This is a genomic window from Tractidigestivibacter montrealensis (assembly GCF_024741235.1).
GTDB classification, from domain to species: domain Bacteria; phylum Actinomycetota; class Coriobacteriia; order Coriobacteriales; family Atopobiaceae; genus Tractidigestivibacter; species Tractidigestivibacter montrealensis.
The window spans coordinates 1-57,671 of sequence record NZ_JANSKA010000003.1; the positions used below are offsets into that span (position 1 = coordinate 1).

48 protein-coding genes (1 of these 48 running past the window's edge) are annotated in these 57,671 nt (G+C 61.7%); 8 read left to right on the forward strand and 40 right to left on the reverse strand.

All coding sequences use genetic code 11. From position 1 onward, the window contains the following. Positions 1 to 694: 694 nt before the first annotated feature. Complete coding sequence (locus NVS32_RS04705; RefSeq protein WP_258498913.1) at positions 695 to 952, reverse strand: hypothetical protein; 258 nt, start codon at positions 950 to 952, stop codon at positions 695 to 697. A 524-nt stretch (positions 953 to 1,476) separates the two neighbouring features. Between NVS32_RS04705 and NVS32_RS04710 the strand changes: the two genes are divergently transcribed. Beyond that, complete coding sequence (locus NVS32_RS04710) at positions 1,477 to 2,214, forward strand: hypothetical protein (protein WP_258498914.1); 738 nt, start codon at positions 1,477 to 1,479, stop codon at positions 2,212 to 2,214. A 111-nt stretch (positions 2,215 to 2,325) separates the two neighbouring features. Here NVS32_RS04710 and NVS32_RS04715 read toward each other — a convergent pair whose 3' ends face one another. The 16 genes from NVS32_RS04715 to NVS32_RS04790 form a co-directional block, all read right to left on the reverse strand. Continuing rightward, positions 2,326 to 3,531, reverse strand: a complete 1,206-nt coding sequence (locus NVS32_RS04715) for an FprA family A-type flavoprotein (RefSeq protein WP_258498915.1) — start codon at positions 3,529 to 3,531, stop codon at positions 2,326 to 2,328. A 261-nt stretch (positions 3,532 to 3,792) separates the two neighbouring features. Further along, complete coding sequence (locus NVS32_RS04720; RefSeq protein ID WP_258498916.1) at positions 3,793 to 5,802, reverse strand: DUF2207 domain-containing protein; 2,010 nt, start codon at positions 5,800 to 5,802, stop codon at positions 3,793 to 3,795. Positions 5,803 to 5,875: 73 nt separating this feature from the next. Next, positions 5,876 to 6,502 (reverse strand): FHA domain-containing protein, encoded by a 627-nt coding sequence (locus tag NVS32_RS04725; protein WP_258498917.1) that lies wholly within the window; start codon positions 6,500 to 6,502, stop codon positions 5,876 to 5,878. After that, positions 6,499 to 6,921, reverse strand: a complete 423-nt coding sequence (locus tag NVS32_RS04730; protein ID WP_258498918.1) for a DUF192 domain-containing protein — start codon at positions 6,919 to 6,921, stop codon at positions 6,499 to 6,501. The genes NVS32_RS04725 and NVS32_RS04730 overlap by 4 nt, the downstream gene beginning before the upstream one ends. Then, positions 6,921 to 7,427 (reverse strand): hypothetical protein, encoded by a 507-nt coding sequence (locus NVS32_RS04735; RefSeq protein WP_258498919.1) that lies wholly within the window; start codon positions 7,425 to 7,427, stop codon positions 6,921 to 6,923. The genes NVS32_RS04730 and NVS32_RS04735 overlap by 1 nt, the downstream gene beginning before the upstream one ends. Then, positions 7,424 to 9,454, reverse strand: coding sequence for a hypothetical protein (locus NVS32_RS04740; RefSeq protein WP_258498920.1), 2,031 nt, complete (start codon positions 9,452 to 9,454; stop codon positions 7,424 to 7,426). Before NVS32_RS04740 ends, NVS32_RS04735 begins: the two co-directional genes overlap by 4 nt. Before the next feature lie 37 nt (positions 9,455 to 9,491). Beyond that, positions 9,492 to 9,983 carry a TadE family protein gene (locus tag NVS32_RS04745; RefSeq protein WP_258498921.1) on the reverse strand — a complete coding sequence of 164 codons (492 nt, stop codon included), beginning with the start codon at positions 9,981 to 9,983 and terminating at the stop codon, positions 9,492 to 9,494. Between the two features lie 192 nt (positions 9,984 to 10,175). Next, positions 10,176 to 10,658, reverse strand: coding sequence for a hypothetical protein (locus NVS32_RS04750; protein WP_258498922.1), 483 nt, complete (start codon positions 10,656 to 10,658; stop codon positions 10,176 to 10,178). After that, positions 10,655 to 10,837: a Flp family type IVb pilin gene (locus NVS32_RS04755; protein WP_258499077.1), complete on the reverse strand. Its 183-nt coding sequence runs from the start codon at positions 10,835 to 10,837 to the stop codon at positions 10,655 to 10,657. The genes NVS32_RS04750 and NVS32_RS04755 overlap by 4 nt, the downstream gene beginning before the upstream one ends. Positions 10,838 to 10,880: 43 nt before the next feature. Beyond that, positions 10,881 to 11,534 carry a type II secretion system F family protein gene (locus NVS32_RS04760; protein ID WP_258498923.1) on the reverse strand — a complete coding sequence of 218 codons (654 nt, stop codon included), beginning with the start codon at positions 11,532 to 11,534 and terminating at the stop codon, positions 10,881 to 10,883. Then, positions 11,534 to 12,475 (reverse strand): type II secretion system F family protein, encoded by a 942-nt coding sequence (locus tag NVS32_RS04765; RefSeq protein ID WP_258498924.1) that lies wholly within the window; start codon positions 12,473 to 12,475, stop codon positions 11,534 to 11,536. Before NVS32_RS04765 ends, NVS32_RS04760 begins: the two co-directional genes overlap by 1 nt. Next, a complete protein-coding gene (locus tag NVS32_RS04770) occupies positions 12,454 to 13,779 on the reverse strand; it encodes a TadA family conjugal transfer-associated ATPase (protein ID WP_258498925.1) in 1,326 nt (441 codons plus the stop codon). The genes NVS32_RS04765 and NVS32_RS04770 overlap by 22 nt, the downstream gene beginning before the upstream one ends. Then, positions 13,780 to 15,042, reverse strand: a complete 1,263-nt coding sequence (locus tag NVS32_RS04775) for a P-loop NTPase (RefSeq protein WP_258499078.1) — start codon at positions 15,040 to 15,042, stop codon at positions 13,780 to 13,782. It abuts the gene before it with no gap. Continuing rightward, a complete protein-coding gene (locus tag NVS32_RS04780) occupies positions 15,042 to 15,737 on the reverse strand; it encodes an SAF domain-containing protein (protein ID WP_258498926.1) in 696 nt (231 codons plus the stop codon). The genes NVS32_RS04775 and NVS32_RS04780 overlap by 1 nt, the downstream gene beginning before the upstream one ends. A 372-nt stretch (positions 15,738 to 16,109) precedes the next feature. After that, complete coding sequence (gene rsgA, locus NVS32_RS04785) at positions 16,110 to 17,309, reverse strand: ribosome small subunit-dependent GTPase A (RefSeq protein WP_258498927.1); 1,200 nt, start codon at positions 17,307 to 17,309, stop codon at positions 16,110 to 16,112. A 6-nt stretch (positions 17,310 to 17,315) separates the two neighbouring features. Then, positions 17,316 to 19,994, reverse strand: coding sequence for a cation-translocating P-type ATPase (locus NVS32_RS04790; RefSeq protein WP_118100246.1), 2,679 nt, complete (start codon positions 19,992 to 19,994; stop codon positions 17,316 to 17,318). A gap of 310 nt (positions 19,995 to 20,304) precedes the next feature. Between NVS32_RS04790 and NVS32_RS04795 the strand changes: the two genes are divergently transcribed. Beyond that, the gene (locus tag NVS32_RS04795) at positions 20,305 to 21,333 is read left to right on the forward strand and encodes a 2-hydroxyacid dehydrogenase (RefSeq protein WP_118100247.1); all 1,029 of its coding nucleotides are present in this window, start codon (positions 20,305 to 20,307) and stop codon (positions 21,331 to 21,333) included. A gap of 43 nt (positions 21,334 to 21,376) precedes the next feature. Further along, entirely contained in the window at positions 21,377 to 22,831 is a 1,455-nt protein-coding gene (pyk, locus tag NVS32_RS04800) for a pyruvate kinase (protein WP_118100248.1), read from the forward strand. 96 nt (positions 22,832 to 22,927) lie between these two features. On the opposite strand, the gene NVS32_RS04805 is transcribed toward pyk, so the two are convergent. From NVS32_RS04805 to pheS, 4 genes are all read right to left on the reverse strand, one after another. Further along, positions 22,928 to 24,259 carry an alpha-amylase family glycosyl hydrolase gene (locus NVS32_RS04805; RefSeq protein ID WP_118100249.1) on the reverse strand — a complete coding sequence of 444 codons (1,332 nt, stop codon included), beginning with the start codon at positions 24,257 to 24,259 and terminating at the stop codon, positions 22,928 to 22,930. Between the two features lie 822 nt (positions 24,260 to 25,081). Further along, positions 25,082 to 25,756 (reverse strand): hypothetical protein, encoded by a 675-nt coding sequence (locus tag NVS32_RS04810; protein ID WP_118343289.1) that lies wholly within the window; start codon positions 25,754 to 25,756, stop codon positions 25,082 to 25,084. A 33-nt stretch (positions 25,757 to 25,789) separates the two neighbouring features. Next, positions 25,790 to 28,252 (reverse strand): phenylalanine--tRNA ligase subunit beta, encoded by a 2,463-nt coding sequence (gene pheT / locus NVS32_RS04815; protein WP_118343290.1) that lies wholly within the window; start codon positions 28,250 to 28,252, stop codon positions 25,790 to 25,792. 102 nt (positions 28,253 to 28,354) lie between these two features. Next, positions 28,355 to 29,422 carry a phenylalanine--tRNA ligase subunit alpha gene (pheS, locus tag NVS32_RS04820; RefSeq protein ID WP_032111094.1) on the reverse strand — a complete coding sequence of 356 codons (1,068 nt, stop codon included), beginning with the start codon at positions 29,420 to 29,422 and terminating at the stop codon, positions 28,355 to 28,357. A 406-nt stretch (positions 29,423 to 29,828) separates the two neighbouring features. On the opposite strand from pheS, the gene NVS32_RS04825 reads away from it, so the two are divergent. After that, positions 29,829 to 31,181, forward strand: coding sequence for an amidohydrolase family protein (locus NVS32_RS04825; RefSeq protein WP_158571382.1), 1,353 nt, complete (start codon positions 29,829 to 29,831; stop codon positions 31,179 to 31,181). A 526-nt stretch (positions 31,182 to 31,707) separates the two neighbouring features. Here NVS32_RS04825 and NVS32_RS04830 read toward each other — a convergent pair. The 3 genes from NVS32_RS04830 to NVS32_RS04840 form a co-directional block, all read right to left on the reverse strand. Further along, positions 31,708 to 32,619 (reverse strand): AEC family transporter, encoded by a 912-nt coding sequence (locus NVS32_RS04830; protein ID WP_032111095.1) that lies wholly within the window; start codon positions 32,617 to 32,619, stop codon positions 31,708 to 31,710. 82 nt (positions 32,620 to 32,701) lie between these two features. After that, positions 32,702 to 33,541, reverse strand: a complete 840-nt coding sequence (locus NVS32_RS04835; protein WP_258498928.1) for an ATP-binding protein — start codon at positions 33,539 to 33,541, stop codon at positions 32,702 to 32,704. A gap of 485 nt (positions 33,542 to 34,026) precedes the next feature. Beyond that, positions 34,027 to 34,695, reverse strand: coding sequence for a LytR/AlgR family response regulator transcription factor (locus tag NVS32_RS04840; RefSeq protein WP_158571380.1), 669 nt, complete (start codon positions 34,693 to 34,695; stop codon positions 34,027 to 34,029). A 234-nt stretch (positions 34,696 to 34,929) separates the two neighbouring features. Here NVS32_RS04840 and NVS32_RS04845 point away from each other — a divergent pair, with 234 nt between their 5' ends. Next, complete coding sequence (locus tag NVS32_RS04845) at positions 34,930 to 38,016, forward strand: glycoside hydrolase family 3 protein (RefSeq protein WP_258498929.1); 3,087 nt, start codon at positions 34,930 to 34,932, stop codon at positions 38,014 to 38,016. Beyond that, the gene (locus NVS32_RS04850) at positions 38,016 to 38,426 is read left to right on the forward strand and encodes a hypothetical protein (protein WP_032111098.1); all 411 of its coding nucleotides are present in this window, start codon (positions 38,016 to 38,018) and stop codon (positions 38,424 to 38,426) included. The genes NVS32_RS04845 and NVS32_RS04850 overlap by 1 nt, the downstream gene beginning before the upstream one ends. A gap of 85 nt (positions 38,427 to 38,511) precedes the next feature. Here NVS32_RS04850 and NVS32_RS04855 read toward each other — a convergent pair whose 3' ends face one another. From NVS32_RS04855 to NVS32_RS04930, 16 genes are all read right to left on the reverse strand, one after another. Further along, positions 38,512 to 39,372, reverse strand: coding sequence for a Nif3-like dinuclear metal center hexameric protein (locus NVS32_RS04855; RefSeq protein WP_032111099.1), 861 nt, complete (start codon positions 39,370 to 39,372; stop codon positions 38,512 to 38,514). Between the two features lie 29 nt (positions 39,373 to 39,401). Beyond that, the gene (locus tag NVS32_RS04860; RefSeq protein ID WP_032111100.1) at positions 39,402 to 40,082 is read right to left on the reverse strand and encodes a YoaK family protein; all 681 of its coding nucleotides are present in this window, start codon (positions 40,080 to 40,082) and stop codon (positions 39,402 to 39,404) included. Further along, positions 40,079 to 40,480 carry a PTS sugar transporter subunit IIA gene (locus NVS32_RS04865; protein ID WP_032111101.1) on the reverse strand — a complete coding sequence of 134 codons (402 nt, stop codon included), beginning with the start codon at positions 40,478 to 40,480 and terminating at the stop codon, positions 40,079 to 40,081. The genes NVS32_RS04860 and NVS32_RS04865 overlap by 4 nt, the downstream gene beginning before the upstream one ends. After that, positions 40,477 to 41,700 carry a neutral/alkaline non-lysosomal ceramidase N-terminal domain-containing protein gene (locus NVS32_RS04870; RefSeq protein WP_032111102.1) on the reverse strand — a complete coding sequence of 408 codons (1,224 nt, stop codon included), beginning with the start codon at positions 41,698 to 41,700 and terminating at the stop codon, positions 40,477 to 40,479. The genes NVS32_RS04865 and NVS32_RS04870 overlap by 4 nt, the downstream gene beginning before the upstream one ends. Before the next feature lie 48 nt (positions 41,701 to 41,748). Continuing rightward, positions 41,749 to 42,594 carry a PTS system mannose/fructose/sorbose family transporter subunit IID gene (locus NVS32_RS04875; protein ID WP_042089099.1) on the reverse strand — a complete coding sequence of 282 codons (846 nt, stop codon included), beginning with the start codon at positions 42,592 to 42,594 and terminating at the stop codon, positions 41,749 to 41,751. Then, entirely contained in the window at positions 42,587 to 43,369 is a 783-nt protein-coding gene (locus NVS32_RS04880) for a PTS mannose/fructose/sorbose/N-acetylgalactosamine transporter subunit IIC (RefSeq protein WP_032111103.1), read from the reverse strand. Before NVS32_RS04880 ends, NVS32_RS04875 begins: the two co-directional genes overlap by 8 nt. Before the next feature lie 16 nt (positions 43,370 to 43,385). Continuing rightward, a complete protein-coding gene (locus tag NVS32_RS04885; RefSeq protein ID WP_032111104.1) occupies positions 43,386 to 43,874 on the reverse strand; it encodes a PTS sugar transporter subunit IIB in 489 nt (162 codons plus the stop codon). A 200-nt stretch (positions 43,875 to 44,074) separates the two neighbouring features. Further along, on the reverse strand, positions 44,075 to 46,810 hold the full coding sequence (locus NVS32_RS04890) for a PRD domain-containing protein (protein ID WP_118077686.1): 2,736 nt from the start codon (positions 46,808 to 46,810) through the stop codon (positions 44,075 to 44,077). Positions 46,811 to 46,941: 131 nt separating this feature from the next. Continuing rightward, a complete protein-coding gene (locus NVS32_RS04895; RefSeq protein WP_258498930.1) occupies positions 46,942 to 47,673 on the reverse strand; it encodes an ATP-binding protein in 732 nt (243 codons plus the stop codon). A gap of 111 nt (positions 47,674 to 47,784) precedes the next feature. Continuing rightward, positions 47,785 to 49,272: a S10 family peptidase gene (locus NVS32_RS04900; protein WP_042089102.1), complete on the reverse strand. Its 1,488-nt coding sequence runs from the start codon at positions 49,270 to 49,272 to the stop codon at positions 47,785 to 47,787. Positions 49,273 to 49,283: 11 nt separating this feature from the next. Then, positions 49,284 to 50,549, reverse strand: a complete 1,266-nt coding sequence (locus tag NVS32_RS04905; protein WP_032111109.1) for a M20 family metallopeptidase — start codon at positions 50,547 to 50,549, stop codon at positions 49,284 to 49,286. Positions 50,550 to 50,606: 57 nt separating this feature from the next. Then, complete coding sequence (locus NVS32_RS04910) at positions 50,607 to 51,641, reverse strand: ABC transporter ATP-binding protein (protein ID WP_042089104.1); 1,035 nt, start codon at positions 51,639 to 51,641, stop codon at positions 50,607 to 50,609. After that, positions 51,634 to 52,689, reverse strand: coding sequence for an ABC transporter ATP-binding protein (locus NVS32_RS04915; protein WP_118110676.1), 1,056 nt, complete (start codon positions 52,687 to 52,689; stop codon positions 51,634 to 51,636). The genes NVS32_RS04910 and NVS32_RS04915 overlap by 8 nt, the downstream gene beginning before the upstream one ends. Before the next feature lie 9 nt (positions 52,690 to 52,698). Then, on the reverse strand, positions 52,699 to 53,613 hold the full coding sequence (locus tag NVS32_RS04920; protein ID WP_081920117.1) for an ABC transporter permease: 915 nt from the start codon (positions 53,611 to 53,613) through the stop codon (positions 52,699 to 52,701). Further along, positions 53,613 to 54,569, reverse strand: a complete 957-nt coding sequence (locus tag NVS32_RS04925; protein ID WP_032111110.1) for an ABC transporter permease — start codon at positions 54,567 to 54,569, stop codon at positions 53,613 to 53,615. Before NVS32_RS04925 ends, NVS32_RS04920 begins: the two co-directional genes overlap by 1 nt. Positions 54,570 to 54,686: 117 nt before the next feature. Further along, complete coding sequence (locus NVS32_RS04930; protein WP_199564831.1) at positions 54,687 to 56,333, reverse strand: ABC transporter substrate-binding protein; 1,647 nt, start codon at positions 56,331 to 56,333, stop codon at positions 54,687 to 54,689. 278 nt (positions 56,334 to 56,611) lie between these two features. Here NVS32_RS04930 and NVS32_RS04935 point away from each other — a divergent pair, with 278 nt between their 5' ends. After that, positions 56,612 to 57,550: a DUF1177 domain-containing protein gene (locus NVS32_RS04935; RefSeq protein WP_032111111.1), complete on the forward strand. Its 939-nt coding sequence runs from the start codon at positions 56,612 to 56,614 to the stop codon at positions 57,548 to 57,550. A 2-nt stretch (positions 57,551 to 57,552) separates the two neighbouring features. Further along, positions 57,553 to 57,671: the beginning of an AroM family protein gene (locus tag NVS32_RS04940; RefSeq protein ID WP_032111112.1), read on the forward strand. The gene runs 559 nt beyond the window's last position; the window shows 119 of its 678 coding nt (coding positions 1–119); its start codon is at positions 57,553 to 57,555; the stop codon falls past the right edge of the window.

The following is a 57,671-nucleotide window of genomic DNA, read 5'->3' on the forward strand; positions in this document are numbered from 1 at the left end:
GCGAAGTGTGGGAAATCGACAGAGCGAACTGTCGACTTTTACTTGACTGAATGCAGGTTGCGCCAAGGGGTGGGCACATTGTGCCTACCCCGCCCTGGGGTACGCACAATCTGCGTACCTCCCTCGGCGCTGAAATGGGGGTAGCGAATCGCTACCCCCCGCCAAGCCCAAGGGCCTCCGCCAGCCGGAGACCCCCCGCCCTGGGGCGGGGTATCCACTAGACACCCACCGGCATGGGTACCCACTGAACGGGTATCCTGGCTGGCTTGGGGGGTACGCAAGCCAGCCACCCCCACCAAGGGGCACTCGGCAGCTGAGTACCCCATGCCCTAAACGCCGCTTAGCCCATGGTCGATAGCAACGCCCCGCCGATTGCATCATTTGGGCTGAAGGAAACCCACCACCGGCCCCTCCGCTGGGATACAATCGGGGTCGCAGGGGCGCGGACGCCAGATACACCAACCCGCGCCCCCAAGGGCTATGACCCCCTTAGGTGCTTAGGTTTGTAGGGCCGTGCATCTTTGGGGGCTTTTTCGTGGGCGTTCCTCGTAGCCTGGTGCTACGATGTGAGACAGGCGGACGGATTTGGCCCCGTCCCCGAACCCCTGGTCATTCGTGACTGGGAATTCTTCTAAGCCCCTGCCTTACTTGCGCGGGGGCTTCGTTTTTCTCCACGGGGCTGCTTGCGCCTCGCCTACCTGTCTCCGCCGAACGTGAGGAACAGCCCGCCGAGCAGGCGGTGGCTGCTGGGCTTGCGCTCCACGGGTGGCCGCTCGGGCCTCTGGTACCTTGCGCCCTTGGCCTCGGCCAGCTCGCGGGCAACGTTCTCCTGGACCTCCTTCCAGCGCTTTTCTGCCTTGGCCTTGGCCTCGGGGGACTCGTAGCTCACGTAGTTGTAGAACGCGTCCAGGACCTCGCGGAACCCCTTGTCCCCGCCGTGCAGCTGCCGCATCCCGCGCACCCTGGCGAGCTGGCGCTCAAGCTCGGCCTGGTCCTCCCACGGGTCGAGCGGGTAGTCGTGCTCCTCGACGGAGAGGACGTGCCAGGAGCTCCCTGCCGTCCGAGAACGCGCTCCAGGTCGACTCGTCGTTCCCGAACACGGGCATGCTGCCCTTGCGCGGCTTGGCCTGCTGGTAGCTCTCCCTCATGCTCCTGCTCGCCATGGTGGCCTCCGTTCCGTGTGGCCCGGGGCAGCAGCAGCCGTTGCCCAGGCCGTCGTTTGCCCAGATTGTACCCGCAGCCTACAGCCGACCAATCCACTTGCGCGACGTCTGCAGCCGTTCGGTTTGGCCCTGGCCAGCATCACCGTCACTCACCCCAACGGAGCCTCTCGCCTAGGCATCAATTGAGCCCAACCAGGCGCGCCCTTATCATGAACGTGAACATACATGCCGGTAGGCAAGGACGGTCATGGATGGACCGAGTGCCGCAGTGCTGGTTGCGGTGCGTAGGCGGGCGATACGATTGGAGCAAGGTATGGACACCAACTCGTGCGTACACCACATGCTTGACAAGGCCGGTCTGTCTCCGAATGCCGCATGCCAATCGATGGGGAGAGCAAACGGCTATGTGGACCAGTCCCTCAAGCGCAGGGGCGGCATAGGCGCACCGACGCTGGCGGAGATAGCCCAGGCGTGCGGTTACGAGCTACAGCTCGTAGGGCGAGGAGAGACGCTACGCATAGATCCAGCACCCGCGAGCGAAGCCGAGAACACGCAGAAGACGCCACGCAAAGGCAGCTTTCCACTCTTTGGCAATCCAAGCGTCACATGGGATCCGTTCAGAGATGGCCAGGAGCTCCTGGCAATTACGGAGCCATACGAATCCCCCACGTTCTACCACGTCGGGCAGCACGAGGACGGTTCCTGGCACGTCCTCTCCGTCGAGAAACACGACTATGCACAAGAGGGAGAAGAGTCGCTTGAGGCGCAGCTAGCGCGAGTCAGAAAGATGCGCAGGCTCCAACCGGGAGACAAGGGACGCGGAGAGGTCATAGACTCCCTGCTTCACTACGTCTACGACGAGTCCCCCGAGGCAAAAGCAAAGGCCGAGGAGCGCTGGAAGAGGAACCAGGCCGAGGCGGTGCGCATCCTCGCCGAGGCCAAGAACGCAAAGTACAAGAAGCCCGAGAGGCCACCCGTCGAGCGCAAGCCCAGCAAGAAGGGGCCCAAGTTCTTCACGGGGCTCTTCATCACGTTCGGGGGAGACAAGTAACGCCCGCAAAACCTTGCCCTACGTACTTCTCGCCAAAACGACCCGCGACGCACAGGCGCCGCGGGCCGCAACATTGTCGTTCGGCGGCAAACTTGGAACTGACCGTCTTCCCTACTCCGCCAGCTTCGCCACAATAGCAGCGGAAAGGGCATCGATCTGCTCAAGCGCGCCCTCGTCCACCGCGGAAGTCACATGCACCTCGGGGTCGAGCACCTCCATGCCCTTCATGCGCTGGATGGCGTCGAGCATGAGCGAGCCCGCCTGCGGCGCCCACGAGCCGTTGTAGATAACGCCGACGGTGCGGTTCTTCATCGCGTGGGCGTTGAGGTCCTCGAGAAGCTCGCGCATGCCGTCGAAGATGCCCATGTTGTACGTGGCAGAGGCAAAGACCAGCACCGGCGAGCGGAAGGACTGCGAGACCATCTCGGAAACAGGGGTCTTGGAGACGTCGTAGACGCGAACGTCGTGCACGCCCGCCTCGGCAAGCTTGGTCGAGAGGATGTCCGCCGCGTTGGCGGTACCGCCGTAGATGGAGCCGTAGAAGATGGCAACGGACTTGTCCTCGGGCTCGTAGGCGGCCCACTTCTGGTAGCGGGAGAGAATCTGGTCAAAGTCGCGGCGCCAGATGTGCGCGTGCAGCGGCGCGATCTCCTTGATGTCCAGCTTGGAGGCCTTCTTAAGCAGCGACGTCACCTGCAGGCCGTACTTGCCCACGATGTTCGTGTAGTAGCGGCGCGCCTCGTCCGCCCAGTCGCGCTCCCAGTCGACCTCGTCGGCAAAGATGGCGCCACCGGTGGCGCCAAACGCACCAAAGGCGTCTGCCGAGAAGAGCGTGCCCGTGAGCTGGTCAAAGCTCACCATGACCTCCGGCCAGTGGACCATGGGGGCGAGGACAAACTGCAGCGTGTGGCGGCCAAGCGAGAGGGTGTCGCCCTCCTTGACCTTGATGGCGTGCGGCGTGGGGTCAAAGCCATGGAACTGGCGGACAAGGTCGAAGGCCTTGGAGGTGCCGACGAGCTTGAGGTTGGGCCACCTGCGGACAAGGTCGGGGATGACGGCGCAGTGGTCGGGCTCCATGTGGTCAATCACCAGGTAGTCCAGGGGACGGCCGTCCAGGACGTGGGCAAGGTTCTCCTCGAACTGGCGCGAGACGGCCTCATCCACGCCGTCGAGCAGGCAGGTCTTCTCGTCCATGATGAGGTAGTTGTTGTATGACATGCCGTTTGGCACGGGATAGGTGTTCTCGAACAGCTGAATCCTGCGATCAGACGCACCCAGCCACCAGGTGTCCTCGCAAATCACGCGCACGTTGTACATTGCTCTCCCTTCGCCCGCCTCCGGGCTGCGCGGGCGGCGCTTTGCCACCCGACTACCACGTCCACACCAAACGCCCCGCGCGACACGCCGGGGCGTTTGGCAAGCGCTTTCATAGACCGCTCTGATGATATTCGATTCCACGAAGCTGCGCGCCGGGGGAGCCGAGAGAACCGCAAAGTCGTACGAGGGCGAGGCCGTTCGTTGGGTTCCGGAACCTGCATGGGCGCGAAGTCTCGAGCTGCGGCTCAGCGGTCGCCGACGCTAAAACGCACCGCCACCGCCGCCGCCGCCAAAGCCGCCGCCTCCACCGGAGGAGAAGCCACCTCCCCCACCGCTGCCACTGGCGTCGACCGAGTTGGCGATTGCCGCCACAGAGGCGTCGTGAATGGCACCGCTGAAGACATCCGCGGGAGAGCCCATGCCCGAGTGGTCAACGTAGTACCAGTAGTAAGCCGGAATGAAGTCCGGATCGTCGATGAGCTCCGGCATGGCAACCTTGAGCTGCTCGATGACCTTGTCCGCAACGCCGAGCGCCACCGCCATCACCAGCAGGCGGTTCCAGAGGATGACGTCGCTCGGCACCGCCTCGTCCAGGCGGGTGAACTCCTGGAGCCAGCGCTTGAGGGCCAGGACCTTGGCCTTTGTCTCGACCCCCTCGACGCTAATGTCCTTGAAGAACCTGTCGCTGAGCAGGAACAGCGAAATACCGCCGCTTGCGCCGCAGACCGCGGTGACGCCAAGTGCGAGAAGGATGTCGGCCTCGAACATGATGCCAACAACGAACAGTTCCAGGAATGCCGCAAGGATGGAGAACGCACCAAGCCCAACGGCAAGCCCGTGGCCCGTCCCCTTGAGAGAGCCGTTGCCCGCGAAGCGCTTGAGGTACTCAACCCTGATCGAGGACTGCCAGGACTCGTAGGCGTCCGAATACGCCTCTGGCGAGGACTTTGCGTACTTCTTGATGGCCGAGAAGTACAAGGCGGGCTCGCTTCCGGTGTACGAGGGGTCGTTAGGCGCCTGTATCCTGCGCGCAACGCGGTGGAAGAGGAATTCCACGGCAGCCTCGTCCGCGCGCCTGGCGGACTTGCACTCCGCGGGCGTGCCAAAGGTCCCCTGGGGGATTGGCCCCACAATCGACGCCCGGTAGTCATCGAACTGCTTGGAGCCGAGCATCTTCTTCTTGCTCACCTTGACCTTGTCAAGCTGCACGGCGTGCTCATCGGTAAGGCGCATGAGCGAGGCGGTGAGGCCATCGGGGCCAGGGTCCTCGCCGGTGGCGAGCATGGCGAGAACAACTGGGTGGTCGCCCGTGGGCACGTCGCGGAAGTACTTGTCGTCAAACTGCGCAGTGTGCGAGGCCTTGTAGCGACGCCTTGCGATGACGGTTGCAACGATAGCCGCCACGGCAACGGCCAGGCAGACCCCTGTGACCCCATACACAGCCGCACGTGCCGCGGCGCGACGTGCGTTTGCGTCATCGGCGTTCTTCTGCTCCTCCGCAAGGATGGAACTGAGCACCGTCCCCGAGGTCTCTGGACAATCGGAGATCCAGCTTGCAGGGAAAGTGATGCGCGCCTCGGCGTACTCGCTGGTGCCGACGCCCGGCACGGAATAGACTACGTCGTTCCCGTCGAACGCAAGGCTTGCGTCCAGGGGGCCGTGCCCCCATGCCCGCACGTTGTCGCCACCCACCACGGACTCTCCGCTTGGCACCGGCAGGTGGATGGTGCAGGTAACGTTTTGCGACTCCACGTCCCAGCCGTCAGAGACAAACTTCCAATACAGCTCACCCGTATCCGACCAGCGCGTGGCAATACCATCGGCAAAATAGGACACGTAGAACTGCACCGTTGTGTCACTCTGGGCAGAGTAGAGCTTGATCTGCAGGTAGGAACCCTCGTCCGTGATGGAGTATGTCTCGTTGGCGCCAGAGCTGGACTGCGTAAAGGAGCGGGCGTTGCCGTTCTCGACAATACCGGCATCCAGCACCTGGACGCTCACCGTGCGCCCGTTTGAGCTGTTCTCCCCCTTGGGAATCTCCCAGTAGACGCCATGGAAGTCCCCGCTGAAGTCGAAGGTTCGCACTTCGGTCACGGTAAGACCACCCGACGTGTCCAGCGTCGCGTCTATGTCCGTCTGGTCCATGCTGTAGTCATCCGCATGCGCGGGCGTGACGCCAAGCACAAGAGCAAAGAGCAGGGCCAGGAGCGGAAGCACGAGAAGCGCAGGCCGACGGCGCCGAAGGACGCCGGCGGGGTGCCGGTTACTCATAGAATCCCCCAATGGACGGTTGTGGAAGACCTTGTGGTATCGCGGTCCCAGAATACCAGAGCAGGACTCATGCCTAGGCCCGCACCGGCGTGGCGAAGGCGCCGCAGATGGAGACCGTCCAGCCAAGGGGGACGAGAACCTCTCCCCTCACCTCCCTCCCGGAGAACATCGCGGGGTTGGTGGCCCCCAAATCTATGACGCGCATGCCCTCCTCGCCATCCTGCGCGGGAAGTATCCGAACGTGCGAGCGGGACACGGCACGCGAGCGGAGCACAACGTCGCACGTCTGATCACGACCTATGACCAGGCCCTCATTGGGTATGGGAAGCCTTACCTCCATGGAGGGCGTACGCACCCAGCAGAGCACCTCACGGGAGGACGGCTGGGTTTCTGGGCTTGATGCGGCCATGGCGATTGCCTCATTGCCAACGCCCGAGAGGTCAAGCGTGTCGTCCTCCCAGCCGGACTCGGCAGGGGGCAGCCCCACATCCCAGAGGAACGGCTCGTCTTCCACAAGCCCTGGCAGCGCGGGCTCCTCGGCAACAGAAGCCGACTCCTCCGTCTTGGGCGCAGCTGGGCCAGCCGGTGCCGGAACGTCCCTCGCGGACGGAAACTCGTAGAGGCAGCCGTAGCAGACGCGCATGTCGGCAAAGAGCTCCTCCCCGCAGCGCGGGCACACCTTGGTCGCGTACTCTTTCATGACCCAGCCACCTCCCCCACCGGCTCGGGGAGCGCAGCGCATGGTTGCGCCGATCGCTCCGGCTCAAACAAAAGCGAGGTCACGCGCAGTGTCTCTCCCACAATTGGCCACAGGCAGGGACTTGCCGGGCGCTCGAAGGCGCAGAACGCCGCAGCGTGGGAGAAGACGCGACATGGCGGCAGCGCCCGCTCGGAGGCAAGCACCTCTCCGCGACTGCCCACAAGGGCCACGTCTATGGGATATGCCATCCCGTACGTGTGGATAAAACCGCACCTCATGAGCACCACAGGCTGGGTGGATGGCCCGGTGCCGAGCAGCCCCACGAGCCGCTCGAACCAGGACGAGAGAACCCTGAACCCCAGAGTGGGAGAGTCCTTCTCGACCGCCGGGCTCTCTATTTGGACGAACATCCACCTCATCAGACCACCACCCCCGGACGATACCTATCGATGACAAGCGTCCGCTCGTGCCGCAGCTCAAGCGGCGCGGAATACGTGATGCCCGGAAGCCGAAGCTCCCTGGGCCACGGCCTAAACACCAACGTGCAGGTGTAGCGCGTGAGAAGAGGCGCCACAGAGAGCAGACTCTCGCCCTCCCCAGCCGAGACGCGCTCTGTCCTCACCTCGACATCGCAGGAACCCTCACGGCCAAGCGCCGCGCGAATCGCATCCTCGACCGCAGCAACGGATGCCGTCACGTTCTGCTCGCCTGCGGGAGAGACACCCTCGGCAATGACCTCGTCCAAGCTCAGACGGTCAAAGGCCGCGCAGGCGTCGACGAACTCCATGAGGTTCGCCACGATCAGGGCAACCACGATGACCACGGGCACCAGCACGGCAAGTTCCACGGTCATCTGTCCGGATTGCATCCCCTCGCGCCCGTGGCACCACCGGCGCCAAGCCGCCGCCACCCCAAGGCCACTCATGATGCCTCCAAGAGGTCATCGAGCCTGATGGTAAGGGGTATGGAGATGTCCGTCCCTGGAATGGTGAGCTCCGCCACAGTGATCTCTCCGTAGCCAAGGGAGTCTGCCGCCCAGACGCCCAGGGTCTTTGCCAAGTCGAACGAGCTTGCCCCAGGAGGCAGAGCCTCAATCATCTGCCGCGCCTTGCCGGCCGCGTCATAGCCGGATTGGTCGAGCACACGAGTCCACCCCACCAGCGCGGGCTTCATGAGCCTCATGTCCACGGGTTCGAAGCCACAGGCGGCGATCGTCTCCTTGATCTTGCCACGCAGCCACGAGCCCACCGTCCCGCCAAACACGTTGTCGAGCCTGTCGAGAAAGTCCCCCACCGAGGCAGAGACCGAATCGTACCTTGAGCCATACCCCACGAGCAGGCGCCCCCAGAGCTCGCAGACGCCGTCGAAGGCACCTCCCAGCACCGAGCCCGTTCCCTGGGACGTGACTCCGTCAAAGAAGCTGGCGAGCACGTTGTTCTCGGCAGTCGACTCGTCTGGCGCCAGCGCCGCCGCCGAGACCGCAGACCCTGCGGGAAGCTCTCCCGAGGAGAGAAACGAGGCGGTGAGCTCGGTGGGAACGGTCGTCGCCTCCGTCCTGGAGACCACGGCAACGCAGCCCCAAGCTCCTGGCGGGCAGATGCGCGGCCGCACGACCGAGAGCTGGTCCACGGCGCGCTTGAAAGAGCCGCGCGCGTCCTCTGCCTTGTCGCGTAGGTCCTTCTCGGCATCCGCCTGCTTGTTGCGCGCAGCCTCGTACTCCTTAGACGCCGCCACGACCTCGCGCCAGTAGTGCTCGAAGCCGTTATTCGTCGAGGTCGACGCAGCGGCAACCGCACCCATGGCAGCAAGGTCCATGCCGCATGTCTCGCACCTCTTAACTGCCCCAGCGTCGAGGTCCTGGAGGGACGCGCGTCCCGCCGAGGAGCCCGTTGCGCCCGGACACGCAGTTGACGAGTGGAGCACCGTCCCCGCCTCCTCCCCGGTACAAGGCCAGAGGTCATCGGTGTAGAGGCTCGACGCCTTTGTTTCTTCGACGTTATGCGGAAGGTCTGGCAGGTCGATCTGGACCGTACCGTCCTCATGCTCTGCGTAGGTTCCGTCTCGCACCTGCGCGAGCGCATAGTCGTAGAAGGCGGACCGTGCCGCGGAGTTCGTAAGCTCCTCAACCGTAGAGTCGAGCGGCTTCTCCTGCACCGCACGTGTTGCGTAATAGGCACGTGCCCGCAGGAGGGGAACGCCAAACCCCCACCCCTCCGCGCTTGGATAGTGCGGGTTGTTCTCCCTCGCAAGGCCTGCAAGCGTAGTAGCGCGCTCCTCCAGGCAATAAGGGGTCCCACCGCAATCCGCTGTCCACCCACGCAAGCGCGCTTTGTCTGCCAGGGACTTTGCCGCGTCTACCTGCTGGGATAGCTCGCGAAGCTCTTCGGCGTCCTTGTCCATCTCATCCGACGAGATCTCGACGGCAAGGGGCGAGAAGTCCGACTGCGAATCGGCAGGAAACGGGATGGCACAGCCAACGTACGGCAAGCCCTGCGCCCGCGCATTCTCCGCGACGCAGGCGGCGGAGTTGGCAACCACGACCGCGGGCAGGACCTTCTCAAGGCGCCCCAGGCCCTCCGACGCGCTTCTCGCGAAGTCCTGCCGGGCATCGAGGACCTTCCTTCCCGCATCGCAGACGCTTCCTCCAAAGGTCGCAGCGCCCGGTATGCACGAGAGTACCAGCCCCGCCCCAAAGACCGTGACGCCGAGAAGGCCAAGGCTGAGCACGCAGGCATCGAGGACCCGGGCAATGGTAACGTAGGCAGCCACGGAGTTTGCCCCGGCCATCGCTGCTGCATCTGCCACAGGCTGGACCTCGTACGAGCGTGCCATCACCCACTCCGCAGATGCGGCCGCAAAGACGAGCGAGATGCTCACGAGCAGGGCAACCGCCACGGCAACCGTGGTGTACCCGCCCTCGTCGTCCAGGAAGAGCGAGAGGCCAAGGCGCAAGTTGCCCCACCTCGACGCCGTTCCGGACGCTGCTCCATTAGCCCCATGCCGCAATCCAATCACCGTAGTCACCCCCAACCCACTCGGCTCGCACGCTTCGCTCGACCTTGGCCGAGAGAAGCACGCCCTCGCCATCCATCTGTCCAACCAGCCCCGCCGTCACCCCCATCAGCGGTAACGGCCGGGCATGGCCCACAACGCAGACGCGTACGCGATTCCCGTCCTGCTCGACGGAAACGTCCCAGGCGTCGGCTCCTCCCTCGTGGAAGCAGGCAACGTCCGGCACGGCCCCGAGCCTCCGTCTCACGTAGGAGTCGACGAGAGACACCGCCTCGTCGTACGTTGCGGTCGTGGCAAGCCGCGCCCCCTCGGCAGCTGCCCCGCTCATGACCGCACGCGTGTAGAGGAGCATTGCCGGCTGGAGGAGAAGCGCGAGCACAACCATCACCGTGGGGATGAGCACGGCAGCCTCGACCGTTGCCTGTCCCTCCTCGCCTGCGCGGGTTGCCCGCCATCGACTCCGCCCCATCTCAGAATCCCAGGAGGTCCTGGAGCCAGGCGAGCGTCCCGCCCGAGGCCTGGTGCGTTGCCGCATCTGTTGCCATTCGCACGAGGGTCCCGTCACGTGCCGCATGCCATACGAGCCCCAGAGCAGCGACCATTGAGAGGAACGCCACCAGCACCAGCGCATACTCGAGCGTGGACTGCCCGGAGCCCCCGGCTAGCCACCAAGGCCAAGCTCGCCCAGGGATGCCTCCCACTCCGCAGCATCCATGTGCATGACCTTGGTCTCGCTCGTCCCGCCGCCTGCGCTCTGAACTATGCACACGTCGACCCATCCCGATCCCTCCACAACCATGCTCCAGACCCGGCCCGAAAGGTCGAGGTACCCAGACCTCACGAGCACGCAGTCACCTCGCTGCTCGTACTGGCACGCAAGCTCGGTTGCCGCCTCTGGCACGCCGTTGGCAGCAGTGGCCGTGCCGGCATCCTCCTCGCCCGCTGCGGCATCCCCGGACAAGGAAACAGGCTTGCCCTCAATCGCCTCGCCAGGGCTTGTGTTCAAGCGCTCCTCGCCAGTTGCAGCTGCACCCGTGGCGGGCGACGGACCGCCCGTCTGCCAGCGGCCAGAAAGCACTGCCACGCACGCTGCCAGCGCGCAGACAACCACCGCGGTGACAAGAGCAGCGCGTCTTTTTCTCACAGCGAGTTGATGCCGTCCGCTATGGCACTCCACAGCTGCGAGACCCGCTCGCGGAATGCCAGGATGGCTACGATGGCAATCACCACCAGGACCCCAACGAGAATCGCGTACTCCGTGGTGCCCTGCCCGCGATTGTCGCGGAGGGTGCCTGCGGCCACCTTGCGAACCTCTCGACCCATGCTTTCCCATGTCATGTGACGCTCCTTTCCCTCGCACCGCCGTCTACCTTCCAAACGAGGCCGCCGAGGCAAGCAGCGGCCCCAGAATCGCGAGAAGCATGGCCGGCACAACCAGGACGCCCAGGGGAATGAGCATCTTGACCGGCGCCTTCTCGATCTCCTCCTCCACCTGCGCCCGCTGTTCGTCGCGGATGGCCTTCGCCTGCACCTCCAGCGCAGACGCGAGCGGCGAGCCAAAGTCGAGCGACTCTCCCACGACCGTGGCAAAGCGCGCCAACGCGTCAACCCCCAGCTCGCAGGCCATGGCCTCGAGCGCCCCCTCCCTGCTTGTGACGCCCATCCTCCAGCTGAGCATGGCCTCCGAGAACGCCTGTGAGAGCTCCGTCTGATAGCGGTCGCAGTAGAGCGAGAGCGACGCATCAAACGAGAGACCTGCCGAGAGCCCCAGCGTGAGGACGTCGATCAGCGTGGGCATCTCGCGCAGGCAGGCAGTCCTCCTGCGCGCAAGACGTTCTCGCTCCCTCGCCTGGCGTACGGCGGGAATGCCCCGAATCGCCTCTCGCACCTTGGCCACGCATCTTTCGATACCCTCGCCCAATGCCGCACCCTGGGCGTGGCCACCAGTCCCGCTCACCACCAACAGCCCCGCCAGGACCGCGCTGGACGCGCTTGCCGCAATGAGCGCGACGCCAACCATCAGAGCACCGCCCTCATGAGGCGCCTGATGACAAGGACCGCAAACGCGTCGAGCGCGGCCGCCAAGGCAACGGAGCCAAGCCCAACGGGCGAGAGCAGGCCCCGCTGGAAGTCGGGCGAGATGACGGCGAGAAGCGCCACCATGAGAAACGGCAGGCTGCACACGATGCGGGCAGAGAGGCGCACCTGCGCCGTCTTAACCTCAAGCTCCCGCTCGAACTCGCCCTGCCGCTCGACAAGCGAGGCAGACCGCGCGAGCAGATCACGCAGCGGACTCCCCGTGCGATGCGAGATCACGAGCGCCGTGGTGAGAAGCCCCATCCCCGGCGCGTCGAGCGTACGGGAAAGCGACTCAAGCGCGTCCTCGGTCGATACGCCACAGCGAAGCCCCAGCGACGCAGATGCAAAGCCCGCAGAGACCGGCCCATGACCGTGCGACCCCACATACTCGATGGCCTGGGCCAGTGTCTGGCCAGTGCCAAGCGCCACGGAGAGTGTCCGGAACACGCCAGGCATCTCCTGCGAAATATCGTGCACACGACGCCGGTCACGCGAAGAGCGCCACGTGGCCAGGGCAACCCTCTCTACACAGGCAAGAACGAACGCCGAAACAAGCGAGAGGAAAAGCAGACCTCCCACGCAGGTAATCCCCGCACCAGCGACAAGCAGCGCAGCACACGCAGACTCCCTCCTCAAGCCCGGCCTGCCCTCATGCGGGAGCGCGGCAAGGGCATCCGACGCCTGTCTCCAGTCCTCGCTCTCGAGAAGTGCGGCCACCACCTCGCTGCGCCCCAATGACTCAAGGCGCCTGCCTGCCCAGCGCTCGCACGCACGGAGCGCTCGTGACGCCAGGGTCCTGGCCCCACGCTCACCGCTTGCGATGAGTACCCGCACGGCCGCAAACGCGCAGCCGGCAGCCATCAGCAGAAGGAAGACCTCCATCGCTCCACCTCGCCTTCGTCGAGAATCCCGTCGCACACCGCCTGCTCCACAAACGCCGGCTCACGAACGAGCTTCCAGGAGCGCTCTGCCACGTCGAACGAAACGCACTCGGCGAGGTCCACCGACTTTGCCCTGCTCGACCACCCGACCTCGTGCGTCGTAGTGATGTATCGCGCCCCGTCCGGCGCGCGACGCGACATCACGATGAGGTCGAGCGCCGAGGCAATCTGCTCCTCGATGATGTCGGCAGGCAGGTCCATCCCAAAGCGCGCCATGAGCACCAGGCGAAGCACGGCCTCCTCGGCGGTACCGGCATGCAGCGTGGTCATCGAGCCATCGTGCCCCGTTGTCATTGCGGCAAGCATGTCGACGCATTCCTCGCCGCGTACCTCCCCCACCACGATGCGGTCTGGTCGCATGCGCAGAGAGTTCTTGACCAAGTCTCGAATCGTGACCTCGCCGGACCCCTCAATCGAAGCGCCCCTAGCCTCGAGGCTCACTACGTCCGGGTGCGCGTCAAAGCGCAGCTCGGCAGAGTCCTCTATGGTCACGATCCTCTCGCCAGGGTCAATCTCGCACGAGAGCGCGTTTAGGAGCGTGGTCTTGCCCGACCCAGTGCCACCGGCAACGGCTATTCCCCTTCGCGTTCTCACTGCCCAGCGCAGCAGCTGCGCGTACCATTCGGGCAGCGAGCCAAGTTCGACAAGCGCGTCCAGTGACGTGATGCGATTGGAGAATCTTCTGATGGTGACCACCGGCCCACCTATGGCAACTGAGTCCGCCACTGCGTTCACACGGTCGCCGTTGGCAAGCCGCGCGTTCACGATGGGGCAGCTCCTGTCGAGTCTTCGCCCCAGGGGCGCCAGAATCCGATCGATCACGATCATGATCTGCTCGGGCGAGTCGAACACAGCGGGTGCCGAGAAGACCTCTCCTCCGCGCTCGTAGAAGAGCGCATCGCAGCCGTTGATCATAATCTCGGAGACATCCTCGTCCTCAAGAAGCGGCTGGATGGGGCCAAGACCGCAGATCTCGTCCGTCACCTGACGCACGAGACGCGCCACGTCGTCATGCGTCAGACCCTCGTATCCCCCGGTATTGATGATTGCGTTGCACGTCACGGCAAGCGCCGAGCGCACCTGGGTCACATCGCCCGTGGAGAGCATCGAGGCAATGGTTGCAAGCCCTAGCCGCTCGACCAGGGCGCTCTTGAGGCTCAGCCGCTGCCGGCGAAGGTCGCGCCCCTCCGTTGCGGTGGCTCCTCTCCGCGTCTCCTCCTCTCGGACCATCTCGAGCACAGACACCTAGACCGCCTCCCTCCTCCGCCGGAACAGGCCCTTGCGCCGCGGGGCAAGCCCCTGGACAGCACGTTGCGCCGCCTCCGCTTCCGGGAGAGACCCAAGCTCCAGGAGGAGTTGGGCCAGGCAGGCGGCAACGGACTCCGCAAACGGCGAGCCCACCTCCAAAAGCCCTGCCGCATCCCCATACCCCAGGTAGTCGGCGACCTCCTCCCCACCATCGAGCGCCGTGAACGCACGCGCCGCCTCGAGTCCCACCTCTGCCCTGCCCAGCGCCGGATCCGTCCTGTCCCGCACGTCCACGCGATTCTCAAGCCTGGCCATGCGCGTCCGAGCAACGCCCAGCCGCACGGCAAGGCCGCTCGTGCGGGCAAGAGCCGCAAGCGACCCGGGCCTGCTGTCGTGGACGAGGACCACGCGGTCGCTCTCGCGCACGGCAAGCGCCACTGCCTCGGAGAACGTAGGAGACGTGTCGACAAGCACGAGGTCGGCACCAAGCGCAAGGGTGCCAAGCAGCTCTGGGACCATCCCCGAGACAAGTTCGGAGGTCTCCGGGCGCTCGCATGGTCCCCATACGCGGATCCGCTCGCCGCACGGCGTGCCTAGCCTCCCCAGACGCTCGGCATCCCCAAGGTCTTCTGCCGAGAGGCGCGAGAGGTCCGTCCCACGCGCAAGCCCGAGCATCGCATAGAGGTTCCCACAGGAGAGGTCCAGGTCAACCACCTCCACTCGCATGCCCCACGAGGCAGCGGCCACCGCAGCGCACGCCACGACGGACGTCTTGCCAACGCCACCCCTTCCCGAGCAGAACGAGAGTATGGGCGCGCGGGTCCCCTCGGACGCCAACGCCGGCCCCGGAGCAACCGAGATGCGACCCCCATCGCTTTTTGGCAGGGGCTCCGGAACCGGCGCGACGTCCATATCCGCAGACGGTGCAGAGGACACGCCGTCCAGGTCAATGACAAGGTCGATGCCCGCCCTCGCGGCGCGGGACCTAAGCGATCCAGAGGGCGACCTCACCGCAAGCACGACCTTCTCGGCGTGACCGTCGGACACAATGGCGGCCGCAAGGTTAACGTCCGAGACGCCGCTCTTGGAGAGGCCGATAAGAGCAGACCTCTCCCCGCTTCCGCACGCAGCCATGCGTCGCCGCAGCTCACCGGCATCCTGGGCAAACTCGCACTCCGCCAAGCCGTCTATCTCCTTGAGCGCCTTGACCATCCCGGCGCGCTCCTCCTTTGGGCACAGCACGCTCCACGCATGTCCCATCACTCGCCCACCTCCTGGTCAACCTTTGTTGGCGCTGCGGGCACGCCCGCCTCAACGCCATCGACATCGCTTGCGGGAAGGCCAAACCGCAGGCTCCCCTCGGTCGACGCCGCCAGGACGCTCGACACGTCCGCCGGTGAAAGCGCAACGGTCATGACCTGGGATCCCGATGCAAGCGTGCGCGACCCCTCGGGCATCGAGAGCACCGTTGCCTCCTTAGCAAGCACCGTGGCCGCGCCATCTGCCACGCGATAGGCAACGAGCCTGTCACCCGCTACCACGCCCTCGCCTACGCCGAGCTTGTCTGCCATGGGAACAGAGACGGCAATCTTTCCCGGTGGCACCTCGACAGCGGCGCCCGTCTCCCTAAAGTTGAGCTGGGTGAGCGGCGCGCCGGAGGCAGCGGCAACCGTGATCTTCTTGCCAACGGCAGCATCCAGGTTCGTGATGGCACCCTCTGGTACCAGGTCAGAGACCCAGTCGCGCTTGGCAACATCCCCCGCCGAGACGACCTGGCCCTCCTCCAGCTGGGACGTGGCAACCACCAGGCTCACCACCTCGCCGCCGTAGCGCGTGAGCGTCTCCTGGCGGCGCGACTCCTCCTCCGCACGCACGCTCTCGCCGTATGCCAGGCACAGCACAACGGCGAGCAGTGCAAACGCCCCAGAGAGCACGACCTTGAAGCGGCGTGACATGGGCTCCCCCTTTCCCAACCTTCGTTCTTGGCTGAGAAAATTGTCCGGTGGGAGAAGCCCCGCGCCGCCATCCTTCCAAGAAAGAGCTACCAGGTACGGGCACCTCTCTTGCAGGAAGCTGTCACATCTTGTTGTTATCGCGGGAATTTTGCTATGAGAAATCGCGATTTACTGTTATTGCCTAGGCATGCCAGGAGCGCGCTCATCAAGGCCCTGCGGCCGCATTCGCGCAGCTCAGATGGCCCATATTTAAATGTGTAGGAATTGTGTGCGCGCCTCGACAGCGCTCACATCAAAAATGCGCTGTTCTGCGCGTGCACGCTGCGTCACGCGGCGCCCGCCGCGTGCGCCCGCCGCGCTCAGCTGCCCCAGCTATAGCACGATGTCCGGGTCGAGCGTCCGCGCACTCTCGCGCATCTCGGCGGCCAGCGCCACGTACGCGTCGTAGCGACGCTGAGAGATTCGCCCCTCGGAGAGAAGCTCGCGAACCTGGCATCCCGGCTCGTGCGTATGCGTGCAGTCGCAGAAGCGACAGCCACGCGCGGCATCCGCCACCTCGGGAAACACCGCCGCAAGGCCGCGCTCGTGACCCACGATGGGAAGGCTCCTCAGCCCCGGCTCGTCCACGATCACGCCACCGCCCGGCACAGAGACCATGCGGCGCGCCACCGTCGTGTGCCTGCCCGCGTCATCGGACCCGCGCACGGCTCCGGTCTTGAGTACGTCGTGCCCCAGCAGGGCGTTGAGCAGAGTCGACTTGCCCGCGCCTGACTCCCCCAGCACAATGGCAACGGTACCCGCAGGCACAAGCGAGCGCACGGCAGCGGGACCCCAGGCAACCCCCCTGACGCCCGCGTCCTTCTCGGCACGCTCAGCCTCCGCGTCATCCGCCGAAGAAGTCATGACCAGCCCGCACTCCTCGCCCAGGACGTCACGAACGGCGGCAACGTCCTCTGCCAGCACCTCGCTGGGGGCGCGGTCCGCCTTGGTGAGGACCACGGCAACCCCCGCGCCGCAGTCGCGCGCAATCACTGCGGACCGCGCGATCCTCTCGCACGAGATGGGCGCCGCACCCAGCTGCTGGACGACAAGCACCACGCCCACGTTTGCTGCAAGGGTCTGTCGCTCGCCGCGCGAGCCTCCCCGCCAGCGGGCAATGTCGCTCTCGCGCGGAAGGATCTGAAGGATAAGGCCCATGTCGTGGCCGGCGGGCACGCGCGCCAGAACCCAGTCGCCCACGGCCACGCGCGAGTCCCCACCCTTGGTGAGGTGCGCCGAGAACTCCGCGCGGAAGAGCGCGTCTGCGGTCACCACGGCAGGAAAGCCGCGGTCGAGCCGCACCACGCAGCCAAGCGCCATCTCGTCCACGCTGCAGCCCAGCGCCCGCGCCACCTGCGCCGCCGCCTCGCCAAAGGCGCTTCGCTGGCGATCGGACGGCGTAAGTTCGGAGAAGCGAGGCAGGTCCGCGAGAGAAGAAAGGGCCGGCAGGCCCTGCTGGGACCTGCCGGCACTCGAGACACTACGCTTGCGCGAACCCTTCTGAGAGCCCTTCTTTGGTGCGCGCTTGCCCATGAACGACTAGTTCCTGCCCTTCTCGACCGCACGCATGATGGCCTTGTAAATCTCCACCAGCGGGATGATGGCTGCCGCAAGCAGCATGGCAATGCCGTACTCGAACGCGTTGATCTCGGCGAAGTCGAATGCCTGGGCGAGCGGGGTCTCGATGACCACAAAGGTGAGGACGAGCGAGCCCGCGAACGCGAACCACAGCCACTTGTTCTGGGTGGGCAGCTTGAAGATGGACTGACGACGGCTGCGCATGTTGAACGAGTGGAACATCTCGACCATCGAGAGCGTGAGGAAGGCCATGGTCATGCCGTCGAGGCCCTTGTCGGCACCAGACAGCACGGACGCCAGGGGCACGCCCTCGATGTTCAGGCCAATGAAGTACGAGATGAGCGTCAGCGTACCAATGAAGATGCCCTGGATCAGGCAGTCGAGACCCATGCCATTGGCAAAGATGCCGTCGTCGGCGTTGCGGGGCTCGCGCTTCATGATGCCCGGCTCGGCCTCCTCCATGGCCATGGCGAGCGCGGGGAAGCAGTCCGTGATGAGGTTGAGCCACAGGAGGTGCGTAGGCTCAAGGATTGTGAAGCCGATGAGCGACGCCACAAAGACCGCAATGACCTCGGCGAGGTTGGACGAGAGCAGGAAGGCGATGGACTTCCTGATGTTGTCGTAGATGCGACGGCCTTCTTCGCAGGCGTTGATGATGGTCGCGAAGTTGTCGTCGGCAAGGACCATGTCGGCCACGTTCTTGGTGACGTCGGTGCCGGTGATGCCCATGCCCACGCCAATGTCGGCGCGCTTGATGGACGGGGCGTCGTTCACGCCGTCGCCGGTCATGGCTACGACCTTGCCGAGCTTCTTCCAGGTGTCGACGATGCGGGTCTTGTGCTCGGGCTGGACGCGGGCGTACACACCGTACTTGGAGATGTTCTTCGCAAACTCCTCGTCGGACATGCGGTCAAGCTCGGCACCAGTAATGGCCTGCGAGCGGTCGACGATGATGCCCAGCTCCTTGGCGATGGCCACGGCGGTGTCGATGTGGTCGCCGGTGATCATGACAACACGCATGCCGGCGGAGTGCGCCTCGGCCACGGCCTGCTTGACCTCGGGGCGAACCGGGTCGATCATGCCGCACAGGCCCAGGAAGGTCATGTCGTGCTCAAGCGCCTCGGGCGAGAAGTCCGTGGGGGCCGTCTTGCCGTAGTTCACGCGGGCCGCGGCCATCACGCGCAGCGCGTCGTCGGCCATGGCCTTGTTGGCCTCCATGATGCGCTGGCGCCACTCGCCGGTCATGGGCACGTCGCCCTCGGCGGTGTGGACCATGGTGCAGCGGGCGAGAATGACATCGGGGCCGCCCTTGGTGTGCTGGATGTAGTTGCCGTCAGGCGCCTTGTTGACCACAGACATCATCTTGCGGCCGGAGTCGAAGGGCGCCTCGCCCACGCGGGGGTTGGCGGCGTCGAGGTCACCCGAGGTGAAGCCGAGTTTGGCGGCATCGGCCACGAGTGCGGCCTCGGTGGGCTCGCCCACCGCGGTCTCGTGTGCGGAGTCCCACTTGGCGTCGGAGCACAGCGCCATGCAGCGAACGAGGCGATCCTGGTCCTCGGTGAAGTGGCGCACGACGGTCATCTTGTTCTGCGTGAGGGTGCCCGTCTTGTCCGAGCAGATGACCTGCGTGCAGCCAAGGGTCTCGACGGCAGAGAGCTTGCGGATGATGGCGTTGTGCTGGCTCATCTTGGTGACACCGATGGAAAGCACGATGGTCACGACGGCGGCCAGACCCTCGGGGATGGCGGCAACGGCGAGCGACACAGCGACCATGAAGGTGTTGAGCACGAGTGTCATGTTGTCAAAGAAGCCCATGCCATGCTTGAGCCAGGTGACCACAAAGACCAGGGCGCAGATCACGATGCAGATGATGGAGAGAATCTTGGAGAGCTCGTCCAGCTTCTTCTGGAGCGGCGTCTCCTCGTCCTCGGCACGCGTGAGGGCGTCGGCGATCTTGCCCATCTCGGTGTCCATGCCCGTGGCAACAACCACGGCGCGGCCACGGCCGTAGACCACGGTGGAGCCCATGTAGCACATGTTCTTGCGGTCGCCGAGGGGGACGTCCTTGCCCTCGTCGAGCACGTCGAGGACCGCGGCGATCTTGTTGACCGGCACGGACTCGCCCGTAAGGGCGGCCTCCTCGATCTTCATGGACGCGCTCTCGATGATGCGGCAGTCTGCCGGGACGGAGTCGCCGGCCTCGAGAATCACGAGGTCGCCGGCGACGAGCTCGGAGGACGGCACGGTGATGACCTTGCCGCCGCGCACGACCTTGCTCTGTGCGGCAGACATCTCCTGGAGCGCAGCCAGGGCCTCCTCGGCCTTCGACTCCTGCACCACGCCGAGAACCGCGTTCACCACAACCACGAAGCAGATGATGATCACGTCGGCGAAGTCCGCCTCGCCCTGCGCCAGGCCGGTGAGGGCCGAGATGACCGCAGCCACAATGAGCATGATGATCATTGGGTCTGCCATCTGGGCGAAGAAGCGCTTCCAGAGCGGGTCCTTCTTGGCTTCCTTGAGCTTGTTGGGGCCGTTCTTCTCGAGGCGTGCAGCCGCCTCATCCACGGTCAAGCCGTAGGTGTCGTCTGACGCAACGTCCTTGATGACTTGCGCAGACTCCTGCAGGTACTCCTTCAATTCTTCCTCCTGGGGTCATGGGCGCCCAGCAGATTGATGCCCGATCATAATTCCCCAGGAGGGGCAAGGGCTCACCAAGGCTGCCATGCTGGACGTATGGTTGATACCGCATCATTCTACCCGATGAAACGCGCGTCAGTCTTTATTGGATGAAGGTGCAATTTGGTGGTGAAGCCCCCTCTCGTATCGCATTCGTAAGGACTTATCGGGGCATGCCCCACGGCACTTGCCCCATGCGGTAAACTCTCGCTAAGTCAGCACGTAACCGCGTGCGAGATTGATTCCACAGGGTCTCGAGGAAAGGGCAACGATGAAGATTCTGTTCTATGGTACCGCCAGCTATGACAAGGATTCTTTCACCAAGGAGCTCAAGGACTACCCGGACGTCAAGATCGACTTCACCGAGACCAACCTCACCCCCATGACCGCACCCCTTGCCCGCGGGTATGATGCGGTCTGCGCCTTCGTGAACGCTGACTGCGGCGCCATGACCCTCGAGATCCTCTCCGGTTTTGGCGTGAAGCTCGTCCTCATGCGCTGCGCCGGCTTTGATGCCGTGAACGTCGAGGTCGCCAAGGACCTCGGCATGAAGGTCACCCGCGTCCCTGCCTACTCGCCTGAGGCCATCGCCGAGCACGCCATGGGCCTTGCCCTCTGCGCCAACCGCCGCATCCACAAGGGCTACATCCGCGTCCGCGAGAACAACTTCGACCTCACCGGCCTTGTCGGCGTGACCCTGCACGGCAAGACCGCCGGCATCATCGGCACCGGCCGCATCGGCGCCGCCCTCTGCCGCATCTGCAAGGGCTTTGGTATGTACGTCATCGGTGCCGACCTCTACCCCAACCAGAAGCTCATCGACGAGGAGCACGTTGTTGACGAGTACGTCGAGATCAAGGACGGCAAGGTCGACTACGACTCGCTCTACAGCCGCGCCGACCTCATCTCGCTGCACGCCTTCCTCAACGAGGAGAGCTACCACATGATCAACGACGACTCCATCTCCAAGATGAAGGATGGCGTCATCTTTGTGAACACCGCCCGTGGCGCCCTGGTCGACTCCAACGCGCTCATCCGCGGCATCCGCGCCGGCAAGATTGGCGCCGCAGGCCTCGACGTCTACGAGGAGGAGAACGCCAACGTCTACCAGGACCGCGAGGACGAGATTCTCGGCAGCTCCATCACCGCGCGCTTCTGCTCCTTCCCCAACGTGGTCATGACCTCTCACCAGGCGTTCTTCACCAAGGAGGCCCTTGGCGAGATTGCCCGCGTGACGCTCGACAACGCGCAGGCGTTTGCTCACGGCACGGACTTCGTGCCCAGGAGCGTTGTCTGCTAGCCATAAAGACATCGCACCAAAGAGGACAGGCAAAAGGAGAAATATGGCATTTAGCAAGAAGACCAAGATCGTGTGCACCATGGGCCCCGCCACCGAGAGCGACGACGTCCTGCGCGCGCTCATCGAGAACGGCATGAACGTCGCCCGCTTCAACTTCTCTCATGGCAGCCATGACTACCACCGTCAGATGATCGAGCGCGTCCGCCGCATCTCGGACGAGCTCAGCATCCCCGTGGCAATCATGCTCGACACCAAGGGCCCCGAGGTTCGCACCGGTCTTCTCGAGGATGGCAAGAAGGTCACCGTCAACACTGGCGACGCCATCGTGGTTACCGCCCAGCCCACCAGCGAGGACTTCCACGGCAACGCCGGCCACATCTCCCTCGACTACCTCAACCTCCCCAACGAGGTCGAGAAGGGTTCCATCATCCTCATCGACGATGGCCTTGTCGGCCTTGAGGTCGACCACGTGGAGGGCAACGACATCCACTGCGTCGTTACTAACGGTGGTGAGATTGGCGAGAAGAAGGGCGTCAACGTTCCTAACGTGAACATTGGCCTTCCCTCCGTCACCGACCAGGACCGAGCGGACATCATGTTTGGCTGCGAGCTGGGCATCGACGCCATCGCTGCGTCCTTCATCCGCGACGGTGCCGCCGTCAAGCAGATTCGTGACATCTGCGTCGAGATGGGCGCACCGCACGTCCAGATCTTCCCCAAGATCGAGAGCGCCCTTGGCGTCAAGAACTTCGACGAGATTCTTGAGGCCTCCGACGGCATCATGGTTGCCCGTGGCGACCTGGGCGTCGAGGTGCCTGCGGCTGAGGTGCCCCACATCCAGAAGACCATCATCCGCAAGTGCAACAACGCATACAAGCCGGTCATCACCGCAACGCAGATGCTCGACTCGATGATTCGCAACCCGCGCCCCACGCGCGCCGAGGTCGCCGACGTTGCCAACGCCATCTATGACGGCACCGACTGCGTCATGCTCTCCGGCGAGACCGCTGCCGGCAAGTACCCCGTGGCTGCCGTGCGCACCATGGCCGAGGTCGCCAAGGAGACCGAGCGCTACCTCGAGGAGCGCAAGGTCTACCACGACCGCGGCGGCGTGCGCAACGTGAACGGCGCCACCGGCTTTGCCGCCGTCGAGATGGCCGACCGCGTTGACGCCAAGTGCATCCTGTGCCCCACGCACTCCGGCCGCACCGCGCGCATCGTCTCCAACTTCCGTCCGCGCATCCCTCTGTACGCCATGAGCCCGAGCGATGAGGCCATCCGCCGTACCTGCTTCTACTGGGGTGTCTACGCGTTCAAGACCACGGAGCAGGGCTCGCTTTCCAACACGCTCTACAACGCCCTCAACGTTGCCAAGGCGAACAAGGTCGTCGACCCCGGTGACATTGTGGTCATCACCGCTGGCGATCCGCAGACCTCCCCGCGCCAGGGCGACTACACCACCAGCACCAACATGGCCATGGTGGCGCAGATCCAGTAGGGTTTGCACCAGGTTTTTTCGCTGCTGTAGACCGCCTCGGGCTTCTCGCCCGGGGCGGCTTTTCTTTGGCGAGAAGGGCGGGGCGTCGGCAGTCCGCTATCGCTCGCAGAGCCACCAGTACGCCGAGAAGGGTGCCAGCTCGGAGCCGCCGCCAAAGTCATGTGGCTCGCCGGTGATGAGGTCCACGGCGCGTCCGCATCCGGCGTCGAAGTGCGCCACGGCAGGCTCTGCCGACGCGTTTATCGCCACAATGACCCGCTCGTCCCCGTGGCAGCGCTGGAAGACAAGCTGCTGCGGCTGGCACTGCAGCTCGTGGTAGTCGCCCCACACGATGGCGTCACTCTTCTCGCGTGCGTGCGCCAGCGCGGCAATCCAGTCCGTAAGGTCGTTCCACTCCGGCGCGTCAAGCGCGGGCCGCAGCTCATAGTCGCCGTAGTGCTGCTCGCCCTCGATGCCCCACTCGCTGCCGTAGTAGACGCACGGCACGCCGCACATGGCAAAGAGCAGCCCGTAGAGCGGCTTGAGCTGGCGCTTGTCGTCCAGCTTGGTCGCAATGCGAGGCACGTCGTGGTTGTCGACAAAGTCCAGCAGGTGCTTGCCAGCGTAGAGGTCCCAGGGCTGGGAGCCACTCTGGCGCTCCAGCGCGTAGGCCACCTCGTGCATGTTCGCGCTGTTGAAGCTCGACCAAAGGCCCTTGTAGGCCTCGTAGTTGGTCACCGAGTCGCACAGGCCGTCGCCCATCCACTGGTTGTAGTCGCCAAACATGGTCTCGCCCACCAGCACGAACTTCTCGCCGCGCTCCTGCGAGATCCCGTCGGCAATCTGGCGCAGGTAGCCCAGGTAGCCGCGGTCAAGGCAGTAGGCCACGTCCAGGCGCAGGCCGTCGATGTCAAAGTCACGCACCCAGCCGCGAATGACGTCTGCCAGGTAGTCGTTGAGCTCGAAGTTGCCGTGGTTAAGCTTCACGAGCGTCGAGACGCCCGCCCAAGTCTCGTAGCCAAAGCCGTCGTTGAACTCGCTGTTGCCGTTCCAGTCGATGTTGAACCAGCCGGCGTATCGGCTCTGCTGGCCCTTCTGGCGCACATCGCGGAAGGCAAAGAAATCGCGACCAACGTGGTTAAAGACACCGTCGAGAAGCACGCGGATGCCCGCCTTGTGGCACGCGTCCACAACAAAGCGCAGGTCATCGTTAGTACCCAGGCGGCAGTCAACGGTCGTGTAGTCCGTGGTGTCATACCCGTGCGTGAGGCTCTGGAAGACGGGGTTGAGCATGAGGCAGGTGGCCCCAAAGCGCTTCATGTGGTCAATCCAGCCGTCGTCGACGAGCTTGCGCAGGCGCGGCACGGTGACCCCATCGTTCTCGTGCGGTGCGCCGCACAGTCCCAGCGGATAGACCTGATAGACAAAGGATGGCTCGTACCAGCTCATCGTTGCTCCTCTCGTCGTGGGCGAGACGCCCGTGCGGACGGCGTCCAGGGGACGCCGTGCCAGCCACTCAACCATACGCGAATAACGTTGCGTAAACGTGTACGGATTTGTATGGGGCGTGCGAAAAGCGCGTAGCCGTCGCGGCTGCTTGACCCGGAGGGGCCTCTCGTCCCTTTCCTTCTGCAAACCTGCGACTTAATAGCAGTCTCGCGTGGAAGCTCCCGAGAAGAACCGCAGGTAGATGGCTTGCGGCTCTCGCCGGCACTGCAATTAAGCCGCAGGTTTCTCTGTTGGTCGAAGTTGGGGCAAGGGCTGGTTGCGAATCCCTTGTTGCGGCATCCAGCCAAGGTCGGCATCCAGCCGAAATCTGGATTGAGCCGAGATTATTGCGCGTTTTTCCGGAGCCATTTCATGACCAACTGGCAAAATATGATTCTAGCGAGAAATAACGTTCAATAACTGAGGAGCCTTGGAGAGAGCCTTGAGGGAACCGCGGAGAAACCCGAAGAGAAGACCGCGGAAAAGGCCTCGGAGAATCCTGAGGAACGCCTTGGCTAACCGGCCACCGATGCAGATGAGACAAAGGGACTGTCCCTTTGTCTCATGCCTTTGTCTCATGCGAATGGCCGCGGTCTAAGGCCGCGGCCACCGGGAAGGGGTCCCTCGAAGACCGAGGGACGGGAGAGACGGCCGGGTGTTCGGGGGACCCAGCCGTTCCTCTCCCATGGTGGTCTCCACGGGTTGCGGAACGGTGAACCGCGGGTAACAACGGGTGCAAGATTGGCAACATGAAACGTAACGACGCAGGCAGAATGCCCCGCGTTACGAGGCCTGTCCGAGAAGCCCCGCCACTATCGTCGCATTGGCCTCCTCAGACGCAGCCGAGAAGAACTCCGGCGTGAGCAGGTCGTAGGCGGGGACGCTTCGAATAAGGCCTTCGTGGTTCTCGTCCACAATGCGTCCCGCAACGGTAACGGCCTCACGCACGTCCGCCTCGACCACGGGGTACTGCGGGTACGCGGCACAGGCGGCGACAAGCTCAGGCGTCACGCGTGGGCGCAGCGAGATATCAAAAGTTCTCCCAAAGAGCGCAAAGTCGCGCTGCTTGCGCTTGCGGGTAACGTCACCGGCCTTCACGCCGATGGAGGCGATGTACGCCCGTGTGCGCGTGTTGTACACGGAGTCGCACACCAGGTGCGCCCACGCGCCCAGCACCAGGTCGTGCAGGGAGCTCGCGGCCTCCGCGTCGCAACCCGCCACAAAGCGATCCCAAAACGCCTGGTAGTTAGGGGAAGGAATGGCGCCGCCGTCGGCAAAGTGCGTCTCGCGGTAGTCACGCAGGCGCGCGACGGGCACCGGCACCATGTAGCCCACGTAGATGTCGGGCAGAAAGTTGCCAAACAGGAAGGCGTTCACGTCGCGCACGCCCAGCCGAGCGGCCCCCTCCTCACGAAGGAGCCGCTCGACGTGGGCGGTATGTATGTTCCAGCTGGGCACGTGCGTGCGTCCTTGCGGCGCGCGGACAGCCCGCTAGCCGCGGACCTCTCCGCCGGTGGCGCGGCAGACCTTGTCCACGACCTTCTTGTGAGCGCGGTCCACCTCCTCGGAGGTCAGTGTGTGGTCGGCAGAGCGATAGGTGAGCGAGAAGGCCATCGACTTCTTGCCCAGGCCAACGCGCACGGGGTCGCGATAGACGTCAAAGAGGCGCACGTCCGAGAGGAGCTTGCCGCCGGCACTCTTGATGCGCTGCTCGAGCTGCTCGCAGGTAACGGACTCATCGACAACGATGGCCAGGTCAACGTCCACGCCAGGGAGCGTGGGCACGTCGACGTAGGGAAGCTCGCGGTGAGCCAGGCGCAGGAGCGACTCAACCGAGAGCTCGAAGGCAACCACGGGGGCGTCGACGCCAAATGCCTTGAGCGCCTTGGGGTGGATGTTGCCAACCCAGCCCATGAGCTCGCCCTTGTTGCCGTAGACCTCGGCCGCGCGACCGGGCTGAAGCCAGCCGTAGGTCTGGGGGTCTGCCACCTTGAAGCGCACCTTGGTCACGCGAAGCGCCGAGAGGAGCTGCTCCACCACACCCTTGGCATCAAAGAAGTCGTAGTCCTCAAACTTCTGGCACCACTCGTCGTCGCGGTGACCGGAGAGCACGCCGCACACAAAGCTGGGCTCGTCGGGCTGGCTCTTGTTCTCGTGGCCAAAGAAGACGCGGCCAATCTCGTAGAGCGCCACCGCATCCACGCCGTGGTCGAGGTTGTATGCCACCGAGCGGAGCAGCCCAGGCAGGATCGAGCGGCGCATCTCGGCCTGGTCGGCCACGAGCGGGTTGATGATCTTGACGGGGATGCCGCGGCCCTCCTCGCTCATGCCCAGCTTGGAGAGATCGTTAGCGTCGGCAAAGCAGTACGTGGTGGTCTCGGAGAGGCCGCAGGCGCGCAGCGTACGACCAATTTTGCGAATGCGCTGCTGGTCAACGGTCAGGCCACCGGCATGGTTGCGCGCAGCGGGAAGCGTGGGCGTGATGTCGCCCTCGCCCCACAGGCGCACGACCTCCTCGATGAGGTCGACCTCGCGGGTGAGGTCGGGTCGGTTGGTGGGCGCGGTCACCGTATAGGCGCCGTTCTCGGCGGGCTCGACCTTGCAGCCAAGGCGCTTGAGGCGCGCGACCATGAAGTCGTCCGGGATGTCCGCGCCGGCGAGCGCGCGAACGCGAGCAGGACGCATGGTAATCACGGGCGCGGGCACGGGACCGGGGTAGACGTCCACGATGCCCGGGCAGACCTCGGCCGAGCAGCACTCCTCAAAGAGCGCCGCGGCGATGTTGGAGACGTCCGCGCAACCGGCGCCGTCGACCTGGCGCTCGTAGCGAATGGAAGCCTCGCTCATGAGGTCAAGGTTGCGGCTCGTGCGAGAGATGTGGCCGGCCGAGAAGGTCGCGCTCTCGAGCAGGACGTCGGTCGTGGTCTCGTCAATCTCGGAGTTGAGGCCGCCCATGACGCCGGCAAGCGCGATGGGGGTCTCGCCGCCGTCGGTGATGACGCACATGTCGGGCGTGAGCGAGCGCTCCTTCTCGTCGAGCGTGGTGAGAAGCTCGCCGTCGCGCGCAGCCCGCACCACCACGTGGCGCTTGCCATCCTCGCGCTTCTGGAGCTTGCCCAGGTCGAAGGCGTGGAGCGGCTGGCCGGTGAGGTACATCACGTAGTTGGTGACGTCCACCACGTTGTTGATGGGCCTGGAGCCGGCGGCAATCACGCGACGCGCGAGCCACTCGGGGCTGGGGCCAATCTTCACGTTGCGCACCACGCGGGCCGTGTAGCGCGGGCAGAGCTCCGCGTCGTCGATCTGCACGTCCACCAGGTCGTGGGCATCCGGCCCCTTCTCCTCCTTGATCGAGGGAAGCGTGATGTGGGTGCCCTCGTCGAGAACGGCCGAGGTTTCCACCGCCATGCCCACCATGGAGAGGCAGTCGGGACGGTTGGGGGTGATCTCGCAGTCAATCACGGTGTCGGAGCTGCCCAGGTAGTCCGTGTAGAGCATGCCCACGGGAGCGTCGGGCGGCAGGATGATGATGCCGTCGTGGTCGTTGCCCAGGCCAAGCTCGCGCTCGGAGCAGTTCATGCCATAGGACTCGACGCCGCGGAGCTTTGACTTCTTGATCTTCACGTCGCCGGGGAGCACGGCGCCGATCATGGCGGTCACAATGTGATCGCCCTCGTTGAAGTTCTGGGCGCCGCACACAATCTGCAGCGGCACGGGGTTGCCGTTCTCGTCGACGTTCTTGTCGCCAACGGAGACCTGGCAGAGCCACATGTGGTCGGAGTCTGGGTGCGGCTTCTTGCTCACCACCTGGGCGGTGTAGACGTGGTCGAGGTCGGCGCCAACGCGCTCGACGCCCTCGACCTCGGTGCCGGTGCGGATGTACTCGTTGACCAGGTCCTTGGGGTCTTCGGGCACGTCCACCATGTCCTTGAGCCACTCATACGAAACGCGCATGGTATCTGCAATCCCTTCTGGGCGGCTTGGTGCGGCCGCCCTGGTTCTTCTCGTCCTGCCGCGGGCTTCTCGCCCGGGCGCCTCCTTCTGCCCTGGCCAGGCCTAGAACTGGTTCAGGAAGCGCATGTCGCCGGTCATGAGCATGCGCAGGTCAGGCAGGTCGTAGCGAAGCGCGGCCACGCGCTCAACGCCAATGCCAAAGGCGAAGCCGGTGTACTTCTCAGGGTCGATGCCGCAGTAGCGGAAGACGTTGGGGTCGACCATGCCGCAGCCCAGAATCTCGAGCCAGCCGGTGTTCTTGCAGAAGCGGCAGCCCTTGCCGTGGCACACGCCGCAGGAGACGTCGACCTCGCAGCTGGGCTCGGTGAACGGGAAGAAGTGCGGGCGGTAGCGGGTGGCGCGGTCCTTGCCAAAGATCTCGCGGGTGAAGTAGTCGAGCGTGCCCTTGAGGTCGCCAAAGGTGATGCCCTCGTCAACGACAAGGCCCTCTACCTGCGTGAACTGCGGCAGATGATTGGCGTCGGCGGTGTCCGGGCGAAAGACGGTGCCGGGGCAGATCATGTAGATGGGAGGCTCGTGGGTCTCCATGGTGTGCACCTGGACGCCCGAGGTCTGGGTGCGCAGCAGGATGTCGGACTCGCCCTGGACGTGGGTCTCCTTGCCCTCGGGGGCGTTGTCTACCACGTAGAAGGTGTCGCGCGCGGAGCGGCTGGGGTGGTCCTCCGGGGCGTTGAGCGCGGTGAAGTTGTAGTAGGTGGTCTCGACGTAGGGACCGTCCTCGACGGTGTAGCCCAAGCCGCAGAAGATGTCCTCGATCTCCTCGCGAATCTGGCTGATGAGGTGCTGCGTACCCGGGGAGAGTGTGCGGCCGGGAAGCGTGACGTCCACCGCGTCGGCGGCCATGCGGCGCTCCATTAGCTCGTTTGCCAGCTCCTCGCGACGGGCGGCGAGGCCAGCCTCTACCTTGGCGCGCACGGTGTTCGCCATCTGGCCCATGGCGCGGCGCTCCTCGGGAGGGACCTGGCCCATCATGTGCATGAGGGCCGTGAGCCTGCCCTTGCGGCCGAGCATGGAGACGCGGAGGGCCTCGAGGGCCTCCATGGTCTCAGCGCGCTTAAGTCCCTCCTCTACCTGCGCCTCAATGGACTTGAGGTCATCGGACATCGCCATAGTGCAATCCTTTCCAAAGCCAATAAAAAACCGTCCCGGGCCATGCTGCCCAAGGACGGATGTCTCCGCGGTACCACCTTGATTGACGTGCGCGTTTTCTCTCGCGCGCGCCCACTCGTTGCGCCCCGTGCCGTGGGGCCTACGGCTTCCCTACTCGCTGGCCGTGCGGCCGGCTTTGAGGTTGCGGCTGGTGGAGTGAACTCTGGACGTCAGCCTTGGAGGGACCTCTCAGCCGGTGAGCCCCATCTCTTGTCCGCTGGCGACGCGACGACCAAACCTCTCCGTCATTGCCTAGGGGGCATGGTAGCACGATGGGGCGCTGGCGAGGAGGGCGGAGCCAAAACGGGCGTAAGCTCTGCATGATTCCGGGGCGGGGGCCGGGGCGGCGGCTGGGAGCGCGCCAGCGGTGGGCGCGCCTAAGATCCCGCTCCGGCGTCATTTCTTCTCCGGAGGGCGAGTTCCCGCAACCGCAGCGGAGAAAAACAAATCTCCGGCGAGGATTCGACGCCGGAGGGCGCGTCTCGTACGGAATCCCGTCGGGAGTCCACGTTCCGGCGCAGTTTTCTCGCCGAAAGACCCATTTCCGCAGCAGCGGCGTACGAAGTCTTTCCTCCGGCGTCATTCTGCGCCGGAAGACCCATTTCGGTACAGCAGACGCATTCGAAACCCCTGCTGCAGCAACCTCTCGGCCAACTTATCATGTGATGCGGATATTGCCCATCCCTTTCACAATCCCCGTGCAGCACTGCACTCACAAGCCACACGAAAGACGGAGCGCCTCACGATCGACATCCACGGTCACATCCTGACGAAGGGCTACCTCGACCTCCTGGAAGCCCATGGCGCGACCCGTGAGGACGGCTTCCCACTCCCCGTTTGGAACGAGGAGAGCGCCCTCTCGTTCCTTGACGAGACGGGCATTCGCTACCAGGTCCTGTCCCTCTCTTCGCCGCACCCGTACTTCGGTGATGCGGCAGAGTCGGCGGACTTTTGCCGGGCCTTCAACGACGAGACGGCCCGCGTCGTTGCGCGCCATCCCACCCGCTTTGGCTTCTGCGCCGTCGTACCCCTGCCCAACGTCGTCGCCGCCGTCGGCGAAGCCACACGCACAATCGGAGACCTCAACGCCCTTGGCGTCAAGCTCGCCAGCAACAGCCGAGGGCTCTACCTCGGCGACGAGCGCCTCGACCCGCTTTTCCAGCGTCTCGAGTCCATCGCAGAGGGGCGCGACCGCGACGTCGTCTGCCTCATCCACCCGAGCCGTCCCGAGCCAATCGCGGAAGGCGTGTTCAGCGCGGGTCCCGTGCCGCTCTACGAGTTCCTCACCGACTCGACGCGCGCCGTGCTCAACATGATTGCCCACGACGTTCCTCGCCGGTTCCCCCGCGTGCAGGTCGTCGTCCCCCACTGCGGGAGCTTCCTGCCCAACGTCGCACGCCGCATCGAGGGCGCCCAGCCCATCCTCGAGAAGGTGCACATGATGGGCCACGTGGACGTACCCGCCAACCTGGCGCGGCTCTGGTTCGACACGGCAGGCGACTCTGTCCCCGACCTGCTACCGTTGCTGCTCACCATCACGGGCCCCGACCACGTGCTTTTTGGTAGCGACTACCCATTCACGCCCCGTTCGCAGACACTGGCAAACATACGACGCCTGCAGGAGTTCCTTGCCAGTGACAGGCGCCTTGCAAAGCATGCAGATGACATCCTCGACAACAACGCCCGAAAGCTGCTGACCGCGGCTGGCGCTCTTCGTTGATGCGGGTGGGGCACCCACCCGCATCCCTTCCCGTAATGAGGATGGGACACCCACCCTCGTTCCTTACGAAGAATATCGCTATTTCTTAAAAGGCAGTCGCGTTTGCCCAGGTATCGCACATGAGTTTTAAGAAAGAGCGATAAACTATGGCGACCGCAGACAACGGGCTAGAGGAGCCCAAGAACGAGAAGGCCCAGGGTCCAAACCTTCGCCCCATTTTTCCGGTTAGTGGCAGTTTTCGTCTAATTCCTTATATGACATGATGACAGGGTCAATTCACTGACCTGCGGTTTAACAATCTTCAAACCAGTTACTACTTCAAGGATTCTCGACAAACTGCCACCAACCGTCAATCCACGCCAATAGGCGCAGCATTAACACCGCCATCCCGCTCCCCCTCCCCTTCTTTATCGGTATCTGTGACTCGCCATACTTGCGACCTGCGAAAACGCGATGAGAGATTCACAGATATCGATAAAGAACGCAGGTCAGTAGGAGAGAAGGGGGCAGGGCGGGCTCCAAAGCGCTACCACAGCATCTGCGCGAGCCCCACCACCAGGGGGATCGAGGCAAGCGAGAGAAGCACCGAGACAACGATTGTCTCCACCGCGTAGACGTAGTCGGCGTCGTGGAGCTGGGCGTACACCGCCACGTTGAGGCCAACGGGACACGCCTGCGCAACCAGAATCGCAAGCTTCATCTGAAGCAACGAGCCAGGCAGCAGGCTCAGCAGCACCAACGTGACAAGCGGCGTCACCAGCAGACGCGCCAGGGCAACCTTGTAGAGGCCCGCACGGTGAATCATGTCTGCCGGGTGAGATTGCGCCAGGTAGACCCCTATGGCAAACATCGCCAGCGGCGTGTTGAGGGCCGAGACGTAATCCAGGCAGCTCGTCACCACGCCCGGGAGCTGCAGCTGGGTCGCAAAGAGCACAAGGCCAATGAGCGTTGCCACCATAAACGGCGAGCGCACCAAGGAGCGCAGCGACACCCTCCCTCGCTCGCCCGCAAGCAGCGAGACGCCATAGGTCCACTGCCCCAAGTTCATGAACGCGATGTAGGCGGTCATGTAGAACACAGGCCCCTGGCCAAGGATCGACACGACCAGGGGAATCCCAAAGAAGCTCGGGTTGGAGAAGGTGGCCGAGAAGTTCCCGATTGCGTCGCCACGCAGGACGAGTCGCGCGACAAGCGCAGAGACGAGCAGGGCGATAAACCCCATGAGCGCCGAGACCCCCAGCGCAAGGACGTTCTCCGCAGTGCGCTCGACCATGAGTCCCTTAATGATCACGCAAGGCAGCGACAGGTACACGAGGATGTTGCCAATGGTGCGATTGCCCTCCATCGTGATCTTGCCGGCGCGAAACATCGCAAACCCCACGCCCACCAGCATAAACATGACAACTATCTGCAAGGCGAGCGTGGCTGGCATTGACATTGCCGTGGTCCTTCCTGGTGCCGATGGCGTTGCGCGGGGGCTTTGTCCTGCGCAACCATAGCACCAGGAAGGCAAGGAAGTCCTATTTCGCTCCAGTGGACTCCGGCAGAGGCATGACAACGTCGAGAAGAAATAGGTTGTCGCGAGCACTCGCAACGAGCGTCCCGCCATAGCGTTGCGCCGTACGTTCCATCGAGCGAACACCAAATCCGTGATTGAAGTCATCACCCTTACTCGACTTTGGAAGCCCGTCGACAAACTCGAGCTTCCCCACAAAGTAGTTCTCTACATGGAGCGAGACCATGCCCATATCGGCCCTAAGCACCAGAGAGATCCTTCGCTTCTCGGAATTCGGAACCGCGCTCACGGCCTCGATGGCATTCTCCAATGCGTTGCCAAAGAGGGAGTAGATGTCAGTAGGCTGCATAAACGCAACAGAGGAGCCATCCGCCATACAGGAAAGCGAGATGCCTCGCCTCTCGCACATGAGCGACTTCTCGCTCAGGATAACATCTAGCGCATCGTTTCCCGTGCTCACCGTAGAGTCGTAAACGCGCACCTCCCGGGCAATGTCATCAAAGATGAGCGGGTCTACTACAACCGTACCAAGGCCGTCCGCCATGTGGCGGATTTGATGCCTAATGTCGTGGCACTTCACGTTGATGGACTCGATGGTCTCCTTCGAGAGGTGGTACTGACGACGCTCATCATGCAGGAGCTGCTCACTCTCGGCCATCTCGGTCTTGAGGCGCGTCTTGTAGAGCATTTGGTACTCGGCAAAAAGAACGAATGCGCAAACGAGGGCATGCACGACTCTCAGCGTGACGAACGTCGCGAAGTCAATACCGTACGCATAGCTTGACTTTATGCAGACATCAAGGCCAATGACAGCGAAAATGACCACCAATACCATGAAGAGCATGCCATGGTCTTCCTCAACGACAAGTCCATCCCTGTTCATTCGGCGAACCATCACCAGGTAGACCACCACGTAGACAAATGCATACTCAAGAAGATTCGCAAGTATGAAGACTGCCGAATCGGGTGTGGCAGCGGGACAAACCTGATTAATGAATCCCATAACACCCGATGCCAAGTTCTGAGTTGCATACCCCGCCGTCGCACAAAACAAGCTCGTCCACGTGGTTGTCTCATGGCATGAAGCGACCACCAAACAGCAGAGGGCGAGCACCAGGGCATATAACAGAATGAGAGGGAACAGCATAACCCCAGATGAAACCACAAACTCATGCATAAACGTTGCAACAAGTGTGGCAAGCGCGGCAACGGCCACAAGACCCCGAAAGAGATACCCTCCCCTACGCGGCAAGCCACTAGCAAAGAGAAGAGATGCTGCCACGAGCTCAATAGCCGTAAGCAGGGAGTTGACGATGGTTTCCGCATCCATCAGATGGTCCTTCCCATGTACTGGGCTATCCGTTTGAGACAATCGTGCTTACAGCGGCGGCTAAAAAAGAGCGTTGCTCCCCCTGTCGTTGTCAGACAGTCTCCAGTCACACGCGCGATATGCATCATGTTCACAAGCTGGCCCTGAGAGACGCGGATAAAAGGCTTGTCCTCGAAGCTCGTTGCAAGGCGTCCTAGGCTATCTCGGACGCGAATTGGACTAGCGCCTGACGAGAAGTGATATACGAGATCATGTCCACTCGTCTCGACGTATTCGATGTCCGAGACGGGAAAGAGGTACAGGCCCGACTGTGTCTTCAGAGTAATCGACTCCTCAACGTTTCGGGCAATCACTCGACACACCTTATCGAGGCACATCGCCATGTCATAGAAGCGCACGGGCTTAACGATGAAACCAGCGGCATCGACCTGATAGCCCCTGACGGCATACTGCGCGAGACTCGTCACAAACACAATCTGCGTGGTAGCGTCGCTTCGGCGCATCTGGGCCGCAGCGTCCATTCCATTCATCCCAGGCAGATCGATGTCCATGAACACGACGTCAACGTCATAGGGCGCATCGAGAAATGCTTCGGCAGACCCGTAGTGTACACATGACATCTCGACGTTACGGTCACGGCCATAGCGCGCAAGCTGCTCTTCGAGCAAGCGCTCCTCTTCCCCATCATTTTCGACACTCGCTGCCCTAATCAAGACCCCAACCTCCCCGAACCGATTATCCCATGCAGACGCACAAGCCAAATGGCAGACATAGCCCGAAAGTGCCATCAGGAAAGCCGAATCCGCCAGACCCCCTTACCGCCCGCATTACCCGGGACTTACGATGCGCGGCGACAAGCCCAAAGAGGGCGCAACGGGAACGAAAGACGAGAAGGGAAGGGCATGGGTACCATCTCACGCAGGCAATTCGTGAAGGGCGCAGCGGGCATCACGTCGACCGTGTTCGCGACAACGTGCGTAGGCGCACCGGTCGCTCAGTCCTATCGCGGAAGAATCAACACCGCCCTGGGGATTGACACCACAAGTGTGACGTCAAATGGGTCGAGCGGAGACACCACCTATTACAAGAGCGACTATGGCACCGACATCTACGATGCGACGGCACTCCAGAAACTCGAGGACGACTGCGCCGCTGCCGCCATCGAGGAAGTCGAAGGCGGCGTTGTCCTGCTCAGGAACGAGAACGGCGCCCTCCCGCTCCAGAAGGGCGCAAGCGTCACTCTCTTTGGCCAGAACTCCTTCGAGAACCCCGATGCCGACACAACAAGCATGGGATTTGGATACACGGGCCCAACGTATGGCCCCTTCTACAGCTACCACACGCCCGGCGACACCAGCACGGTGAAGTGGGTCACGTACCTCTCGGCCATGCAGGAAGCGTTCGACGTCAACCCCACGGTCACGGAGGCCTACCAGACAAGCGGGTACGGCAGGGTAAAGGATGCGGAGAATCCAGACGTTGGCGAGGCCCCCGTGTCCCTTCTTACCGATGACATTTGCGCAAGCTGGGCCTCACAGTACAACGACGCTGCAATCTACATGATCACCCGCCAGGGTTCCGAGGACTGTGACCTGGTGCTCGAGGACTCCGAAGGTATCAGCCAACTTGCCCTGCATCAGAACGAGAAGGACCTTCTCGCACTCCTTCAGGCCGAGAAGGCAGCTGGCACCATCAAGCGCATCATTGTCTTGGTGAACTCCAGCTGGGCTGTTGAGCTGGGCGATCTTGCAAACTACGACGTCGACGCCATCCTCTGGGTGGGAACCCCTGGCGTTGTCGGCTTCACCGGTGTCGCCAACGTGCTCGACGGCGATGCAAACCCCTCCGGTAAGCTTGTTGACACCTACGCTAAGAACTCGCTCTCGGCACCCGCAATCACCTACGCACAGGCTAAGAATACACAGGAGTGGTCGAACCTCGACGAGGTCCTCGACACCTGCAGCGATACCGACAAGTTTGTTCAGAGCTACCTCATCTATGCCGAGGGCGTCTACGTGGGCTACAAGTATTACGAGACGCGCTACGAGGATGCGATACTTGGCCAAGGCAACGCCACGGGCACCGCAGGATCGTCAACTGGATCCGCCTGGAATTACACAGACGAAATTGCCTACCCCTTTGGCTATGGCCTCTCGTACACAACCTTCCAGCAGACTCTGGACAGCTGCTCGTTTGACTCGACATCTGACACGTACACCCTCTCGGTGACTGCTACAAACACCGGAGACGTTGCTGGTAGGTCGGTAGTCGAGGTCTATGCGCAGACCCCCTATGGGGACTACGAGAAGAAGAACCAGGTTGAGAAGCCCGCTGTTGTTCTGGTTGGCTTTGCAAAGACTGGCGAGCTGGACCCCGGTGCCTCGGAGACGGTGAGCGTACAGGTCGAGCAATACCTCTTGGCGAGCTACGACTACACGTCTGCAAAGGGATACATCCTTTCCGCGGGCACCTACTGCCTGGCAATTGGCGATGACGCACATGACGCACTCAACAACATCCTCGCTGCTAAGGGCGCTACGGGCATGGTTGCGGTTGACGGAACGCGCACGGGCGGCGATGCTTCCAAGACGTATTCTTGGGACCTCTCTAGCGTCGACGCGAACCGCTATGCCATGTCGCGCTACGTCGACGGTAAGCAGGTTACCAACTGCTTTGATGATGTCGATCTCAACAACCTTGGGACCGATACCATCACGTACCTTTCGCGCAGCGACTGGGACGCCACCTTCCCCACCGAGCCCGTTGCCGTTCGCGCCACGCCGGACATGATGGAGGTGCTCGACGGGAACTTCTATGAGATGCCTGACGACGCTCCCAGCGTGTCTGACTTCACGCAGGGCGAGGACTCCGGAATCACCTTCGTAGCGATGCGCAATGTCGACTACAACGACGAGGAGACCTGGAACGCCTTCCTCGACCAGCTAACCGTCGAGGAGATGGCCTCCATTCTCCCCGACCAGAACGGCTCGGTTGCCATTGACTCCATCACGATGCCTGCCTCCTACCGCGGGGATGACATGGACCAGCTTCAGCAGGTGGTCTTCAAGCTCAACGGTGAGTCTGGCTTCAACTGGCCCTGCGCCATTGTCGAGGCGTCGACGTGGGACATCGACCACATTGCCAAGCGCTCCAACCTCACCGGCAACGAGAGCATCTTCATGGGCCTGACCGAGATCTGGTCTGGCGGTCCCAACATTCACAGGACGCCGTTCAACGGCCGCGCATCTGCGTACTACTCCGAGGATGGCAACCTTGACTACCTGATTGGCGAGGTCGTCTCGCGCGAGTGCCAGAAGTACGGAGTCATTCTGGGTTATAAGCACATGGTCCTCAATGACCAGGAGGCAAACCGAGAGAGCGCCGCAACCTTCGCGAACGAGCAGGCCATCCGCGAGGAGTACCTGCGTGCCTTTGAGGGTGCCTATGCAAAGGGCGGCTGCATGGGATGCATGACCGCATTCAACCGCATCGGCGTTACCTATGCAGGGAGCTGCTCGGCAACCATGCAGGACGTAATGCGCGGCGAATGGGGCTTCAAGGGCGTCATCTGCTCTGATGCATGCGTTGGCTCTGACTACAAGACGCACTATGCCACGAACCTTGCAAACGGCCTCGATTACTGGTGCTGGGACATGGCGGGCTTTGGTCCTAGCGCCGACTCCTCCTCCGCCAAGCTCAGCAACACGGTAATCGCAGAGGACATTGAGAACGGCGATGGCTATCTGCTAAAGGCACTCCGCGACGCCACTAAGCACGCCGTCTATGCCCAGGTTCGCACCAGCAACATCAACGGACTGGATGACAGCTCGCAGATCGTCCATACCAACGCATGGTGGGAGAACGCAATCACGGGTACCCAGATTGTGAGTGGCGTGCTGACCGCTGGCCTTCTCGGCGTGTATGTCTACGACACGGTAAAGGCAAGCAAGGCGCAAGACAACGAGGACAAGAAGGGAGCTGAGGCATAATGGCTCAGGTCAAGGGAATCAAGATTCAGACAGCAGGCGCTTGGCTCAGCCTTGTCTGTGGTGCGCTGTCGCTTGTCACCGGAATTTACTACGCCGTCGCTGCCGGAGCGACAAATAACTTCACTGCAACTGTCCTTGTGTGCTTCCTGCTTGGTGCCGTCTGCGCGCTTACCTACTCGCTGGTACCAAGCGATTGGGGAGATATCCTCAACCTTGTTGCTGTAGTCTTTCTTGCCGTTGCCATTCTCGAGTTCATTGTTTCGAGCATCGCGACCCTGGCAGACGTGCTCTCCGGCATCACCATGTTTGGTTCAACTGGTGGTATTGAGTACATAGTGATCACGATTGGTCTCGGAACTGTTGCCCTGGTTGTCGAAATAGTCTCTTGCTTCATGAGGCGAACGAAGTAAGGACAAGTAGACCCCCTTCCCCGCAAGCCCTCCCCGGAAATCCATCCGGGGAGGGCTTTTCAGCAACACCGGAAGCTGAATAGCATTACTTCACAACGTACTGGTACGTATCACCCATGGGAACAAAGCGGACGGGGACCTCAGACGTCCCCAGAGCTTGGGGAAGCCACTCCGCCATGAGTTCCATACCAGGTTCCTCCAGGTCGAAGTGTCCGACGGTGATTGCGCACTTTCCCTCGCCAAGCATCCCCACGTCTCGAATGTACTCGCAGGTAGTGAAGTCAATGAACTCCATGGTCACCAATGCGTCCACGCCTTCGCTGTCGGCGAAGTTAATCTCATAGGTATCAGAAGCAGGATCGCCCATCACGTGCTTTGGAATGTGAACCCTCCGCACTCGCGCGGAGGAATCCCCTGTGATCCTCGTGCCGTTGAGGCCCAAACTACTCACGAGTAGCCGCGCCAACTCCACACCGGAAGTCTGCGGAATCTCAAAGTCACGACAGCGGACAACGTCCCCCACTCGGCAGCCCTGCCACCCCATCTTCTTGGCAAAGCCATAGAAGATGCCGTCGACCATTGCGCCGCCGTCGATGGGAACGCCCGAGTGAATGTAGTCATGGCAGCGCCAGACCGTACCGCCCCATTCGTCAAGCAGCGCTTTCTTCTCGGCATACGCCCTAGTCCCACCAATCACGTCCTGGTGGTCGCCGTGATTCCAGAACAGCGCCTCGTGCGAGATGATGAGATTTGCATCACAGCGCATTGCCTGGCGAACGATGTCGGCAGTCGGCCAGATGCAGGTCACGATTCCCGTGCACTCCTTCTCCGTCGTGCCGTAGGTGACCTTGTCGCGAGTGGTCGCCTCGTCAATCGGCTCGCCCGTCCATGGAGAAATCCCCAGACAGTATCCCTTCACAGCAGAAATGACCTCATCAATGCGCATGACCAGCCTCCATTGAACTATGAATTCGCCTACTCCGACGCTAGGCCGCCCGACAGCCACCCGTCCACAAACAGCCTCGCGAGAAGGAACGTGACGGAAATGAGAAGCGCAGCAGAGCCCCCGATTCTCTCGACAAAGTAGCTGCAAATAACCACACCAATGAAAAATGAACCGATTAGCGCCAGATAATGGAGCGCACGCCGCAGCTCACTTGGCTCATGCCCAAATGTTCCCTCATAGAGTGCCTCTGAGAAAGAACGGAGATTCCCGGTGCAATACGTACTTGAATATCGCGAACCCTGTCCAAGCTCCCGAAAGTTCTCGAAAGACATTGCCGCACAGGAAGCAATCAAACAATCGGACAGGACGTCTGGAATGTAGTCCGCGAAGACGCCAATCACCGCAAACGTTATCGCCTCAAAATCAATGACCCAACTCTGCATCTGGTCTTGTCTTCCATGAAAGCACCTACTCGATACCAACCGTGAAAGAATGATGCCCATGATAAAAGAGACTATGGGGATGAAGTACCTGAGAAAGGAACAGGGATCCAGCAGAGAGGTCGCAAGTGCCAGTCGCACGACATTCCCCGTCTGTCCTGTTGCGAACACCTGATCATGAGCCGTGAAGGCATAGCCGTCCATCATGCCACCCGCGCATACCACCACGAGCCCTAGCTCAAATTGCGCATGGGGCCTTAAGGGGTTCACTCGTCACCCTCTGCTGCCTCAACGGCAACCCTGTTCATAAGCTGCATGGAGTTTCGGGCCTCGGCCAGAACTTCTTCAATCGCGTCGTATGTCAACGGCTCTGGGGTAAGCACGAGCTCGAGAGCACACGCCACATTGACTCCGGCAACAAGGAACACATGCCCATTCATATAGGGCGCAAATGCCTGGTTGACACTTCCCTGCATGATGTCGGTGAGTATGAGAACCTCATCGTTGGCGCCATATTCGTCGAACAAAGCCTTAACCTGGTCATCCAGCGGGGTTTCGTCAACGTACGCACAGATAACGTCGAATTCGTTAATTCCACCAATGAACTCTATCGTGTCCGCGAGACCGGCAGCGAACTTATGGTGAGAAGCAAGTATTACGTGTCTCACAGCCACTCCTCAAACTCGTCAAGAACAGACTCAATGCCACCGCGAGGAAGCTTGGTCACGAACGACTCGTATCCAAGCCCAAAATCCTCGCTAGGAACAAAGTATCCCTGAGCATCGTTTGCGTACCCAACGACAATGCATCGCCGGGGGAGAAACATCGATTTGATGCGCATCCCAAGGACACTGCCGAGTTCTCCAGGGAAGGTCACGAATACTATTCCACCAAAGTCGATTACCCTCATCACTATGGGAAACTGAACGTGGTCAATCTCGAGCTTCTCGCTAAGCCTGCGGACCTCAGTCCGGGCTAGCTTCTTTGCCGTTGCTGTTGACGAGTCATCCGCAAGAGTCTGCTTGGCCTCGTTTAGCAGCTCCTTATATCTCGCAAAGAACTGTCTGTTGTCATAGTCCACATCGTGGATGAACTCTCGGACCGTTGGCACACCAAGCTCAACGGGTTCGAATGAGCCCCTCATGAACTCAGCCGAGATGCCAACCGCAGTCCGCTGAAGTTCGTCGAATCCATCGCCCCTACGGAACTGTCTGTTACCCAAATCTCCAGACGCGCCTGTAAACGCATAGGGCGTGATTCCCACCCAAGGCGCAAGCAAGGCTCGAACTGACCCCTGTAGATCGGACGTAATGAGCCGGTTGAAAGGCCCAACTACAGTCGAGTGACAGTTGAAGTTCTGCATCGCTCCAACAACAGAACCATCATCTGCCACAAACCTAACGATAAAGGCCTGGTCATCAAATGGTTTGTTTTTGTCATTCCGATTTGAGTACCATCCGTTGATTCTTGTTGAGAGAATTTCAGGCTTGGCCTCGGTAAGCCTCTCCGAAAGTCGAGAGGCTGCCTGGACTACGAGGCCCGTCACGAGGTCTTCGTAACCAGGAGTGTCATGAGAAATTGAGCTGCCATCACGAAGACCGTTGGGGCATGAATGACTATGAACTGCAGAAATGACAACTAACTCATCGCGAACGTCCAACAATGACGAGAGCAGCGCCCTCATCTTCTTAGTTCTTGAAAGGCTAACTTGACACACATCGATGCCAACGAAGAGAACGCGCTCTCCACCCTCTTCCAGCAGCAGAAGGATGGCATAAGGGTCATCATGAATACCTATGCCCGGAAGCTGGCGAACATCATTGAGATATCCATCAAGATAGAAAACCCCGCTTGGCGCAATGCTCACCTTTGTCGAAGAGACCTTCATTGCATACCTCCAGCGTTGGCGGGATGGAAACCCATCCCGCCAAGCCCGTTAACCTATAAAGCCAAACGCGGCGCCAAGCCAACAAAAGACGATGATTCCGAGAATGATCTTGTTTGTGGAGACGCCCTTCTTGATGAGCTGGTAGACGATCGCGGTAGCGCACACCGGAAGAAGCCCCAGGAGAATCTTGTCAAACAGCCCCTCTTGCAGGCCAAATGAGACATCACCGATATTGATTGTCAGCTTGGTAGAGAGCTTAACGACGGAGGGAATCAGTGCACCAACGACAGTAAGGCCGAGGACGCTCATAGCCTCAGTGAGGGCGGCAACCTTATCAGCAAGGTTGGTAACGAGCTGGGTGCCAAAGTGATAGCCCAAATCCCAACTCTTAATCTTGACACCAAGGCTAAACACAAGGTTGACGGCCACGAACAGAAGCGCACCTATAGGGTTTCCGCTCTGCGCCAGGTATGCAGAAATGGAACCGAAGATTGTTGGGATAAGAATCCATATGATGGCGTCACCGATTCCGGAGAGCGATCCCATGAGGCCAACCTTGAGGTCTTGGACAGCTCCCAAGGCAGCAGTGCCGTTCTTCTCCTCCATTGCCAGCCCCGCGCCGAGAAGGATTCCCGCAACTGGAGGTGTCACGTTGAAGTACTTTGCCGAGTTTGTAAGGGAGTCCCTGTATGCGGCGTCATCATCGCGATAAATCTTTTTTAGAGCATCCGCCTCAGAAAACACCACAGAGGGCGCAAGCTGGGTCTCATAGTTAAAGCCATTCACCGACATGCACCAACGCCAAGCGCATTTTCTGATGTCTTTGTCAGTGAGCAAACGGCCATTCTCCTCTGCCGGAGCCTTCATCGACTCCTGCTCAATTTGCTTACTCATCCTCGAGACCTCCTTCTGCGGTAGCAATTGACTCTTCAGCAATCCGGGAGGTCAGATTCTTATAGACCTCGTACGCAGCTGCTCCACCCAGAATCGCCACAGGAAGAATCGACAGGCCAAGGTATGCCGAGAGCACAAAGCCAATGGCAAGGAAGCTAAAGTACTGCTTCGCAGGCATGTAGGTAAGCAGTGCGCCCATGCCGATTACAGGCAGCAAGCCACCTGCAAGCGAGAGCCCCTTGGTGAACCATGCGGGCACCACCGAGAGAATGGCATTGACAACGTCTCCGCCAAACGCGAGCACAATAAGCATTGGGATGGCATCTGTCAGTCCAAACAGCACTGGCCCAACGAGCGTCACGGCCTTCATCTTCTCGTACTGCCCATCCTGCGCATACTCAAGCTGCTTGTGTGCCATGAAAACGTTTGCAGTCTTTGCGAGGACGTCAAGCTGGACTCCCATGGTGCCAACGGCGATGCCAACAGCAAGGCCAACGCCCTCGTCCTGGCCAGTCATGATACACACCGCGGTTCCAACCATTCCCGCCAGGGGATAGTCTGGAACCGAAGACCCGGCAAGAGCTGCGACACCCAGCGACATCAGCTGTACGGACGCGCCAACGATAAGACCGGTCATTCCGTCGCCTAGTATCAGGCCAACAAGCCAGGCATAGAGGACGGCATTGTGGCCACACACTTGCGTTCCAAGTCGATCAACCCTGTAGATAAAAGCCAGAAGCGTGATGACAACGATTTGCCATACGGCAATTTGCATATCCACTCAACTCCCCTCAGAGATTGACGTACTTCGAAAGCGGTTCGTCTTTGTCTGCCGGAACGTACTGGATGTTGACGCTGGTTCCATGCGCTGCAATTGATGAGTAGACGGGAACCTCGTTATCAAGAACGTAGGCGCGACGGCTCACCTGAGTCGCTGCCTGCCCATCCTGGGGAGAGACGGTCCCACCAATCGTGAGCTTTGGCACCTTTTGTCCGTCTTCCTCGAGCTGCTGGATGATGCGAGGATCACGGACAATGACGAAGACCGTGTGGTCATCGTACTTGCCCTCACGAAAGTGATCGCGTGCAGTTTGCTCGCTAATAATGGAGAGCGCTACGCCCGCGGGCTTGGCCATGCGCATGCCAGCCTTCTTTGTTGGGTCACCAGCATACTCATCGTCGATAACCATTACCCTCTGCGGCTTCACCCTTGGGACCCATTGGGTAGCCACGATGCCGTGGAGCAAGCGATTGTCGACCCTTGCTGCTACAATGCTCAACTCGTTCTCCCTTCCCCCGTGAACGTCCGTGATGGCAAGCTTGTCTGCCTGCCCGCGACATAGAAGATAGGGATGGGAAGGCGCAGAGAGCAGTGCACCAAAGGAGAAATGTCATTTACTGAGGTATTTCGACAATCGGTGATCTCATCACGTGCGAGCGCCGCACTGTTCGACACTTCTCTTCGACACTTCTGTTGGCGTCACTCGTCTTCAAATGAAACTTGATTTCTGCAATACACTTCCCCGCTAGCACCATCGGCCTCTAGCATCTTGTGCACGTAGGCTATCTCCGATACGGGAATCTCAACACGATAGCGTCGGCACATCTCGGAAAACGCGGCGCGGAACCAGGCGATGAACTCGGGATTCGAGCGCGCAAACTCATCCTCTCCCAAGAATGAGTCAACGAAGTTGTTTGTCACGAGCCTCTCGATCAATCCGCAGAGATGCACGTAGAGGCCAAGTCTTCTCCTTGAGTCAATCTTCTTCCCGCTGAGCTGCGAGAGCCGTTGAATCGCATTGTCTGCCTCAACGTAGAGCATCTCTGGGTTGAGGATGGTGATGGACTCAACAACATTTCTCAGCGTAAGGTTCTTCAGGAGTGCGGAGTGGAATGCGGAGATGCCTGAGCGGTCCAAGTACTTCGCAAGCGCAGCATCAAGCTTATCCGAGTAACCCTGGCTCAGAAGATCTTCCAAGGCAACGAATGGAACGGAGGTGACATTTGGATTCATCGTGCCAACGATTGCTCGAACGTTTTGGCCCTCAATGGCCAGAGACTGGTTCCCGTCCCTCACGAGCTCGTTGTAGTCACAGGTCGTAAAAGATACAGGAAGGCTTTCTGGGAGGCTATCTTGGATGAGCCTTCTGATCTTCTCGGCAGCACCTACTCCCGCCTCTGAGCAGAAGAGGATCTTCTCCCCCGTCTTTGACAACCGCGCTACTCGATAGCTCGGGGATGCAGCCTCGAGTACCTTTGGGAGATTGTCGCTCAGGCATTCTTTGCTCGCAAGGATGCTCCCCACCTCCAAGGCGAGGCCAGTCGACACGTTGGTTATTACGTACACGTCGCTGCTAATGGAACGTGGAATCACATCTAGGACCTGCTCCAATGAGCCCATGTCGACGAGGATGACCATGGATTCGCAAAACGAGAAGCGCTCAAGCAGATGCGCAAGCGGAGTTGCCACATCCGAGAACTGCTGCTCGTAGGTCATGTCTATCGCCTCGAACACTCGCACGTGGAGCATTCTGTTGGCCGCCTCCGCAATGCTCGTGGCAGTCGAGTACCCATGGCACATCACGACCCCTAGAGCCTCTCGCCTTTTGGTCCCCGAAGAGAGAACGTGACAGATTTCGAGGAGAAGCATTGCCCGTACAAGGTCGTCCATCTCCGCGCCCAGCGCGAGCCTCACCTTAGAGTCAATCTGAGACACTGCAGAGGAGGCCACGAGATACCGGCGAGAGAGCTCGGCACAAAGAGATTTGAAAGCGACTCGATTGTGCAGGCGCCATGATGTCAAAGGGGTTCCCGCCCATAGCTGAGACGCAACCAAATGCGAAAGCAACCGAGCTGTCTTCCTCGTCAGGTCTAGGCCGTAAGACTCGTTAACCTCATCGACAATTGGCCCGATAACCTGCTCGTAGGATGCGGAACGCTCATCTGCGTTTTGATCGTCGAAGTCAAGGTAGTCTTCATAGGCCTTCAGAGTCGCGACTGCCGAAGAGAAGAACTCGTCAAACGAGAGCTTCTCGTCCTCAAACGAATGGAACGCGTCAACTATTTGTTGAAACAATCCGGTAACGCGCCGATGAGAGTCAAAGGCATCCTCCGTGCCACCGGGAATAAGCTGGTCATCGTCGACTCTTGTCTGCAGAGACGAGATGATGTCAGGAGGAAGGTTGTAAGTCTGAATGACGAGACGGTCATCCTTCCTATTGAGGTACGAATTGGCGCAGCAATTGGTTATGCATGCTCGTAGACCGTCTACATTGTCCTCGAACTCGCTCGCGACCAATGCCCTGAGCGCTCCACGGCTAATTGCTGCGTCAGATGCAGCTCGCTGGCCTTCTTTCTTGAGAAAATCCATGACGAGGAGCGTACGCTCCTCCATTGTTCTCTCCGAAAGGCGTGGAAGCCTAATCACGATGGGAATCGACCGAGCGATTGCTTTTACGGCATCGCTGTCGATATCTCGACTCGTTCCAAGTATGAAGCGCGCTGTGCGACCCTGTTCCTGAGCACCGGTCTCGCATTCTCGAATCCTCTGGAGGATGGCATCACGAGAGACAGGATCCAGGTGATCAAAACGTCGAATGTAAACGACTCCCCCGTGGGAATTGCCAACGGAGCCCGGTATCTTGCCTTCCCCGAAGATCAGCCGTTCGAGAGACGCACCGGCATTACTGTGCCGAGACGCATCAACCGAGATATACGAGGCATTCTTGCTGAGGATTCCTGCATTCTTTCCGTACTCGAAGGTGAGCCTGGATAGGTATTCCTTCCCGGTCCCATGATCCCCAACGAGGAGCACTGGAATTCCGTGGGGAGGGTACTGCATGGCACTCTTGAGCTGCTCAACGCATTGTCCAAGAGACAGGTCGCTCCCAATTGCCTGCTCGAAATCTCTTGATGCCCTTCTCCCAGCCAACATGAGCAGCTCGGACATTGAGGAATACTCGTTCTTCTCGAGCTTTGCCTGCAGGTACCGTTCCAAATCCCTGCGATGCAGGAAGAGCACTGGCCGAGATCCAACCTTAATTGCAGGCCCTTCTCTCACCAGCTCGTTTAGATATTGACTCGCCAAGTTCCGGCTCACATGACAAGCGCTGGCAACGGCAGTGGTGGTGAAGGACTCTGTCTTTGGTGGGTCAATCTCTCGCGTTACCTTGTCCAGATACGAAAGGATTTCACCCTTGGTTTCAACTCCAGCCATGTGACCCCCAAAACTTGATCAGCGTCAATCATGCAGAACAGACATTCTCGAAGCAGAGGGCAGACCTAAGGCCTACCGCAGGGTCAGACGGCCTTGTTTTCTCGCCGAGCGAGAGATTCTGCATTCTGTATCTACGCCACGGCAGCATACGCGCTTGAGCGCCCGGAACCCACCTTCTTGAGCTTGCCCTCCTGAACCAAGCCCTCAAGAAGCCTACCGGCGCTGGATCTTGAGACGCCCAGGACCTGCTCGACCTCCACGCGCGTGATGCTCCCGTTGGATTCCACGATGTTCATCACCATGTGAATTGAGTCCCCGGGGCGCATTACGCGAGGCCCCGGCACTTGTTCCATGGTTCTGGGGACTCCACCCATGGGGACGAGAGACCCCTCCTCCGCCCATGTCGGCACTCCGTGCTCGCGAACGTAGTTGAGATTGGGGAGCGTCAGCTTGAACACGTGGGCAGAGGCCTCGACGATGGGCTTCACTGACCTTCCAGCATATGACGCAAAGACGCGCGGCAATCCCATCCCATATGCCTCAACCATTCCAAGACGAAACATCACATTGGCCAACCTGGGGTTGCGACAGACGGACGTGCCGTTTGTCACTTCGTCCATCCGCACGCCTCGGGCAAGGCCCCCGGCAGTCATGAACTCAATGCGGTCGTCGAAGACGCTTGCCTTGTTGATGGCGGGGGAACCATAGTCGCGATGCATGACCATATTAAGGACTACCTCGCGCAGAGCTTCGAACGTAAGATCGTCCGCGCCACAAGGAAGATCCTTGAACGAAGGGCAACTGTGGTAGCCATATCCTTCGAGCAGCTCATCGATTGCTCTCAGCAGCTCGTCTTCCCTCATGGCGACTCATCTCCTACCCATATACCACCCAACAGGGTAGGTAATGGGTAGGAGAGGTTCGCCGAGCGGTTCTCCAAAATGCGTCGGCGACGGACTGCTCGACGCGAGAGGCTACTCCCTATAGAACTCGTGCAGGTCAGCGGCCATGGCATGGAGCGTGGGCTCGTCGGTGTAGGCCATGTGGCCACACCCGTAGCGGTGCCAGGTGATCTGACGTTTGAGCGCATCTGGCAGGTAGAGCTGCGACATTGTGTGCCGCACGTTCCACCAAGGCGTTGCCGTGTCATAGCGGCCGCCCAGGATGCAAAGCTTGGTCGTGGGACTGCGCCTCAACGCTACGGCAATGTCGTACGCCAAATTGGGTGCCGCAACGGTTGTCTCGTCAAAGCCTGGCTCATCGTGAACCCAGTTCCATCCAATGCCAATCTCTCCCCACACGGAAAGACGGTACTCTTCAGGCCCCTCGTAACCCAGGTCGCCCCTCAAGAAGTCTCGGAATGCCACATACCAGCAGCTCTCAAGCGCATGGTTGGCAGGATCCTCGCAGGCAAAGTAGAACGAGGCACGCTGACTGGGAAGCAGCGAGGTCTCGGTGAAGCGCTGGTCAAGACGGCCACACACAAGGCCGCGGCTAGCGAGAAGGTCTCGCCTAAAGTCCTCAAGCTCAACCCGGTTATTTCGGACAAGCAGATAGTCCTTAGGAAGCCCAATGAACGCAGACAGGTGCTCGGCCAAAGCGTCCTTATCGGCAGGAGTAATCTCATCACCCAGGAAGATGCCACGGGCATACTCGCCTCCAGCAAACGCAGAGGCCCTGTCGAACCACTCGTCCTCGTCGACGCCCTGGCCAACCAGGCCAAAGTACTGCGCCGTCGAGGCAAAGGTGGGGACCATGCCCACGTAGTAGAGGTCATTGCCGGGCAGGTTCTGCGTCCAGTCGTAGTAGGCCGAGAGCATCACGACGCCCGCCAGGGGCACGTGCGCCTCGCCCAGGTAGCGCATGAGAACGGCGCTACGCATGGTGCCGTACGACTCGCCAAAGATGTAGAGCGGAGAACCCCAGCGGTCGTTCTCGTCAAGCCACTGGCAGATGGCGCGGCAGAAGGTGCGCGCGTCCTCCTCGAGGCCATAGACGCGCTTGGTGTCGTAGCCCTCAGCCACGAAGGACCAGCCTGTGCCCAAGGCGTCCGGGAAGACGAGGTCTGACTCCCGCAGCAGCGTGCCGGGGTTGTCCACGACCTCGTACCCCGCACCCACGAAGTCCATCCCGTGGGTCACCACGCGACGCGGCCCCAGGCCGCCAAAGTTGATGGGCACCGAGGCAGAACCGGGACCACCGTTGTAGCAGAAGCTCACCGGGCGCTTGTGGGGGTCCACCTCGCTGCCATCAATGGCCGTGGCAACATAGGAGACGTTGAACATGCGCCCCTCGAGGACCTTGTCGCGGTCGACGATGTCCAGGTGGCCAGCTGTGGCCACGTAGTCGATCGTCTCGTCACCAACATGCCACGTGAGCTGCGCGCTCTTTGCCTCCGGGACCTCGTTCACCGTGGCCTCGCAACCGCACTCGCACTCACAACCGCACTCGCACTCTCCCACCTGAGACCTCCCTACTCGATACCAAGCATTTCGCAGAGGGTGAGCATGTAGATCTCGGCTGCATGCACCACGTCCTCCACGTCCACGTCCTCGTTGTAGCCATGGATGCCGGCGTTGTTGGCTGGGCCAAATTGGATGGTGGGGCAGCCGAGCGCGCGATAGTGCGCCGCGTCGCTTGATGCCCACTGGTAGGCGGGCAGGCACTCCTCGCCCCAGACGCTCTCGATGTTGTCCTTGAGGCTCGTCACCAGAAGGCAGGTGTCGTCGGTGTAGTTGCCCTCGGCAATCCACTCGTAGCCTGCCTCGACACCCGTGACGCCGCTCTCCTCGATGATGCGGTCAACGGCAGCCACCACGTCCTCGTGCTTGCAGCCGTAGGGCAGACGAACATCCACCTTGCAGCTTGCCTGGTCTGGCACCTGGTTGATCTTGCCGCCGCCCTCGATGATGCCCACGTTGGCCGAGCAGTGGTCAATGACGTTGCCCACCAGGGGGTTGTCGATGGTGCGCTCGGCAATGGTGCGGGAGTTGGCAACCGCGCGAGCCTGGCTGGGAAGGTAGTGGCCGGGCACGGAGGTGAGCTCGTCAATGTGGAGAATGACGCGTGCCAGCTTGGTGATGGCGTTGTCGCCCTTGTAGTTGCCCGTCGAGCCGTGGCCAGGCGTGCCGTGCGCCGTGAGCGTGAGGTGCAGGATGCCCTTCTGGCCAATCTCAATGGTGTCGTGCCCGGTGGGCTCCCCCACCATCACGGCATCCGCGCCGTCCGCATAGCCGTTGTCGCAGAACCACTTGGTGCCAGTACCTGCGATCTCCTCGTCCGTGGCCACATGCAGGCGGATGTCACCCCTGAGGTTGGCACCAGACTCGTTGAGAAGCGCCATAGAGAAGAGCAGCACTGCGAGGCCGCACTTCATGTCGGAGGCACCGCGCCCGTGGATCTTCCCGTCAAACACCTCGGCCCCAAAGGGGTCAAAGTCCCAGCCGGAGAGGTTGCCCACAGGAACCACGTCCACGTGACCGTTAAGGACAACGCGGAAGCCCTCGTCAGAGCCAATGTGAGCGTAGATTACCGGGTAGTCCTCGCCCGCGTAGGCAACCAGGCGCTGCGACTCGATGCCGTGGCTCGCGAGGTAGCCCCTCACAAAGTCGACCGCCGGCTCCTGCGGGTCCAGCGGGCTCTGGTTCTTTATGCGAATGAGGTCCTGGCAGAGAGAGACAAGCTCATCCTTGCGGTCGAGGATCTTCTTGTGAAGCTCTTCCTTCGTAACCGTTGACATGGCAGACAAACACTCCCCCGAACTAACGAACGGATTGATTACGTGAGGCTCACGCGGCTACTCGGCCACGATGTCGTGGTACTTGAAGCACGCCACACGATGGCCGGCCTCGACCTCCTCGAGCGAAGGCCGCTCGTGACGGCAGCGCTCCATGCAGAAGGGACAGCGGCCGGCAAGTGGGCAGCCCACCTGCTCCCCCACAGGGCTTGGGATCTCGCCCTGGAGCTTGATCTCTTCCTTCTTGTCGAAGGGGCTCTCGGGCGGGATGGCCGAGAGGAGCGCCTTCGTGTAGGGGTGCAGCGGGTGCGCGTAGATCTTGTCGGCGGGGCAAAGCTCCATGACGCGCCCCAGGTACATGATGGCAACGCGGTCGGAGATGTGCTTGATGACCGAGAGGTCGTGGCTGATGAAGAGGTACGTGAGGCCACGCTCCTGCTGCAGGTGGCGGAAGAGGTTGAGCACCTGCGCCTGGATGGAGACGTCAAGCGCGGAGACGGGCTCGTCGCAGACGATGACCTTGGGGTCAAGCACCAGGGCGCGGGCCACGTTGATGCGCTGGCGCTGACCGCCGGAGAACTCGTGCGGATAGCGCTGGAGGTGCTGCACGTCCAGGCCGACCTCGCGCATGACCTCGAGGACGCGCTGCTCGCGCCTGGAGGCATCGGGCTCGGTGCGGTAGATGAGCATGGGCTCCTCGATGGTCTTGGCCGCAGTGTAGCGCGGGTCAAGCGAGGAATAGGAGTCCTGGAAGATCATCTGGATGTCCTTGCGGACCGCCTTGAGCTGCTGCCCGGAAAGCTTGGTGATGTCCTGGCCACCGTAGACGATCTGCCCCGAGGTGGCCTGGTGCAGCTGCACCACGCAGCGGCCCAGCGTGGACTTGCCGCAGCCGGACTCGCCAATGATGCCCAGCGTCTCGCCGGGATAGACGTCCAAGCTCACGTCGGAAAGGGCATGGAGCACCTGCGGCTTGGAGAAGAGCTTCCCGCCGCGCAGACGGAAGTCCTTGGAGAGGTGCTTGATGGAGAGAATGGGCTCTCCGCTCGCAACCTGGGGTCTCTCGACAACAGCCGCCGTCTGCGTCTCACTCATGGTGGTTCACCTCGCCTCTCACGAGCCTGTGCTCGCCGTCCTGCCTCAGGCATGCCACAAAGTGCCCCGGCTCAACTTCCTTGAGCTCTGGCACGCGCCTGTGGCACTCCTCCGTCGCATAGGGGCAACGGTTACAGAAGTTGCAGCACGTACCGGTGAGCCTGAGGTCGGGAGGCACGCCCGGTATGGTCTTGAGGTCGGTCTTCGCGGTGTCGGAGAGCCGCGGCATGGAGTCAAGAAGGCCCCAGGTATAGGGGTGGAGCGGGTTTGAGTAGAGCTCCTTCATGGAGGTGTACTCGCAGGTGCGCCCCGCGTACATCACCATAACGTCATCCGCCATCTCCCACACGATGCCCAGGTTGTGGGTGATGAGGAGAATGGCCGTGCTCAGCTCGTCCTGAAGGCCTCGCAGGAGCGAGAGGACCTGGGACTGAACGGTAACGTCAAGTGCGGTCGTTGGCTCGTCGGCGATGATGAACTTGGGGTGGCAGCTCACCGCCATGGCGATGATCACGCGCTGGCACATGCCACCCGAGAGCTCGTAGGGGTAGGCGTCCATGCGGGCCTCTGGGTCGGGGATGCCAACGAGGCGCAGCATCTCGACGGCGCGGTCGTAGGCCTCCTTCTTTCCCAGGTCGCTGTGCGCGCGAATCAGCTCGACCATCTGGGTCCCCACCTTGAAGACCGGGTCGAGGCCGCTCATGGGGTCCTGGAAGATCATCGAGATGTCGCTGCCGCGAAGCTTGAGCAGCTCGCGCTCCGGCACGTGGACCATGTCAATGCCATCGAACTCGATGGAGCCGCCCTCGATCTTGCCGGTCTTTGCAAGCAGGCGAATGACGGAGGATGCGGTCACGCTCTTGCCAGAGCCGGACTCGCCCACGATGGCAAGGGTCTTGCCGCGGTCGAGGGAGAAGCTCACGCCGTCGACCGCCTTGGCGATGCCGGCTGCCGTGTGGAAGTACGTCTTGAGGTCGCGTACCTCGAGGATCCTCTCGCCCGACTTTGTCCCGGCGTCGTCGAGAAGCCCCGTGTTCTGCTCGGTCATGGTCGTCACCTACCGCTTCTGCTTGGGGTCGAAGACGTCGCGGATGCCGTCGCCAAAGAGGTTGAAGCCAAGCACCGTGAGCAGGATGAAGATGCCCGAGATGGTGGCGATGTGGGGTGCGGTCTGCAGCGTGCTCTTGCCCTCCGAGAGAATCGCGCCCCAAGACGCGGTGGGCGGCTGCACGCCAAGGCCGAGGAACGAGAGGGCCGCCTCGGAGATGATCGCGCTTGCGATGTTGAGCGTGAAGTACACGATGACCGGCGACATGGCGTTGGCAAAGATGTGCTTGAAGAGGATGCGCGCAGGAGAGGCTCCAATGACCCTCTCGGCGTTGCAGTACTCCTCGTTCTTCACCACGTGCACCTGGCCGCGCACCACGCGGGCAAAGTTGGGGACGTTTGCCACGCCAATGGCGATGATCACGTTCTGCGTCCCCTGCCCGAGGATGGTCATGAGGATGAGGGCGAGCAGAATGAAGGGGAAGGCCATCATGCCGTCCATGATGCGCATGATAATGGAGTCGACCGCACCGCCAAAGAAGCCGGCAACCAGGCCGAGAAGCACACCGATGATGGCACCCACGATGGTGCCGCCAATGGCGATGAAGATCGAGATTCTCGCTCCATAGATGATGCGCGAAAGAAGGTCGCGGCCATAGGAGTCGGTGCCCAAGAGGTGTCCCGCCTGCCCCGGTGCCGCAAACATGTTGGACATGTCCGTGACATTGGGGTCATAGGGCGAGATGAGCGGCGCAAAGATGGCGAGAAAGACCATGAAGGCCACGATGATAAGGCCCACGACTGCCATCTTGTTGCGCGTGAGCTTGTGCCAGGCGTTGTTGGCACGCCGCTCGCGCCTGAGCATCTCGAGGTTGGCGGCGTCACTCAGGGCCTCTGGGGCGCTCGAGGTTGTCTGCTCTGCCATTAGCGGACACCTCCCTCATAGCTCACCTTGGGGTTAATGAGCATGTACACGATGTCGACGATCAGGTTCACAAAGACGAAGACCACTGCCGAGAAGAGAACCACGCCCTGGATGAGGGCGTAGTCACGGCCGTTGACCGCATTCACGATGAGGGTGCCCAAGCCCGGCCAGGAGAAGATCGTCTCGGTGAGGATTGCGCCCGCAAAGGCGCCGGCAAGCTGGATGCCCAGCACCGTCACAATGGGAGGAAGCGCGTTCTTGAACGCGTGCTTCCAGATGACCACGGACTCCTTGATGCCTCGGGAGCGAAGCGCCTTGATGTAGTCCGCGTTGATGGACTCGAGCATGCTAGAACGCGTGATGCGGGCAAAGGTGGCAGCCGGAATCGTTGCCAGGCAGAGGCATGGCAGGATCATGTGGCTTACCACGTCCCAGGCACCCTTGGCGATGTTGCCCATGCCCATAACGGGAAGCCACCCAAGGTTGACGCTGAAGGTAAGGACAAGCATCAGGCCAAGCCAGAAGATGGGCACGGAGACGCCGACAAGCGCGAGCACCATGAAGATGTAGTCAAAGGCGGTGTTCTGCTTTACCGCGGACTCGACGCCAATGGGGATGCCAACGAGAATGGCCAGGACAAGGCCCGTGATGGTGATCATGAGCGTGGACGGGAGCCGGCTCAGGATGATTGGCATCACGGCGCCGTTATAGGAGTACGAATAACCAAAGTCCCCCTGCAATACGCCGAGGACGTAGTTCACGTACTGCTGGAGCATGGGCTCGTTGAGGCCCATCTTCTCTCGCATGGTCTCGATGGCATCGGGCGATGCCTGGGGACCAAGCATGGTAACTGCGGGGTCGCCAGGAATCATGCGCGTGAGGACAAACGTGAACGTAACGACCACGAGCAGGACGGGGATGGTCTGAAGCGCCCGCCTGATGATTGTCTTGGCCATCCTGCTACCACCCCCTGGGTGTTCTCGTCCGAATGCGACTCAGGATGGCCCCATTCGGTGCCGAGGGGGCGCAGGTCTCGCCCGTGCCCCCTCGACTGGCTAGAAACGATGTTGCTGCTACGCGGTCTTCGAGACGTTGACCTCGTCGTTCACGATGACGATCTTGCCGTCGGCGCGCTGCTCGTAGCCCTGGACCTTGGTGGTGAGGCCGGTGTTCACGAACTCGGAGGCGTAGACCAGCATCGGGTCGTAGGAGACGATCGCCTTGAGCGCCTGCTTGTAGTAGTCGGCACGCTGGTCCTGGTCGGTGACGGCAAGGGCCTTGTCGAGAAGGTCGTCCACGTCCTGGTGGCTAAAGCCAGCGCCGTTGCCGAGCGCGCCCACCTCCGAGCTGCTGAAGAGCTTGTTGAGGAAGAAGAACGGGTCGGGATACCAGGTCCAGCTCATGCCGTACATGTCGGCAGTGCCAGAGGCGGCCGTTGCGCTGAACGTGCCCCAGTCGGATGGGTTGAGCGTGAGGTCGATGTTCAGGGTCTCCTTGAGCGTCTGCTGGAGGATGGTTCCCATCTTGATGCGGGCCTCGGTGTTGGAGATGTAGAGGTTGAGCGAGAGGCCGTCAGCGTACCCCGCCTCTGCCATCAGCGCCTTCGCGGCATCCGGGTCGTACGTGGGGACGTCGCTCTCGACGGAGGCATCGTAGCCCCAGCTGCCCTTGGGGAGCGGCAGCGAGGCGGTCTCGGCCTCGCCGTACGGATAGACGCCCTTCACCAGGTCATCGCGGTTGATCGCCATGAGGATGGCCTTGCGCACGCGCTGGTCGGCGGTGGGGCCGTTCACCTGGTTGAAGTAGACGTAGGCGATGTGCAGGGCAGGCGTCTGCTGCATGACCAGGTCGGAGTTGTTCTTGATGGTCTGGATTGACTCGCCGGTGAGCGAGGTGGCCATGTCGAGCTCGCCGGTGGTGAGGCCGTTTGCAGCCTGGGTCATGTCGGTGACGACCTTGATGGTCACGCCGTCGAGGTTAGGCGTGGGACCCCAATAGGTGTCGTTCTTGGAGAGGTCGGACTCCTGGTCCTTGAGGAACTGGTCGAGCTTGAAGGGACCGGAGCCAACGAGGTGGTCGCCGAAGGAGACGCCCCAGCCCTCGACCTCCTCCTTGGGGACAATGACGTTGCCGGCGTCGGTGAGCGCGGTGAGGAACGAGGCGGCGGGGGCGTTGAGGACGCAGTTGACGGTCGTGTCGCTCACAACATCAACGTGGTCGAGCATCGCAAGACGGTTCATCGAGGACTGCTTGGCGGAGCGCTCGAGGGAGTACTTGATGTCCTCCGCGGTGACGGCGCGACCGTCCTGATACTGACCCTTCTGGAACTTGGCGTCGCTGCGCAGGTTGAAGGTGTAGGTAAGGCCGTCATCGCTGATCGTCCAGTCGGTCGCGAGCACCGGGACAATCTGGGAGAGGTCCATGTTGTAGTCAACGAGCGTGTCACATACGCAGTTGATGATCTGGGACTCGTAGGTGCCCGTGTAGAGAATGGGGTCAAGGTACTTGGGCGAGGAGGGCAGCGAGATCACGAGGGTGCCTCCCGCCGCAGTTCCACCTGCCCCCATGGAGGCCGACGTATCGGAGCTGCCGCCACATCCAGCAAGCCCCATCGAAACTGCGCCTAGGCCCAGCATTCCCGCCGTGCGCAGGAAGCCACGCCTCGAGAGGCATGCCATGGACTCCTGTATGTTCAACTTGGCCTTGTTTTGAGCGCTCATTGTCAGCTCCTCCCATACGCCGAGAGCACATGTCTCGGCAACCAACGCAGAGTATGCGCGTTGACCCAGGTGGGTCGTTGGATGCAGCATGCCATGCTGCTGACCCTGGTGCCTTCGCTGTATGGGGGTATTTCACTCGTATGAAACAAGTTACATCGTGCTGTAACAATTATTCTCGCTCGTCAGGCTAAGGTAGATAGTAAACAAGCCGGTTATTAACGATGTATACGCTCAAATCGGCTTATGAAATGAAATGTATTTCGTTGAAAGGAATTCCAATGCTCCTTCGTCAGATGCTCGACATCTACGACCTCATCGACAAGCCCTCCGCCTCGGGAAACGAAGTTGCGGACTTCCTCCGTGGTCGCGGTGCAAGCGACGTCACCGTCAAGCGCGTCTCTGGCGAGCGTGGCGGAACCGACTGCATGAAGATCCTCATCCCTGGTTCCAACGGTAAGTCGAACGGCGGAGAAGCCCCTACGCTTGGCATCGTCGGCCGTCTTGGTGGCCTTGGCGCCCGCCCGGAGCTCATTGGAGCCGTGTCCGATGGCGATGGCGCCCTCGCGGCACTCACCGCCGCCCTCAAGCTCGTTGAGATGCACGAGCAGGGCGACGTCCTTACCGGCGATGTCATCGTTGCCACCCATGTATGCCCCGACGCCCCCACGCTCCCGCACGAGCCCGTACCCTTCATGGATTCTCCTATCGACATGGAGACCATGAACCGCATGGAGGTCGACCCACGCATGGATGCCGTGGTCTCCATCGACACCACCAAGGGCAACCGCATCATCAACGTGAACGGCATCGCCATCTCCCCCACCGTGATGCAGGGCTACATCCTCTCGGTCTCCAACGACCTCATGGACGTTATGACGCGCGTCACCGGGAAGATGCCGCAGGTATTTGCCCTCTCTCAGCAGGACATCACCCCGTACGGCAACGACCTCTACCACCTCAACAGCATCCTGCAGCCCGCCACGGCGACAGATGCGCCGGTTGTGGGCGTGGCAATTGCCACCGAGCAGATGGTTGCCGGCTGCGCCACCGGCGCCACGCACGGCACCGACGTCGAGGAGGCGGCACGCTTTGCCGTCGAGTTGGCCAAGGTCTACGGGCAGGGCGCCTGCTCCTTCTACGACCCCGCGCAGTTTGACCACCTGGTTGAGCTCTACGGCACCATGGAGCGCTTCCAGACGCCAGGCGAGGCGCGCTAGGGATGGCACGCACCCGGATTGCCGGCATCACCGTGGGACAGGCGCCCCGCACGGACATGACAGCGGACCTTGAGTCGCGCCTCTCTTCAACACTTGAGCTTGTACAGTATGGGGCGCTCGA

Bases quoted from the DNA above. Each gene is read 5' to 3' on its own strand.
- NVS32_RS04705 (WP_258498913.1), bottom strand. From the start codon at position 952: ATGCGGCAGCTGCACGGCGGGGACAAGGGGTTCCGCGAGGTCCTGGAC.
- NVS32_RS04710 (WP_258498914.1), top strand. From the start codon at position 1,477: ATGGACACCAACTCGTGCGTACACCACATGCTTGACAAGGCCGGTCTG.
- NVS32_RS04715 (WP_258498915.1), bottom strand. From the start codon at position 3,531: ATGTACAACGTGCGCGTGATTTGCGAGGACACCTGGTGGCTGGGTGCG.
- NVS32_RS04720 (WP_258498916.1), bottom strand. From the start codon at position 5,802: ATGAGTAACCGGCACCCCGCCGGCGTCCTTCGGCGCCGTCGGCCTGCG.
- NVS32_RS04725 (WP_258498917.1), bottom strand. From the start codon at position 6,502: ATGAAAGAGTACGCGACCAAGGTGTGCCCGCGCTGCGGGGAGGAGCTC.
- NVS32_RS04730 (WP_258498918.1), bottom strand. From the start codon at position 6,921: ATGAGGTGGATGTTCGTCCAAATAGAGAGCCCGGCGGTCGAGAAGGAC.
- NVS32_RS04735 (WP_258498919.1), bottom strand. From the start codon at position 7,427: ATGAGTGGCCTTGGGGTGGCGGCGGCTTGGCGCCGGTGGTGCCACGGG.
- NVS32_RS04745 (WP_258498921.1), bottom strand. From the start codon at position 9,983: ATGGGGCGGAGTCGATGGCGGGCAACCCGCGCAGGCGAGGAGGGACAG.
- NVS32_RS04755 (WP_258499077.1), bottom strand. From the start codon at position 10,837: ATGGGTCGAGAGGTTCGCAAGGTGGCCGCAGGCACCCTCCGCGACAAT.
- NVS32_RS04760 (WP_258498923.1), bottom strand. From the start codon at position 11,534: ATGGTTGGCGTCGCGCTCATTGCGGCAAGCGCGTCCAGCGCGGTCCTG.
- NVS32_RS04765 (WP_258498924.1), bottom strand. From the start codon at position 12,475: ATGGAGGTCTTCCTTCTGCTGATGGCTGCCGGCTGCGCGTTTGCGGCC.
- NVS32_RS04775 (WP_258499078.1), bottom strand. From the start codon at position 15,042: ATGGGACATGCGTGGAGCGTGCTGTGCCCAAAGGAGGAGCGCGCCGGG.
- NVS32_RS04780 (WP_258498926.1), bottom strand. From the start codon at position 15,737: ATGTCACGCCGCTTCAAGGTCGTGCTCTCTGGGGCGTTTGCACTGCTC.
- rsgA (WP_258498927.1), bottom strand. From the start codon at position 17,309: ATGGGCAAGCGCGCACCAAAGAAGGGCTCTCAGAAGGGTTCGCGCAAG.
- NVS32_RS04795 (WP_118100247.1), top strand. From the start codon at position 20,305: ATGAAGATTCTGTTCTATGGTACCGCCAGCTATGACAAGGATTCTTTC.
- pyk (WP_118100248.1), top strand. From the start codon at position 21,377: ATGGCATTTAGCAAGAAGACCAAGATCGTGTGCACCATGGGCCCCGCC.
- NVS32_RS04805 (WP_118100249.1), bottom strand. From the start codon at position 24,259: ATGAGCTGGTACGAGCCATCCTTTGTCTATCAGGTCTATCCGCTGGGA.
- pheT (WP_118343290.1), bottom strand. From the start codon at position 28,252: ATGCGCGTTTCGTATGAGTGGCTCAAGGACATGGTGGACGTGCCCGAA.
- pheS (WP_032111094.1), bottom strand. From the start codon at position 29,422: ATGGCGATGTCCGATGACCTCAAGTCCATTGAGGCGCAGGTAGAGGAG.
- NVS32_RS04830 (WP_032111095.1), bottom strand. From the start codon at position 32,619: ATGTCAATGCCAGCCACGCTCGCCTTGCAGATAGTTGTCATGTTTATG.
- NVS32_RS04835 (WP_258498928.1), bottom strand. From the start codon at position 33,541: ATGCTCTTCATGGTATTGGTGGTCATTTTCGCTGTCATTGGCCTTGAT.
- NVS32_RS04845 (WP_258498929.1), top strand. From the start codon at position 34,930: ATGGGTACCATCTCACGCAGGCAATTCGTGAAGGGCGCAGCGGGCATC.
- NVS32_RS04850 (WP_032111098.1), top strand. From the start codon at position 38,016: ATGGCTCAGGTCAAGGGAATCAAGATTCAGACAGCAGGCGCTTGGCTC.
- NVS32_RS04855 (WP_032111099.1), bottom strand. From the start codon at position 39,372: ATGCGCATTGATGAGGTCATTTCTGCTGTGAAGGGATACTGTCTGGGG.
- NVS32_RS04870 (WP_032111102.1), bottom strand. From the start codon at position 41,700: ATGAAGGTCTCTTCGACAAAGGTGAGCATTGCGCCAAGCGGGGTTTTC.
- NVS32_RS04875 (WP_042089099.1), bottom strand. From the start codon at position 42,594: ATGAGTAAGCAAATTGAGCAGGAGTCGATGAAGGCTCCGGCAGAGGAG.
- NVS32_RS04880 (WP_032111103.1), bottom strand. From the start codon at position 43,369: ATGCAAATTGCCGTATGGCAAATCGTTGTCATCACGCTTCTGGCTTTT.
- NVS32_RS04890 (WP_118077686.1), bottom strand. From the start codon at position 46,810: ATGGCTGGAGTTGAAACCAAGGGTGAAATCCTTTCGTATCTGGACAAG.
- NVS32_RS04895 (WP_258498930.1), bottom strand. From the start codon at position 47,673: ATGAGGGAAGACGAGCTGCTGAGAGCAATCGATGAGCTGCTCGAAGGA.
- NVS32_RS04905 (WP_032111109.1), bottom strand. From the start codon at position 50,549: ATGTCAACGGTTACGAAGGAAGAGCTTCACAAGAAGATCCTCGACCGC.
- NVS32_RS04910 (WP_042089104.1), bottom strand. From the start codon at position 51,641: ATGAGTGAGACGCAGACGGCGGCTGTTGTCGAGAGACCCCAGGTTGCG.
- NVS32_RS04915 (WP_118110676.1), bottom strand. From the start codon at position 52,689: ATGACCGAGCAGAACACGGGGCTTCTCGACGACGCCGGGACAAAGTCG.
- NVS32_RS04920 (WP_081920117.1), bottom strand. From the start codon at position 53,613: ATGGCAGAGCAGACAACCTCGAGCGCCCCAGAGGCCCTGAGTGACGCC.
- NVS32_RS04925 (WP_032111110.1), bottom strand. From the start codon at position 54,569: ATGGCCAAGACAATCATCAGGCGGGCGCTTCAGACCATCCCCGTCCTG.
- NVS32_RS04930 (WP_199564831.1), bottom strand. From the start codon at position 56,333: ATGAGCGCTCAAAACAAGGCCAAGTTGAACATACAGGAGTCCATGGCA.
- NVS32_RS04935 (WP_032111111.1), top strand. From the start codon at position 56,612: ATGCTCCTTCGTCAGATGCTCGACATCTACGACCTCATCGACAAGCCC.